This window comes from uncultured Phascolarctobacterium sp. (assembly GCF_958349595.1).
In the GTDB taxonomy this organism is placed as follows: Bacteria; Bacillota; Negativicutes; order Acidaminococcales; family Acidaminococcaceae; genus Phascolarctobacterium.
In genome coordinates this window covers 1-57,671 of the sequence record NZ_CATWDQ010000010.1, presented here as the reverse complement: position 1 = coordinate 57,671, position 57,671 = coordinate 1, and the positions used below count along the sequence as shown (strand labels likewise).

Annotated in this window: 49 protein-coding genes, 5 tRNA genes and 1 other annotated feature (1 of these 55 running past the window's edge); all 54 genes read left to right on the top strand. The window is 44.6% G+C overall.

The genetic code is table 11. The features are described from left to right. Positions 1-1,764, top strand: partial view of an efflux RND transporter permease subunit gene (locus Q4G98_RS08470; protein ID WP_298564732.1) — the 3' portion only. 1,347 nt of this gene lie to the left of the window's left edge; 1,764 of the gene's 3,111 nt are visible here — the last part of the coding sequence; its start codon lies off the left edge, out of view; the stop codon is at positions 1,762-1,764. Between the two features lie 134 nt (positions 1,765-1,898). Then, entirely contained in the window at positions 1,899-3,632 is a 1,734-nt protein-coding gene (locus Q4G98_RS08465; protein ID WP_298564734.1) for an ABC transporter ATP-binding protein/permease, read from the top strand. A gap of 122 nt (positions 3,633-3,754) precedes the next feature. Then, a complete protein-coding gene (locus Q4G98_RS08460; RefSeq protein WP_298564736.1) occupies positions 3,755-4,933 on the top strand; it encodes an FprA family A-type flavoprotein in 1,179 nt (392 codons plus the stop codon). 223 nt (positions 4,934-5,156) lie between these two features. Continuing rightward, complete coding sequence (locus tag Q4G98_RS08455) at positions 5,157-5,579, top strand: CtsR family transcriptional regulator (RefSeq protein WP_293720270.1); 423 nt, start codon at positions 5,157-5,159, stop codon at positions 5,577-5,579. 196 nt (positions 5,580-5,775) lie between these two features. Further along, positions 5,776-8,256 (top strand): ATP-dependent Clp protease ATP-binding subunit, encoded by a 2,481-nt coding sequence (locus Q4G98_RS08450; RefSeq protein WP_367949981.1) that lies wholly within the window; start codon positions 5,776-5,778, stop codon positions 8,254-8,256. After that, positions 8,256-9,614, top strand: a complete 1,359-nt coding sequence (gene radA, locus Q4G98_RS08445; RefSeq protein WP_293545061.1) for a DNA repair protein RadA — start codon at positions 8,256-8,258, stop codon at positions 9,612-9,614. The genes Q4G98_RS08450 and radA overlap by 1 nt, the downstream gene beginning before the upstream one ends. Positions 9,615-9,789: 175 nt before the next feature. Then, positions 9,790-10,269, top strand: a complete 480-nt coding sequence (locus Q4G98_RS08440; RefSeq protein ID WP_177561054.1) for a CarD family transcriptional regulator — start codon at positions 9,790-9,792, stop codon at positions 10,267-10,269. Between the two features lie 109 nt (positions 10,270-10,378). Next, positions 10,379-11,503 carry a PIN/TRAM domain-containing protein gene (locus tag Q4G98_RS08435; protein WP_298564741.1) on the top strand — a complete coding sequence of 375 codons (1,125 nt, stop codon included), beginning with the start codon at positions 10,379-10,381 and terminating at the stop codon, positions 11,501-11,503. 15 nt (positions 11,504-11,518) lie between these two features. Continuing rightward, entirely contained in the window at positions 11,519-12,229 is a 711-nt protein-coding gene (ispD, locus tag Q4G98_RS08430; RefSeq protein WP_293720276.1) for a 2-C-methyl-D-erythritol 4-phosphate cytidylyltransferase, read from the top strand. Next, positions 12,226-12,729: a 2-C-methyl-D-erythritol 2,4-cyclodiphosphate synthase gene (ispF, locus tag Q4G98_RS08425; protein WP_293720278.1), complete on the top strand. Its 504-nt coding sequence runs from the start codon at positions 12,226-12,228 to the stop codon at positions 12,727-12,729. The genes ispD and ispF overlap by 4 nt, the downstream gene beginning before the upstream one ends. 91 nt (positions 12,730-12,820) lie before the next feature. Beyond that, entirely contained in the window at positions 12,821-14,293 is a 1,473-nt protein-coding gene (gene gltX / locus Q4G98_RS08420; protein WP_301961922.1) for a glutamate--tRNA ligase, read from the top strand. Between the two features lie 13 nt (positions 14,294-14,306). Then, positions 14,307-15,749: a cysteine--tRNA ligase gene (gene cysS / locus Q4G98_RS08415; RefSeq protein ID WP_177561059.1), complete on the top strand. Its 1,443-nt coding sequence runs from the start codon at positions 14,307-14,309 to the stop codon at positions 15,747-15,749. Further along, positions 15,734-16,207 (top strand): Mini-ribonuclease 3, encoded by a 474-nt coding sequence (locus tag Q4G98_RS08410; RefSeq protein WP_298564745.1) that lies wholly within the window; start codon positions 15,734-15,736, stop codon positions 16,205-16,207. Before cysS ends, Q4G98_RS08410 begins: the two co-directional genes overlap by 16 nt. Positions 16,208-16,213: 6 nt before the next feature. After that, positions 16,214-16,909, top strand: coding sequence for an FAD-dependent thymidylate synthase (thyX, locus tag Q4G98_RS08405; protein WP_298564746.1), 696 nt, complete (start codon positions 16,214-16,216; stop codon positions 16,907-16,909). Positions 16,910-16,924: 15 nt separating this feature from the next. Then, positions 16,925-17,671: a 23S rRNA (guanosine(2251)-2'-O)-methyltransferase RlmB gene (gene rlmB, locus Q4G98_RS08400; RefSeq protein WP_177561061.1), complete on the top strand. Its 747-nt coding sequence runs from the start codon at positions 16,925-16,927 to the stop codon at positions 17,669-17,671. A gap of 3 nt (positions 17,672-17,674) precedes the next feature. Next, complete coding sequence (locus tag Q4G98_RS08395) at positions 17,675-18,190, top strand: NYN domain-containing protein (protein ID WP_177561062.1); 516 nt, start codon at positions 17,675-17,677, stop codon at positions 18,188-18,190. Positions 18,191-18,271: 81 nt separating this feature from the next. Then, positions 18,272-18,997 carry an RNA polymerase sporulation sigma factor SigH gene (sigH, locus tag Q4G98_RS08390; protein WP_293545041.1) on the top strand — a complete coding sequence of 242 codons (726 nt, stop codon included), beginning with the start codon at positions 18,272-18,274 and terminating at the stop codon, positions 18,995-18,997. Positions 18,998-19,152: 155 nt separating this feature from the next. After that, positions 19,153-19,614: a BREX-3 system P-loop-containing protein BrxF gene (gene brxF / locus Q4G98_RS08385; protein WP_021717371.1), complete on the top strand. Its 462-nt coding sequence runs from the start codon at positions 19,153-19,155 to the stop codon at positions 19,612-19,614. Positions 19,615-19,630: 16 nt separating this feature from the next. Further along, positions 19,631-20,725 (top strand): 6-phosphofructokinase, encoded by a 1,095-nt coding sequence (locus tag Q4G98_RS08380; RefSeq protein ID WP_177561064.1) that lies wholly within the window; start codon positions 19,631-19,633, stop codon positions 20,723-20,725. Positions 20,726-20,934: 209 nt separating this feature from the next. Continuing rightward, positions 20,935-21,738, top strand: a complete 804-nt coding sequence (locus tag Q4G98_RS08375) for an undecaprenyl-diphosphate phosphatase (RefSeq protein ID WP_298564747.1) — start codon at positions 20,935-20,937, stop codon at positions 21,736-21,738. A 91-nt stretch (positions 21,739-21,829) separates the two neighbouring features. Continuing rightward, positions 21,830-21,905, top strand: a tRNA-Thr gene (locus Q4G98_RS08370). Between the two features lie 4 nt (positions 21,906-21,909). Beyond that, positions 21,910-21,994, top strand: a tRNA-Tyr gene (locus Q4G98_RS08365). Between the two features lie 20 nt (positions 21,995-22,014). After that, a tRNA-Met gene (locus Q4G98_RS08360) sits at positions 22,015-22,090 on the top strand. A 19-nt stretch (positions 22,091-22,109) separates the two neighbouring features. After that, positions 22,110-22,185, top strand: a tRNA-Thr gene (locus Q4G98_RS08355). A 9-nt stretch (positions 22,186-22,194) separates the two neighbouring features. Continuing rightward, positions 22,195-22,271 (top strand) — tRNA-Met (locus Q4G98_RS08350). Positions 22,272-22,415: 144 nt separating this feature from the next. Further along, on the top strand, positions 22,416-23,603 hold the full coding sequence (tuf, locus tag Q4G98_RS08345) for an elongation factor Tu (RefSeq protein ID WP_293545032.1): 1,188 nt from the start codon (positions 22,416-22,418) through the stop codon (positions 23,601-23,603). A gap of 157 nt (positions 23,604-23,760) precedes the next feature. Further along, positions 23,761-23,910, top strand: a complete 150-nt coding sequence (rpmG, locus tag Q4G98_RS08340; protein ID WP_298563363.1) for a 50S ribosomal protein L33 — start codon at positions 23,761-23,763, stop codon at positions 23,908-23,910. 52 nt (positions 23,911-23,962) lie between these two features. Next, positions 23,963-24,178 (top strand): preprotein translocase subunit SecE, encoded by a 216-nt coding sequence (secE, locus tag Q4G98_RS08335; protein ID WP_177561027.1) that lies wholly within the window; start codon positions 23,963-23,965, stop codon positions 24,176-24,178. Positions 24,179-24,218: 40 nt separating this feature from the next. Beyond that, a complete protein-coding gene (gene nusG / locus Q4G98_RS08330; protein ID WP_177561026.1) occupies positions 24,219-24,752 on the top strand; it encodes a transcription termination/antitermination protein NusG in 534 nt (177 codons plus the stop codon). A 16-nt stretch (positions 24,753-24,768) separates the two neighbouring features. Further along, positions 24,769-25,194: a 50S ribosomal protein L11 gene (rplK, locus tag Q4G98_RS08325; protein WP_021717068.1), complete on the top strand. Its 426-nt coding sequence runs from the start codon at positions 24,769-24,771 to the stop codon at positions 25,192-25,194. A 61-nt stretch (positions 25,195-25,255) separates the two neighbouring features. Continuing rightward, on the top strand, positions 25,256-25,957 hold the full coding sequence (gene rplA / locus Q4G98_RS08320; protein ID WP_021717067.1) for a 50S ribosomal protein L1: 702 nt from the start codon (positions 25,256-25,258) through the stop codon (positions 25,955-25,957). 27 nt (positions 25,958-25,984) lie between these two features. Then, positions 25,985-26,117: a sequence feature (ribosomal protein L10 leader region), on the top strand. Positions 26,118-26,146: 29 nt separating this feature from the next. Then, the gene (gene rplJ / locus Q4G98_RS08315; RefSeq protein ID WP_298563370.1) at positions 26,147-26,674 is read left to right on the top strand and encodes a 50S ribosomal protein L10; all 528 of its coding nucleotides are present in this window, start codon (positions 26,147-26,149) and stop codon (positions 26,672-26,674) included. 66 nt (positions 26,675-26,740) lie between these two features. Beyond that, positions 26,741-27,112, top strand: coding sequence for a 50S ribosomal protein L7/L12 (gene rplL, locus Q4G98_RS08310; protein ID WP_293545025.1), 372 nt, complete (start codon positions 26,741-26,743; stop codon positions 27,110-27,112). A 316-nt stretch (positions 27,113-27,428) separates the two neighbouring features. Then, complete coding sequence (gene rpoB / locus Q4G98_RS08305; RefSeq protein WP_177561023.1) at positions 27,429-31,151, top strand: DNA-directed RNA polymerase subunit beta; 3,723 nt, start codon at positions 27,429-27,431, stop codon at positions 31,149-31,151. Between the two features lie 17 nt (positions 31,152-31,168). Next, the gene (gene rpoC / locus Q4G98_RS08300; RefSeq protein WP_298563373.1) at positions 31,169-35,170 is read left to right on the top strand and encodes a DNA-directed RNA polymerase subunit beta'; all 4,002 of its coding nucleotides are present in this window, start codon (positions 31,169-31,171) and stop codon (positions 35,168-35,170) included. Positions 35,171-35,457: 287 nt separating this feature from the next. After that, a complete protein-coding gene (gene purE, locus Q4G98_RS08295) occupies positions 35,458-35,955 on the top strand; it encodes a 5-(carboxyamino)imidazole ribonucleotide mutase (protein WP_177561021.1) in 498 nt (165 codons plus the stop codon). 3 nt (positions 35,956-35,958) lie between these two features. Beyond that, positions 35,959-37,422, top strand: a complete 1,464-nt coding sequence (gene purF, locus Q4G98_RS08290) for an amidophosphoribosyltransferase (protein ID WP_177561020.1) — start codon at positions 35,959-35,961, stop codon at positions 37,420-37,422. A gap of 13 nt (positions 37,423-37,435) precedes the next feature. Beyond that, complete coding sequence (gene purM / locus Q4G98_RS08285; RefSeq protein ID WP_293662183.1) at positions 37,436-38,500, top strand: phosphoribosylformylglycinamidine cyclo-ligase; 1,065 nt, start codon at positions 37,436-37,438, stop codon at positions 38,498-38,500. Further along, positions 38,493-39,104, top strand: coding sequence for a phosphoribosylglycinamide formyltransferase (gene purN / locus Q4G98_RS08280; protein ID WP_177561018.1), 612 nt, complete (start codon positions 38,493-38,495; stop codon positions 39,102-39,104). The genes purM and purN overlap by 8 nt, the downstream gene beginning before the upstream one ends. Before the next feature lie 16 nt (positions 39,105-39,120). Beyond that, the gene (locus Q4G98_RS08275) at positions 39,121-39,720 is read left to right on the top strand and encodes an mGS-like domain protein (RefSeq protein WP_021717058.1); all 600 of its coding nucleotides are present in this window, start codon (positions 39,121-39,123) and stop codon (positions 39,718-39,720) included. A gap of 21 nt (positions 39,721-39,741) precedes the next feature. Beyond that, positions 39,742-41,019, top strand: coding sequence for a phosphoribosylamine--glycine ligase (purD, locus tag Q4G98_RS08270; protein ID WP_298563375.1), 1,278 nt, complete (start codon positions 39,742-39,744; stop codon positions 41,017-41,019). A 106-nt stretch (positions 41,020-41,125) separates the two neighbouring features. After that, positions 41,126-42,637, top strand: coding sequence for an IMP dehydrogenase (locus tag Q4G98_RS08265; RefSeq protein WP_293545005.1), 1,512 nt, complete (start codon positions 41,126-41,128; stop codon positions 42,635-42,637). A gap of 120 nt (positions 42,638-42,757) precedes the next feature. Continuing rightward, the gene (locus Q4G98_RS08260) at positions 42,758-43,597 is read left to right on the top strand and encodes a transporter substrate-binding domain-containing protein (protein WP_177561015.1); all 840 of its coding nucleotides are present in this window, start codon (positions 42,758-42,760) and stop codon (positions 43,595-43,597) included. Between the two features lie 156 nt (positions 43,598-43,753). Beyond that, positions 43,754-44,557 (top strand): ABC transporter permease subunit, encoded by an 804-nt coding sequence (locus tag Q4G98_RS08255; RefSeq protein ID WP_177561030.1) that lies wholly within the window; start codon positions 43,754-43,756, stop codon positions 44,555-44,557. After that, positions 44,557-45,318 (top strand): amino acid ABC transporter ATP-binding protein, encoded by a 762-nt coding sequence (locus Q4G98_RS08250; protein ID WP_298563376.1) that lies wholly within the window; start codon positions 44,557-44,559, stop codon positions 45,316-45,318. Before Q4G98_RS08255 ends, Q4G98_RS08250 begins: the two co-directional genes overlap by 1 nt. A 75-nt stretch (positions 45,319-45,393) precedes the next feature. Next, positions 45,394-46,959, top strand: a complete 1,566-nt coding sequence (locus Q4G98_RS08245) for a DUF4127 family protein (protein ID WP_298563377.1) — start codon at positions 45,394-45,396, stop codon at positions 46,957-46,959. Positions 46,960-47,167: 208 nt separating this feature from the next. Next, the gene (locus tag Q4G98_RS08240) at positions 47,168-48,304 is read left to right on the top strand and encodes a hypothetical protein (RefSeq protein ID WP_298563378.1); all 1,137 of its coding nucleotides are present in this window, start codon (positions 47,168-47,170) and stop codon (positions 48,302-48,304) included. Then, a complete protein-coding gene (locus Q4G98_RS08235) occupies positions 48,297-49,151 on the top strand; it encodes a diguanylate cyclase (RefSeq protein ID WP_298563380.1) in 855 nt (284 codons plus the stop codon). Before Q4G98_RS08240 ends, Q4G98_RS08235 begins: the two co-directional genes overlap by 8 nt. 26 nt (positions 49,152-49,177) lie before the next feature. Continuing rightward, complete coding sequence (locus Q4G98_RS08230; RefSeq protein WP_298563382.1) at positions 49,178-50,428, top strand: glycosyltransferase family 2 protein; 1,251 nt, start codon at positions 49,178-49,180, stop codon at positions 50,426-50,428. Between the two features lie 68 nt (positions 50,429-50,496). After that, positions 50,497-51,318 carry a diguanylate cyclase gene (locus Q4G98_RS08225; protein ID WP_298563385.1) on the top strand — a complete coding sequence of 274 codons (822 nt, stop codon included), beginning with the start codon at positions 50,497-50,499 and terminating at the stop codon, positions 51,316-51,318. 145 nt (positions 51,319-51,463) lie between these two features. Beyond that, positions 51,464-52,921 (top strand): DUF2334 domain-containing protein, encoded by a 1,458-nt coding sequence (locus Q4G98_RS08220; RefSeq protein WP_298563387.1) that lies wholly within the window; start codon positions 51,464-51,466, stop codon positions 52,919-52,921. A 25-nt stretch (positions 52,922-52,946) separates the two neighbouring features. Then, positions 52,947-54,992, top strand: coding sequence for a cellulose biosynthesis cyclic di-GMP-binding regulatory protein BcsB (locus tag Q4G98_RS08215; protein ID WP_298563389.1), 2,046 nt, complete (start codon positions 52,947-52,949; stop codon positions 54,990-54,992). 25 nt (positions 54,993-55,017) lie between these two features. Continuing rightward, positions 55,018-56,763: a hypothetical protein gene (locus Q4G98_RS08210; protein ID WP_293662204.1), complete on the top strand. Its 1,746-nt coding sequence runs from the start codon at positions 55,018-55,020 to the stop codon at positions 56,761-56,763. A gap of 132 nt (positions 56,764-56,895) precedes the next feature. After that, a complete protein-coding gene (locus tag Q4G98_RS08205; protein WP_298563391.1) occupies positions 56,896-57,309 on the top strand; it encodes a hypothetical protein in 414 nt (137 codons plus the stop codon). Positions 57,310-57,671: the final 362 nt, after the last annotated feature.

The following is a 57,671-nucleotide window of genomic DNA, read 5'->3' as shown; positions in this document are numbered from 1 at the left end:
GCAGTATTTATCCCGGTTGCTTTCACCGGCGGTACTGTCGGGCAGCTGTATAAACAGTTTGCTTTGACGATCTCTGTTTCCATGGGTTTATCGGCTGTCGTGGCTTTGTCGCTGACTCCGGCCTTGTGCGCGCTGCTGCTGAAACCGCATGATCAGGACGAGGTCAAAGGCCCGATCGGCAAATTTATCCATAAATTCAATGTCTGGTTTAGTAATACTTTGAGCAAATATGTTAAAAACGTTGAGAAATGTATCCGTCATGCGAAAATCTCGATGGCAGTTTTGCTGATCATGGTCATTATGCTGGGCTGGATTGCAAAAATAACGCCAACAGGTTTTGTTCCTAGTGAAGACCAGGGTTATGCTATCACAGCTTTCAATTTGCCGGAAGGCGCGTCCAGTAACCGTGGCATTCAGGCAATGATGGAACTTGGTAACAAGTTAAAAGCACTTCCTGGTGTAAAATATGTCATGGAGGTTTCCGGCTTCGATATTCTGACTGGAGCTCCGAAATCAAGTGCGGGTCTGATCGTTGCCGCAATGGAAGACTATGATAAACGTACTAACACTGCACAGGAACTGGTACCAAGCATTTATGGCATTGGCGCGCAGATGCCGCAGATCAGCGTTATGGCGTTTGATCCGCCGGCTTTGCCGGGTGCTTCCAGTACCGGCAGCCTAAGCTTGTATCTGATGAATCTGGGCGGCGACGATATGGAACGGATGCAGGAAGTGGCTAACGAATTTCTTGCCAAAGCCAATTCCCGTCCGGAAATCGGTATGGCTTATACTACTTTTAATACCAATACCCCGGTTTATCAGTTCAATGTCGACCGTGCTAAAGCGGAGTCCTTGAATGTACCGGTAGCCAGTGTTTATACTGCGTTGCAGACTTTCCTCGGCGGCAGCGAGATCAATGACTTCAATGCTTTCGGCCGTACCTGGAAGGTAGTTATGCAGGCAGATTCGCAATACCGTACTAATGTCAATGATATGCGTTACTTTTTTGTACGCAGTAATGCCGGCGATATGGTGCCGCTGAATACTCTGGTTACCGACGAGAGTCAGACCAGCTCTGCTACGGTGACCCGTTTCAACGGTGTACGCGCTATTAAGATCGCAGGCAGCCCGGCTGCCGGTTACAGTACCGGTCAGGCTATGACGGCACTGGAGGAAACAGCAGCAGAAATTTTACCGACGACCTATACCTATGAATGGGTCGACCAGAGCCGCGACGAACTTGAAGCAGGCAACAGATCGACGCAGATCTTCATTATCTCGCTGATTTTCGTTTTCCTGTGTCTGGCAGCTTTGTATGAAAGCTGGACTATTCCTCTGGCAGTTATGCTGTCAGTGCCTGTGGCAGCGCTTGGCTGCTTCGGCGCTCAGTATCTGCGTGGTTTGCAGAATGACGTTTATATGCAGATCGGTCTGATCATGCTGATTGGCCTGAATGCTAAAAATGCGATCCTGATCGTAGAATATGCGAAGATGAACATGGAAAATGGCGAGCCGGTAGTTAAAGCTGCTCTTGATGCGGCCAGACTACGTCTGCGTCCAATCCTGATGACATCCTTTGCATTCATTCTTGGCTGCGTGCCTTTGGCTATTGCTACAGGCCCAGGTGCCGGTGCCCGTGTTTCCATGGGTAATGCCGTTGTTGGCGGTATGACTTTTGCCACGATGATCGGTATCTTTATGATTCCGGTACTGTTCGTTGTTGTTGAACGCATTTTCAACAGAAAAAAACACAGTGAAGAATAAAATAAGTATTTTGTAAATAGATAATGTCCCGTCATTTTGATGGGGCATTATTTTTTTGCAGGATTTTTTTTATTTATGTGGTATTAGAAAAGGGTGGCTTAAGATTTTGATAAAATAATTTAGGGGTAAGAGATATGAATGGATTAAAAAATAAAGGTAAGTTTCTCAGAGATGTCTGGCTGCTTACTAAAAGCTATTGGCAGTCGGAGGAAAAGGGCAAGGCCTATTTGCTGCTGACGGCGATCGTGGCACTGACGCTGGGCGTAGTTTATATGCTGGTGCTGCTGAATAAATGGAACAATGCTTTTTATAACGCGCTGCAAAATTATCAGACGGAGCTTATTTTTGACGAATTGATACATTTTGGCTGGCTGGCCGTGATCTATATTATTCTGGCTGTCTATGCCTTTTATTTGCAGCAGGTGCTGGTACTGAACTGGCGCCGTTGGCTGACAAACCGTTATATTGACGAATGGCTGAAAAACAAGACCTATTACCGGATGCAGATGTTTGGCGCTGATACTGATAACCCTGACCAGCGTATCAGCGAGGATGTGCGCCTGTTTGTAGAAATGACGCTGAAATTCAGCATTGGGCTGTTAAAGGCTTTTTGTACTTTTGTTTCCTTTGTTTTTATTTTATACGAACTGTCAGGCGCACTGGATTTCACTTTTGCCGGCATAGCCTGGCATATCGACGGCTATCTGGTCTGGGTAGCATTGATCTATTCTATTGTCGGCACTTGGCTGACGCATCTGGTCGGCAAGAAGCTGGTAGGGCTGAACTTTATCCAGCAACGTTATGAAGCTGATTTTCGTTTCAGTATGATGCGGATGCGCGAAAATGCTGAAAGTGTGGCCTTTTACAGCGGCGAACAGCAGGAGGGCGGCGTCTTTAAAAAACGGTTTAAGCTGCTGCTGGATAATTTCTGGAAAATCGTCGATAAACAAAAACAGCTGGTCTGGCTCAATTCCGGCTATTCTCAGATCGCGATCATTTTTCCGTTCGTAGTGGCCATGCCCCGTTATCTGAGCCGTGAAATAACATTGGGCGGGCTGATGCAGATCGCCAGCGCTTTTGGCAGGGTGCAGGACTCGTTATCGTATTTTGTCGATATGTACGCTTCACTGGCAGAATGGCGGGCAGTCGTTGAACGTCTTACCGGTTTTGGCCTGCATATGCATGAGGTAAAACAGGAAAGTCCGCAGCTTGAGCTGGAACGAATAGAAAGCAGCAACGATACGATCGTTGCTGCAGCTTTACAGGTGGCATTGCCGAATGACAGGATCCTGCTGCAAAATGTCAATTTTACCTTGGAGCCTGGCAGGAATAAAAATATCCTGATCAAAGGCGCCAGCGGCAGTGGTAAAAGTACGCTGCTGCGGTCGATAGCAGGGATCTGGCCCTATGTGCATGGTAAGCTGGAACTGCCGCCTGCCGGACAGCTGATGTTTATTCCGCAAAAACCTTACCTGCCTCTGGGTACTTTAAAAGAGGCGCTGCTTTATCCTGGCAGCCGTCAGAAAACAGATGAAGAGCTGGTAATGCTGCTGGAGCAGTGCAGAATAGGCTATCTGGCCAGAGATCTGTATGTTGAGGCGGACTGGTCCCACGTGCTGAGCGGTGGTGAGCAGCAGCGGCTGGCTTTTGTACGGGCACTGATCTATCAGCCTGCGTGGCTGTTTTTAGATGAAGCTACGTCTGCTTTGGACGAGGAGACGGAAGCAGTGATGTATAAGCTGGTGGAAACTTTGCTGCCGGATACCACCGTGGTCAGCATCGGCCACCGCAGCAGTTTAAGCAGCTTCCATCAAATCGGGCTGTTTATTGATAAGGCGCGGCATAGTGTCAGCGAACAGGAATTGTAAGTGGAAGCCTGGAATTTTGTAAGTAGAGTTTAGTATTTTTTGCTAAAAGAAATTTTTACTTTGCTATGATTTCCTTATATAATAAGCATAGAAGCAGTTTTTCCAGAAAGGAAGTGTAAAAAATGATGCCATTGGAAATAGCCCCCAAGATTTATGATGTAGGTGTTGTGGACTGGGCTGTGCGCGATTTTCACGGTTATAAGACAGAACGCGGTGCTTCATATAATTCATATTTGATCATGGATGAAAAAATCTGCTTGATCGACACGGTCAAAGCCATGTATGCTGATGAGCTGCTGGATAAAATCAGCCGTGTGGTCGATCCTGCCAAGATCGATTACGTAATAGTGAATCATGTAGAGCCCGATCATGCCGGAGCCTTACCGGCGCTGGTCAAAGCGGCTCCGAATGCTAAATTTTTTATCACTGCACAGGGTAAGCCTGAAGCGATCCGTCATTATGGCGATTTATATGATTTTCAGGTCGTCAAGGACGGAGATAAATTATCTCTGGGCAAGCGCGAGCTGACTTTTGTGGCTTTGCCGATGCTGCACTGGCCTGACAGCATGGCGACCTATTGCGCTGAGGACGGGATTTTGTTTTCCAACGATGCTTTTGGTCAGCATTATGCAGCTGCCAAACGCTTTGATGATGAAGTTGATCAGGGCATACTTTTCTATGAAGCCAAGAAATATTTTGCCAATATCCTCTGGCCTTATGCCAGATTGATAGATAAAGCGCTGACGAAAGTGGCGGCTTTAGATCTGAAAATGATCGCTACGGCTCATGGTATCATCTGGCGCAGTCATATCCAGGAGATCATTGCCCGATATGCCGCCTGGGGCAAAGGCGTGAGCGACAGCAGTGTCGTAGTAGCTTATGATACGATGTGGGGCGCAACAGAGCAGATGGCGCGCGCGGTCCTGGAAGGTGTTATCAGTGCCGGCAGTGATGCCGTGCTGCTGCGGATGAACGAAACGCCCAACAGTACAGCTGTTGCCGATCTGTTTGAAGCAGGCGGGCTGATCGTTGGTTCTTCGACTCTGAATAACGGTATGCTGCCGACGCTGGGCAGTTTGCTGGTTTATCTGAAAGGGTTGAAGCCGACAGGTAAAAAAGCGGCGGTCTTTGGTACTTACGGCTGGGCTGGAGGTGCGCAGAAGGATATGGAGGCTTTGCTGACTGAGGCTGGTTTTGAACTGGAACCTGGCTTTACCTGTAAATGGAAAGCGCAGCCTGAAGATTTGGCGGCAGCAAGGCAGCTTGGTTATGAATTTGCTAAAAAGCTGCAAAATAAATAAATTCGTTATTGTAAAGGGTCTGACAGTGAAAGCTGTTGGACCCTTTTATTTTAACAGACCGCAGCGACGACGGCGGTTATACAGCTAGCAGGTAAGTTTAATTTATCTGTTCACTGATAATTCACTTGTCAAAAGTCGAAAAGTCAAATATAATAATAATAAATCGATTACAGGTACAGGCGGATTTTTTCTGCTATACTAAAATACAAGGAAGGTAATTACGATGAGAAATCTTGCGGATGCAATAGAAAATTTCATCATCAGACAGTTGTTAGATGACAGGGAAGACGCTGTTTTAGTGCAGCGTAATGAACTGGCTGATAAACTGTCCTGCGCGCCGTCGCAGATCAGCTATGTGCTGAGTACGCGTTTTACCCCGGAACGGGGATTTATGGTAGAATCAAGACGCGGCAGCGGCGGGTTTGTGCGCATTGTGCGGGTAATGCCTCAGGAACTGCAGGAAGATGATTACGAGCCGACTGTGCAGGATTTGATCGAGCACTGGGCCGCCAATCGTCTGATCAGCAGGCGGGAAAAAACATTGCTGCAGTATATGATGGAAATTTTAGATGCAGATGAACTGAAAAAACGGGCTGTTTTGGAAACGGCCATTACTAAAATGACAGAACAAGAGCGAGGTGAATGAGATGTTATGTCAGAAATGCGGATTAAAAGAAGCTGTGGTCCACGTTGTTTGCGTGGTCAATGATAAACAGATCGATAAATGGTTGTGTTCGGACTGTGTTGAGGAATTGGCGCCGTCCAACTTTTTGTCGGGTACTGTTTTTAACGCCAAAGAATTTTTAGACGGATTGTTGAAACCAAAGTCCAGAGAGGAACAGATCATGAACCGTTTTACAGAACGTGCTAAAGGGATATTAGAAGACGCGATGCGTTTCGCCCTGGATAAAGGGCATGATCATGTAGGAACGGAGCATATCCTGCTGGCGCTGCTGAATGTCGAGAATTGTTTTGCCAAAAAGATTCTGGAAAAACTGGGTGTCGACAACCAGGCTGTGATCAAAGAGCTGGAAAGCTGGATGGAGCCTGCCGGAAGTACGGAGCTGATGATCAATTATACTCCGCGTGCCAAAAGGGCTTTGGAACTGGCTGGCGAAGCTGCTGCGGCGTTTAAGCTGCACTATGTCGGGTCCGAGCATTTACTGCTGGGACTGTTACGTGAAGGTGAAGGCGTAGTCGCGCAGGTTCTGCGCCGGTTTAACGTCACAGCAGAGCAGGTAATGAAGGTCGTGAAGGCTGTTTATGACAATCAGCCTCTGACAGACGGTAATTACAATGCCGGCGACAGCGGTGTTGAGACCAAATGCAATGTTTTGGAAATGCTGTCGGAATTTGGGCGCAATCTCAATCAGCTGGCGGCGGACGGGAAAATAGATCCTGTAGTCGGACGTGAAAAAGAGGTCGAACGCATCATCCAGATTCTGTGCCGCCGTACAAAAAATAATCCGGTGCTGATCGGCGAGTCCGGCGTAGGTAAAACTGCCATTGCCGAAGGTTTGGCGCAGCGGATCGTCGATGGTAATGTTCCGGAACTCCTGCGGGAAAAAATCGTCTTTTCACTGGAGATCGGTTATCTGGTCGCAGGAACCAAGTATCGGGGCGAATTTGAAGAACGCCTGAAAGAGCTGCTGGAAGCAGTAAAGGAAAATAAAAATATCATTCTCTTTATCGATGAATTGCATACTATCATCGGCGCTGGTGCAGCCGAGGGTGCTATCGACGCGGCCAATATCATTAAACCGGCTTTAGCCAGAGGCGAAATGCAGGCTGTTGGTGCTACTACCTTAAACGAGTACCGTAAAAACATTGAAAAAGATGCGGCGCTGGAACGACGCTTCCAACCTATTGTCGTAGGCGCGCCTGACGTTAATGATTCGATTGAGATATTAAAGGGGCTGCGTGATAAATACGAAGCTTTCCACCGCATCCAGATCACGGATGATGCGATTCTGGCGTCGGTACGCTTATCCGACCGTTATATCACTGACCGTAATCTGCCGGACAAAGCTATTGATCTGATGGATGAAGCCTGCTCAAGAGTACGTCTGCAAAGCTACAAGATTTCTGTGCCGCAGCGTGAGCTGGAACAGAAACTGGAAAAGGTGCGCATTGAAAAAGAATCGGCGATCACTCAGCAAATGTATGAACGCGCTGCCGAGCTGCGCGATGCGGAACGTAAGCTGCAGGAACAGCTTGATGACGAACGTCAGGCGCAGCGCGGCGGTTCCAGCAGCAAACTGACTGTAACTGAAGAAGATGTTGCCGAAGTAGTTGCTTCCTGGACCAATATTCCTCTGCGAAAGCTGACCGAAGGGGAGTCGCAAAGGCTGATCCATTTGGAAGAGGCGCTGCATGAACGGGTAGTTGGGCAGAATGCGGCTGTTGACGCCGTAGCGAAAGCTATTCGCAGGGCCAGAGCCGGCTTTAAGGATAAAAATCGCCCTGTGGGGTCGTTTTTGTTCCTGGGGCCGACCGGCGTAGGTAAAACAGAGCTGGCGAAAGCACTGGCTGAGAACCTTTTTGGTGACGAACGAGCTTTGATCAGATTCGATATGTCTGAATATATGGAGAAACATACTACTTCACGTCTGGTAGGCGCGCCTCCGGGCTATGTAGGCTATGAAGAAGGCGGGCAGCTGACGGATGTTGTGCGTCGGCGTCCGTATTCGGTAATTTTGCTGGACGAAATCGAAAAAGCGCATCCCGATGTTTTCAATCTGCTGCTGCAGATCATGGAAGACGGACGACTGACGGACGGACAGGGACGCACCGTCGATTTTAAAAATGCTGTGATTATTATGACCAGCAACGCCGGTGCCAGGGCTTTACTGGACAGTAAACCGCTGGGGTTTGCGGCTGGTGAGCAGCAGGTCAGTGACGGCCGTAAAAATGCGGTGCTGGAAGAAGTAAAAAGGATCTTCCGGCCTGAATTTTTAAACCGTATTGATGAGATTTTGGTCTTTGACCCGCTTGGTGAAGCAGAGCTGCAGCAGATCGTTGAGCAGATGCTCAAAGAGCTTTCCGGCCGTCTGCAGGAAAACGGCCTTGGGATCAAGGTTAGTGACGAAGCAAAAGCTGAGCTTTTAAAAGCAGGGAAAGATACACGCTATGGCGCCCGTCCTTTGCGCCGGGCTTTAAGAAAGCTGGTGGAGGACCCTGTTTCCGATTTGTATCTGGCGGCAGAATTAAAGCGCGGCGATACGATTTTGACGCGTACGGATGCTGCGGGCAAGATTTATTTTGATAAAGAAGAAGCGCACAAGGAAGAAGTTCTGGTTGCAGCTGGAGAGGAACGTCCATAATGGCCAAACCGAAAATACGTTTCGTTTGTCAAGCCTGTGGCTATGCGACTGCTAAATGGCTGGGTAAATGCCCGGAATGTGGGCAGTGGGACAGTTTTGTCGAAGAGCTGGAGACGCCTGAGCGCCCCGGGCAGAGTTATCTGCCTGTGGGAGAAACGGCGAAGCCCAAACCTCTGCAGCAGGTAGCAGAACAGTCTGTCAGCCGTTTGCAGACGGGGATCCGCGAATTTGATCGTGTGCTTGGCGGCGGTATCGTTCCCGGCAGTCTTGTTTTGTTGGGCGGCGATCCTGGTATCGGCAAATCGACGATGCTTTTGGATGCCGGTATGAAGTTCAGCCGGAACAATATCAAGGTATTGTATGTTTCGGGTGAAGAATCAGAGGCGCAGACCGCGATGCGGGCAAGGCGCCTGGGCAGCAGCGGTGATAACCTGCTGGTGATGACTGCCACTGATTTGAATACGATTTTACTGCAGGCGCAGGAAGTGCAGCCGGCATTATTGGTGATCGATTCGATCCAGACCATGTACAACAGCGAGCTGCCAACTGCTGCCGGCAGTGTTGGTCAGGTACGTGAATGTACGGCCAAGTTACTGCGCTTTGCTAAAACCAGCGGCATTGCGGTGTTGATTATCGGCCATGTGACTAAAGACGGCAATATTGCCGGGCCGCGGCTGCTGGAACATATGGTTGATGTGGTGCTGCAGTTTGAGGGCGACCGCTCTTATTCCTTCAGGGTGCTGCGCGCTTTGAAAAACCGCTTTGGCTCAACTAACGAGAGTGGCATTTTCTCCATGGAAGCCAGCGGCTTACAGGAAATCAGTAACCCGGCAGGCCTGTTTCTGGAAGAGCGCAGCAGCGATGCTTCCGGTTCGGTCGTCTGTGCCTGTCTGGAAGGCAACAGGCCCATTTTGGTAGAAATGCAGGCACTGGTTGCCAAAACGCCTTATGGCATGCCAAGACGTACAGCAGTTGGTTTTGATTATAACAGGGTCACGATGCTGCTGGCGATTCTGGAACGCCGCTTAGGCATGGATTTTGGCGCTTATGACGCCTATGTTAATGTAGTCGGCGGGATGAAGGTCACGGAACCTGCTGCGGATCTGGCCGTGGCGTCTGCGTTGGTATCAAGTTATAGGAACCGGCCAATTCCGCATGGCGTACTTGTCATGGGTGAAGTCGGCCTTACAGGAGAAGTGCGCCGGATCGGTTCGCCGGAAAGACGTATTAAGGATGCGATGAATCTTGGCTTTAAAAAATTTATCGTACCGGCAGGGAAACTGTCTTTAGAAGAACCCTGTCGTGGTATTGTGCAGGTTAAAACTTTAGAAGAAGCACTGGATGCTGTTTTTGCTTAAAGGAGCGGAGATTTCTCCGCTCCTTTATTTATTTTTAAATAAAAGTAGAATTTTTAGATAAAAATGATTGACACAAATATGGAGCTATGATAAAATTATAAAATTTGACAAAAATAATAAGAGGTGTTAAAATTAATATACGTAAAAAATAGTGTGTTCCTTAGGAGGGCAGAAGATGTTTGCAGCAGGAGATAAAGTCGTATATCCGATGCACGGCGCCGGAGTAGTAAAAACAATAGAAAAGCGTGAACGTGACGGTCAAAGCGTCGATTATCTGATTCTGGCAATGCTTCTGGGCGAGATGAAGGTCATGGTGCCGGTTGACAGCGTAGAGCGTGTTGGGCTGCGTCATGTTATTGAAACTGAGGACATCGATGCCGTTGAAAAGGTTTTGGAAGAACGGCCTGATGATTATAACAAAAGTATTACCTGGAACAGACGCTTTAATATGTATCTGGAAAAAATGAAGAGCGGTAATGTTTTTGAAGTTGCCGATGTGATAAGGACATTGCAGGTACAGGAAAATGAAAAAAAATTATCTACCGGTGAGCGTAGATTATTAGGTACGGCCAGACAGATATTGATCAGCGAAGTGATGCTTGTCAAAAATGCTGAGCAGCAGGATATTGAAAACTGGCTGAATAAGTTTTTTTAGTGAAATACGTCGGAAAATCCGACGTATTTTATTTTTTTGCTGTTTTTAATACGGAAATTGTAGTAAAATATTATATTATCCACATTATTTCAGGAAAGGAGGTGCGAAGATGTTAAACAGAATTTTAAAGCTGACCATTGTCGTTGTATTTGCGCTTACCGGACTCATACTTACTGAATATTTACTGCCTTATATTTCGGATTTTTTTGGTTACGATCTTTATGACAATGGCTTTTTTGGAATAGCTTTGGCTACTATTGTTTCAGGTGCCGTAGGCATTTTTGTTTTTGGTGGACTTGGTGTGGCGGTAGCGCCGGTGCTTATTTATCATATTATGGGCTATACGGAGCGGATGGCAATCGTTTTGTCCAAGGTGCCGACCAGTGATATTTTTGTTATGACTCTTGGCATAGGCATTGGTTTGATTTTGGCTAATCTTTTAGGGGGGCCTTTTTCGCATTTGCCGATCATCGGCCCTTATATACCTTTGATTTTCAGTCTGGTACTTTCTATTATCGGTGCGAAAGTGGCACTGAGGAAGCATAAGGATATCGTGGGCTTTTTTAACCGCAGTATACCCAGTCTGAAAGGGGCTGTAAAACCGGCCGCTGTTAAATCGCTGGCTATGAGCGACAGACTGTACAGCAAAAATAAATTGCTGGACACCAGCGTCATTATTGACGGACGTATTATTGACATTCTCAAAACAGGCTTTCTGGAAGGGCGTTTGATCGTTCCTAATTTCGTTTTGGAAGAATTGCAGAAGCTGGCTGACTCATCTGATAATCTGAAACGGGCTAAAGGGCGTCGTGGTTTGGATCTGATTCAGGAGATCCAGCAGGGCAATAAGGAGCAGTTACTGGTAGAAGATACTGATTTCGAAGATTTGAACGAAGTCGATGCCAAACTGGTCAAGCTGGCCAAACAGACGGATGCCGTGATTATCACTAATGATTTTAATCTGAATAAAGTTGCTGAGATACAGGGCGTAAACGTACTCAATATCAATGATCTGGCTAACGCTATCAAGCCGGTGGTGCTGCCGGGCGAAGAAATGAATGTTTTTATCGTAAAAGACGGCAAGGAAAATAACCAGGGTGTAGCTTATCTTGAAGACGGTACGATGATCGTTATTGAAGGCGGCAAAAAGCTGGTTGGTGAAAATACGTCGGTAGTAGTAACTTCTGTACTGCAGACTTCGGCAGGCAGAATGATTTTTGCAAAACTGAAATAACTCACGGGGGCGTTTATGGAGAAAATCGTGACGATAGTTCCGGCTGCCGGGTTGGGAAGTCGTTTAGGATTAGGGAAGAATAAGGCTTTTGCCAGGGTAGGTGGTTTGCCGCTTTTGGTGCAGTGTCTGAGGATGCTGGCAGACACAGACTGCGTGAGCAGGGTTATCGCGGTGGTTCGGCCGCAGGAAGTAGAGGAAGCAGAGCTGCTGCTGAGGGAATACCATGAGAAGTATTATCCGCAGCTACCTTTTTGCGTCGTTGCAGGGGGGAAGGAGCGACAGGATTCTGTTGCCAATGCTCTGGCGACCGTTACGGAAACGGAGGGCTATATAGCTGTGCATGACGGCGCCCGTCCGTTTGCAGGTCGGGAGGTCTTTGCAAGGGTGTTAAAAGCGGCTGCCTGTAGCGGGGCGGCTATTGCTGCAGTACCTGTAAAGGACACGATCAAGGTTGTTGATGCAGATGGTATCGTACAGGCGACGCCTGTACGTGATGCGCTGCGTGCGGTACAGACACCGCAGATCTTTAAAATCAGCGTTTTAAAGCAGGCGTACGAGCTTTTGCGAAAACAGCCTGGGAATGTAACTGATGATGCTTCCCTGGTGGAGCGTTTAGGGATAGCTGTTGCGGTTGCTGAAGGCAGCTATGAGAATATTAAGATCACAACGCCGGAAGATTTGCTTCTGGCAGAAAATTTATGTAAAAGCAGAGGGCTTGTGGGATGACAGAAAGAAGTAATAACTGGCCGCAGTTTCGAGTAGGTTGTGGTTATGATGTACATAAACTGGCTGCCGGCCGTAAATTGATTTTATGCGGAGTCGAGCTCCCTTATGAATTGGGTCTGTTAGGCCATTCTGATGCCGATGTGGCTCTGCACGCGCTGATGGATGCTTTGCTTGGCGCGGCTGGGCTGGGTGATATTGGCAGGCATTTTCCAGATACGGATATGCAGTTTAAAGATGCTGACAGTATGCTGCTGTTGAGGCGGGTGGTCAAGCTGCTGCATGAGCAGGGCTGGCTGGTAAATAATGCCGATGTGACGATTATGGCGCAGCAGCCAAAGCTTGCACCCTACATTGAACAGATGGCGGTGAATATTGCCCGGGAAATGCGTATCGAGCGGTCTGCTGTCAATGTGAAAGCGACAACGACAGAAAAGCTGGGCTTTGTTGGACGTGGGGAAGGCATGGCTTCTGAAGCTGTGGTAAGTATCATCAGAGGTTGATGTACGTAGCATGCCGTTATGGCGCTGAGTACTCATATTGCTTTTATGGTGTATAATATACAAGATAAGTATTTTTGGAGGGATCATTCTAATGTCTAATGAAATCAGAGTAAGATTTGCACCGAGTCCGACCGGACCGTTCCATATCGGCGGCGCTCGCAGCGCTTTGTTCAACTGGCTGTTTGCCAGGAAAATGGGCGGCAAGCTTGTTTTACGTATCGAGGATACTGACCTTGAGCGTTCCAGCCGCGAATCTGAAGAGAATATCAAGGCTGCGTTAAAATGGCTGGGGCTAAACTGGGATGAAGGTATCGACGTAGGCGGTGAATATGGCCCGTATCGTCAAACAGAGCGCCTGGAGCTTTATAAAAAGTATACTGATCAGCTGTTGGCTGAAGGTAAGGCCTACTATTGTTATTGCACCGACGAAGAACTGGAGGCCGAACGACAGGCTTTGTCGGCGAAAGGGCAAATGCCTCGTTATATGGGCAAATGCCGCAATCTTACTTCTGAACAAAAAGCACAGTATGAAGCTGAAGGACGCAAACCTACCGTACGTTTCAGAGTGCCTGCCGATCAGCAGATACTTGTTCGCGACATGGTGCGCGGTGATGTTGTTTTTGATTCCAATGGGATCGGTGATTTTGTCATCGTCAAATCCGATGGTATTCCTACTTATAATTATGCCGTTGTTATTGACGATGCTTTGATGAAAATTTCGCACGTTATACGTGCTGAAGAGCATTTATCCAATACTCCGCGTCAATGTCTTATTTATGATGCGCTGGGCTTTGAAAAGCCTACTTTTGGCCATATTTCCCTGATCCTGGGTAAGGATCGTACCAAGATGTCCAAGCGCCATGGCGCTACCTCTGTCGATCAGTATCGTCAATTGGGTTATCTGCCGGAAGGCATTGATAATTTTCTGGCTTTGCTGGGCTGGGCGCCGAACAGCGAACAGGAGATTTTCAGTATGGAAGAATTGATTCAGGCTTTCTCGATGGATCATGTTGCTAAAAATCCTGCTGTTTTTGAAATCGACAAGCTGAACTGGATCAACCAGCATTATATGCGCCAGCTGGATGCTGAGGCTTTCTTTGAGGCTGCTAAACCGCACATGCTCGCTGCAGGTTATATGACTGGCGACGAGAGCGGTGCCAAGCTGGAATGGCTCAAACGTGTCGTTGCTACTGCCAAAGAGCATGTTGCTTTTGCTGCGCAGATCCCTGAATGCGTCGCGATGTATTTCAGCGATGAATTTGAATTTGAAAATGCAGAGGCTGCTGCCGTATTGCAGGAAGAGTCTGTACCGACAGTGATGAAAATGCTGTTTGAAGAATTGCCTAAACTGGAAGTTTTAGATGGTCCTGCCGTAAAAGCGACCTTCAAAGCTATCCAAAAAGCTACTAAACTGGGCGGCAAAGCTGTATTTATGCCGATCCGCGTCGCTTTGACAGGAAATCAGCATGGACCGGAGCTGGCAGAAATGGTGCCGCTGCTGGGGTTGGAACGTACAGAAGCCAGAATTAGAGCAAGCCTTGCCAAGGCAGGCATCACTCTGTAAAGGAGAGCTTAGAATGACGATTAAAGTTTATAATACTCTGACCAAACAAAAAGAAGAGTTCGTGCCGGTACATCCTGGTAAAGCCAATATTTATGTCTGCGGCGTCACTCCCTATAATCATCCGCATATCGGCAACGCCCGTCCGTTTGTGACCTGGGACGTTATCCGCCGTTTTCTGGAGCATGAAGGCTACGACGTACTGCATGTGCAGAACTTTACAGATGTCGATGATAAAATAATCAATACCGCCAATAAAGAGGGCGTTTTGTGGAGTGACATCTGCGGACGTTATATCGACGCTTATTTTGAAGTAATGGATAAGCTTAATGTACGCCGTGCGCATGTTTATCCGCGTGTTTCCGAGCATATGGAAGAAATCATTGCAACGGTACAAACGCTGATCGACCGCGGTTATGCGTACGAAATGGATGGCGATGTTTATTACAGCGTTGAAAAATTTGAGCATTATGGCGAGCTTTCCGGTCGTAATCTGGAAGATATGATGGCCGGTGCCCGCGTTGATGTCAACGATAAAAAGCATAATCCCATGGACTTTGCCTTGTGGAAGGCTGCCAAACCCGGGGAACCTTCCTGGAGCAGTCCCTGGGGTGAAGGACGTCCTGGCTGGCATATCGAATGTTCGACTATGAGCATGAAATATTTAGGGGAGACCTTTGATTTTCATGGCGGCGGCAGTGATCTGATCTTCCCGCATCATGAGAACGAGATCGCGCAGTCTGAAGGCTGCACTGGCTGTCATCCCTTTGTTAAATACTGGCTGCATAACGGTTTTATTACTGTTAATGAAGAAAAAATGTCGAAATCACTGGGCAATTTCTTTATGGTTATTGATATTCTCGAACATTACGAGCCGGAAACACTGCGCTTTTTTATCCTTTCCACACATTACCGCAGTCCGCTGGATTTCAGTGATGAACGTCTGGCTGAAGCGCAGCGCAGTTTGTCAAGGCTGAAAACGGCCCGGGAAAACCTGCAGGCCCTTACTGCTTTAATGAATGCCGGACCTACGGAAGAAAGTCTGGCGCTGCGGAAGAAGGCTTTGGAGCTGCGCGGCGAGTTTATGGAAGCTATGCGTGATGATTTTAATACAGCTCTCGCCATCAGCCATATGTTTGCGTTGGCTAAGGAGATCAATATTTATCAGCAGAGCATCATCAGCAGCGGTAGTAAGCCAGATGGAAAGCTGGTAGCCATTCTGCAGAACGTATTTGCGGAAATGTGCTCGATCATCGGTGTGCTGGAAACAGTTTCCTGTGCTGCTGAAGCTGAGGGTAACGGTTTGGAAGAACAGCTGATGGAGATGCTTATTGCCATGCGCCAGGAAGCAAGAAGCAATAAGGACTATGCTCAGGCCGATGCTTTACGCAATAAGCTGAGTGAACTGGGCATTGTTCTGGAAGATACGCCTCAGGGCGTACGTTGGAAAAAACAGTGAAGTTTGAACAATATCAGCAAATAAAAGCTCATGCTCTGGCAGCCTGTACGGCTGCCGGGCTGACTTATGGAGAACCGAAACAACTGAATCCGATACTGTTGGCGTATATCGGGGACGTTGTTTTTTCTCTTTATGTACGCCTGCGGCTGTTGCCGACGTCAGGGCAAGTACGCGTCATACACGATCTGGGTTCCAAAATGGTGTCGGCGGTAATGCAGGCAAAGGCTATGGAGGATTTGCTGCCGGATTTGACGGAAGAAGAGGCTTATATCGCCAAACGTGGCCGCAATACTAAATCAATGGTGCCTAAAAGTGCTTCCGTGCATGAATACCGCATGGGAACAGCATTTGAAGCATTGCTGGGCTGGTTGTTTTTGAGCAATAAGGAAGAACGGCTGGAGGAAATACTGGAACGTTCTTTTATGATTATTTCAGAGACCATGCAGAAGAAAGGGTGAATCAACATGGAAGTAAAATTACTCAGACATACACCGGAACCTGAAAAGACAGTTGCCATGAGCGCGCGTCTATGCTATTCGCCCATTGGGGCCGCGCAGCTTGAAGAAAAAATGTCTGATGAACAGGCGGCAAAATTGGTACGCAAACTGGTGGAAATGGGACATTTTTCAACCTTGGAACATGTTACGTTCACCTTTGCTATAGAAGGAGTTTCCAGAGTACTGACACATCAGCTGGTACGTCACCGTATCGCTTCTTATTCGCAGCAATCGCAGCGCTATGTTAAAGAGCATGATTTTGAAACGATTATGCCTCCTACCATCGCCGCCAGATCTGAGGCTAAGGCCAGGTTTGAACAGCTGATGACGGATATTCAGACTATGTATAACGAATTTACCGAAGAGTTTGGTATCCCGGCAGAAGATGCCCGTTATGTGCTTCCCAATGCGGCGGAAACTAAAATCGTTGCAACGTTTAACGTCAGATCTTTGATGAATTTCTTCAGCCTGCGCTGCTGTAATCGTGCGCAGTGGGAGATCAGGCTGCTTGCGGAAAGAATGCTGGCTGAATGTAAAAAAGTCGCACCGGTATTATTTGAAAATGCAGGGCCGACCTGTGTCAGCGAAGGTATCTGCCGTGAAGGAGCAATGAGCTGCGGCCGGTTGGAAGCTATTCTGGCGGCCAAACAAAAACAGCAGTGATAATTAGGAGGAACTATGTCTGAAGAAATTCTTGCCGGACGCAATTCTGTAACAGAGGCCTTGCGCAGCGGCAGATCTATCAATAAACTGTTTGTGCAGGATGGCATCAAAGGCGGCAGTGTCAGCGAGATTCTTGGTCTGGCAAAAACTGCGGGCGTAGTTCTGGAGTTTTGCAAAGCTGAAAGACTGGACAAACTGGCTGGCGGACTGCGCCATCAGGGGTTTGTCGCTTTAGCTGCCCCTATTCGTTTTCACAGTCTGGAAGAGGTTTTGGCGTTGGCAGAGGAAAAGGGTGAAGCTCCTTTTTTACTGCTATTGGATGAGCTGCAGGACCCTCAGAATGTAGGAGCTTTGATCAGAACGGCTGACGCTGCCGGCGTACATGGAGTGTTGCTTCCCAAGCGGCGCAGCTGTCCGCTGAATGCTGTGGTGGCAAAAATTTCTGCCGGCGCGGTAGAATATGTGCCTGTAGTCCAGATCGGCAATATTCCGCAGACGATTGAAGAGCTGAAGAAACTTGGTTTTTGGATCGCCGGAGCGGATATGCAGGGTGAAGATTATTATAAAAGTAATCTGACCGGCCCGATGGTCATTGTAGTGGGCGCTGAGGGTAAAGGTTTGGGACGGCTTGTGAAAGAAAAATGTGATATTATTGTCAGTCTGCCGATGCAGGGCGGCGTTTCTTCGCTGAATGCTTCGGCGGCAGGAGCTGTTTTGTTGTATGAGGTCGTGCGTCAGCGTCGGGTGCAGGCGGGCGTTTAAGTTATGAAAGAATGGCTTGTGGTAGACGGTTATAATGTTATTAATAACTGGCAGGATTTTCGCAAATTGCGGGAGGAGAATCTTGAACATGCCCGCGAGATTTTAAAAGAAAAATTAGCCGAATATATAGCTTTTAAGGGGTATGCGGGAATCGTTGTTTTTGATGCTCAGGAAGTACAGGGAGTTGCTTCGTTTGAAAAGAAAGGAGCCTTGGAGGTTGTCTTTACAAATGAAGGGGAAACTGCTGATTCATGGATCGAGCGACGCGTGTATGAGCTTGTAAAAGGCGGCAACAATGTTTTTGTTGTGACCAGCGATTACGCAGAGCAGCTGAATGTCTTGGGAAGCGGTGCCTACAGGGTCTCGGCCCGTGAATTCCGTGAAGAGTATCTGCTTACAAAAAAACAGATCGCACAGCGCAGCGAACAGCTTACAGGCGGTTTGAGCCGTAATGAGCTGGGAGGCAGGCTGCAGGAGCATATTCTGGATCATTTTGAAAAACTGCGTCGGGATACCTAAAAATTGACGCTGACATAAGTATGGAGTATAATGAAAAAGCTGACAGATGCAGGAAATTCCTAGGAAACGGAGGTTGTGCCAATGAGTACGGAAACGCCATATAATCCTTATGCTGCTTTTGAAAACATGGCGGATGAAGATGTCGTCTTAAAGGCTAAACAAGAAGATAACGCGCTTGCTCAGGAATATCTTTTGCATAAATACCGTAATTTTGTGCGGGCTAAAGCCAGAAGCTATTTTTTAATAGGTGCCGAACGTGAGGATATCATCCAGGAAGGGATGATCGGGCTTTATAAAGCTATCCGTGATTTTCGCGGCGATAAGCTGTCGTCGTTCAGAGCTTTTGCTGAACTGTGTGTGACACGTCAGATTATTACGGCCATCAAAACAGCAACCAGACAGAAGCATATACCGCTTAATTCGTATGTTTCTTTGAATAAGCCTATTTATGAAGAAGATTCTGACAGAACCTTGCTGGATATCATTTCCGGTGTCAAAGTTGCTAATCCTGAAGATATGATCATCAGCAGAGAAGAGTTTGCTGATATCGAAAATAAAATGAATAATATCCTCAGTGATCTTGAATGGAAAGTCCTGATGAGCTATCTGGATGGTAAATCCTATCAGGAGATTGCCGTTGAACTGGACAGGCATATCAAATCGATCGATAATGCCCTGCAGAGGGTAAAACGTAAATTGGAAAAATATATTACCAACCGTAATGATAATACCGATCTGAGCGAAGTCTACAGCGGGCTTTTAGCCATTGATCCCAGCGAACGGTTCACTCACCGCAAACGTGATTGATAAATTGATAAATGTGAAACAAAATAGTAACATCATTTAGATTTTTCTGAATGATGTTATTTTTTTAAAGGATTTCGTAAACAAACAGCGAATATAGCAGTAACTGGAAAGTGAAGGGCAAATTTTACGCTGAGCGTAATTGGGAGGTAATGGACATGAGCCAAGTAGAAGAATTTGTAAAAATTGTAGAAGGTGTCAAAGACCATGATGTAAAAGTAGTTATCGTAACTGGTAAACCGGGCAGCGGTAAAAGCAAGGTGCTGCGCGAAGCTGCTGAAGAGAAGAAATGGGATTACATCGATTGCCGTCTTTTGATTACTGAAAAATTTTTGGAGGTTCCTCCTGGAGAGCGTCAGGCAAAAGCACCTGAGATGATGGCGGATATATTGGAAGGCTATGACAGCGAGGTTATTTTGCTTGATCGTCTGCAAACCCTGTTTGTACCGGTATTTCATATTGATGTTGATGCTTTGCTGCATAAGCTCAGCGAAAAGTTTGTTATTGTAACAGCTTGGCCGGGTTACCTTGAAGAAGGAAAACTCTGTTATGATAAATTTGATGGAACGGAGTCCATCCGTATCAGTTCGGAAGGGTTTACGGTTTGGAACGTTGATTAAAAAAGCGAGGTAAGTAATGAGCCAAGCAAAGAAAAGGCTGGCAGTTTTGACCGGCGGCGGTGATTGCCCCGGGTTAAACGCAGTTATCAGGGCAGTAGTAAAAACGGCCCTTAATAATGGATATGAGATATTTGGCATAGAAAACGGTTTCAACGGACTGGTGACAGGCCGGATGGGGCTGATGGACTATAAAGATGTTTCGGGAATCCTGCCTCGGGGCGGAACGATTCTTGGAACGACTAACCGCGACAATCCCTTCAAGTTTGCTGTGGAAGAAAACGGGGAATTGGTTTATTTCGATAAACGCGCGGAAGTAATGGCTAATCTTGAAAAAAATGGTATCGAAGCTTTAGTGGTTATCGGCGGAGACGGCAGCTTGAATATAGCTGCAAGACTGGCTAAAGAATGCGGAGTAAAGGTCGTGGGGGTACCCAAAACGATCGATAACGACCTTCCGTGTACAGAACGTACTTTTGGTTTTGACACAGCAATGGCGATGGCTACGGAAGCTTTGGATAGGATCCATACAACGGCAGAATCTCATCACCGCGTTATGGCGCTGGAGGTTATGGGGCGTTATGCTGGTTGGATCGCATTGCATTCCGGCATAGCCGGTGGAGCAGATGTTATTTTGATACCGGAGATACCCTACAGTATTGATTCGGTTATTGGAAAAATCAGGGCCCGCCAGGCAGCCGGGAAACAATTCAGTATTATTGTTGTAGCTGAAGGAGCAAGACCTGTGGGCGGTGAGATGTCTGTCGCACGCATGGTCAAGGGAAGCTTCGAGCCCATCCGTCTCGGCGGAGCAGGAGAAAAACTGGTTCGTGAGATCGAGGAGAAAACGGGTATCGAATCGCGGTGTACTGTATTAGGTTATCTACAAAGAGGCGGCACGCCTACACCTTTCGACAGAGTTCTTTCTACGCGTTATGGTGTAGCAGCGGTCGAGGCTTGTATACGCAAGGAATATAACGTTATGGTATCACTGCAAAACGATAAGATCGTTACGGAGCCTATTGAGAAAGTTGCCTCCAAGCCACGGTTAGTACCAGTAGACAGCGATATAATTCGCACAGGACGTCAAATGGGCTTATGTTTTGGTGACTGACTTGATAAGTCAAATCAAAGAACTTTAGTTTACAGCAACATTCAGAGGACAGCGGAAATGGACGCCGCTGTCCTTTTCTTTGTCATTATTCAGGTAAATTTCAGGTAAATTTATATAATTAAACTTGGCGGTAGAGATAATAACCTGTATAATGTAGAAGTTAGTAAAAATTATGCGATAAGGTAATTGTGGAAGGATCGATAACGATAATGGATCAGAATTTGATAGCGGTAATAGTAGGCTTTGTAGAAGGTGTAACTGAGTTTTTGCCAGTATCATCAACAGGGCATATGATCATAGTAGGGCATATGCTGGGGTTTGATGGTCCGGCGGCAGATATTTTTGACGTTTTCGTACAGCTGGGAGCAATCCTGTCAGTTATTTTTATTTATAAAGAGCGGTTTGCCAGATTTTTTACCAAGGAAGGCTGGCAGGTTGATAAGGGCCTGAGCGTTTGGCATGTAGCTGTTGGTATTGTCCCTGTAATGGGCGTGGCATTTTTTGCGTATAAATATATCAAAGAATATCTTTTTTCACCTTTCACGGTCGCAATAGGTTTGGTATTAGGCGCGTTATTAATGATGTATGCTGAATATAAGACAAAAGATAAACAATCGGAATTGCTGGATGATGTGGATAAAATTTCTTTGAAACAGGCTGCTCTTGTCGGGGCATTTCAGCTGCTTTCGTTGTGGCCAGGATTTTCCAGGTCGGGAAGCACTTTGGCAGGAGGTCTTTTGGTAGGACTGAAACGCGAGACCGCGGCAAATTATACTTTTTTGATTGCAGTACCATTGATGTTTGTAGCGTGTTTGTACGATCTTTTAAAAAATATCAGTATATTGACAGTTGATGATCTGCAGATGTTGGCGATAGGTTTTGTGGTTGCATTCGTGGTTGCTTACTGGTCTGTATTGTGGTTTTTAAAATTTCTTCATAAATATAGCTTGACATCTTTTGCATATTATCGTATCATACTTGCTGTAGCTGCTTTAACATACTTTTACTTTTAAAGAGTTTTGTAAAAAAAGTTACTGAATTAATTGAAAAGTAGTTGACAAAATGATTATGTTAATATATAATCTTCCTTGTCACTAATTAAGTGCTGGCATAGCTCAACTGGTAGAGCAGCTGACTTGTAATCAGCAGGTTGTGGGTTCAAGTCCTATTGCCAGCTCCAAAATGGAGAGGTTCCCGAGTGGCTAAAGGGAGCAGACTGTAAATCTGCCGCGTTTCGCTTCGTTGGTTCGAATCCAACCCTCTCCACCACTTTTTTAATTAGTTTTCATCGCGGGGTGGAGCAGTTGGTAGCTCGTCGGGCTCATAACCCGAAGGTCGTTGGTTCAAGTCCAGCCCCCGCAACCATTTGTTATTTGGTTGCGATGCTGATGTAGCTCAGTCGGCAGAGCGTATCCTTGGTAAGGATAAGGTCACCAGTTCAATCCTGGTCATCAGCTCCAAATAAATATGGCGGCGTAGCTCAGTTGGCTAGAGCATTCGGTTCATACCCGGAGTGTCCGCGGTTCAAATCCGTGCGCCGCCACCAATAAAAAATAAAACCTCAGTGATGGGGTTTTTTTTATTATAATCATAAAACTGCAAGCAGGAGTTTACAGGCTGGCGGCGAATATGGTAAAATGGCTTCAAAGCCTATTTTATAAATAACAAAAGAGATTCGGAGGAAAAATGAATGGCAAAGCAAAAATATGAAAGAACAAAACCGCATGCTAATATCGGTACCATCGGTCACGTTGACCATGGTAAAACAACCCTGACCGCAGCAATCACTAAAGTATTGGCTTCTAAAGGCGGCGCAGAATTCATGGATTACTCCATGATCGATAAAGCCCCTGAAGAAAGAGAACGCGGTATCACCATCAACACTTCCCACGTAGAATATGAAACTGCAACCCGTCACTACGCACACGTAGACTGCCCAGGCCATGCTGACTATGTTAAAAACATGATCACCGGCGCCGCTCAAATGGACGGAGCTATCCTGGTAGTATCCGCAGCAGACGGCCCGATGCCGCAAACTCGTGAGCACATCCTGCTTGCCCGCCAGGTAGGCGTACCTGCAATGGTAGTGTTCCTGAACAAAGCAGACATGGTAGACGATCCGGAACTGATCGAATTAGTAGAAATGGAAGTACGTGAACTGCTCTCCAGCTACGACTTCCCCGGCGACGACATTCCTGTAATAGTAGGTTCCGCACTGAAAGCACTGGAAGGCGACGCAGCATACGAAGCAAAAATCATGGAACTGATGGACGCAGTAGACGCATACATTCCTATCCCGGAACGCGCAACTGACAAACCGTTCCTGATGCCTGTAGAAGACGTGTTCACGATCACCGGCCGTGGTACAGTAGCAACTGGCCGTGTAGAACGTGGCGTAATCAAAGTAGGCGACAACATTGAGATTGTCGGCATGACAGAAGAGAAAAAAGCAACAGTAGTAACCGGCGTAGAAATGTTCCGCAAATTGCTGGACGAAGCAGTAGCAGGTGACAACATCGGCTGCCTGCTGCGTGGTGTAGACCGTAAAGACATCGAGCGCGGTCAGGTACTTGCAAAACCGGGCAGCATTCATCCGCACACAAAATTCAAAGCAGAAGTATATGTACTGACGAAAGAAGAAGGCGGCCGTCATACACCGTTCTTCAACGGCTATCGTCCGCAGTTCTACTTCAGAACAACAGACGTAACAGGCGTAACTGAATTACCGGAAGGTATCGAAATGGTAATGCCTGGCGATAACGTAACGATGGACGTAGAGCTGATCACTCCGATCGCAATCGAGCCTGGTCTGCGTTTTGCGATCCGCGAAGGCGGCCGTACTGTTGGCGCTGGCGTTGTTGCTGCTATCAACGAATAATTAAGAGTGCGATAACCTTATTTTCTGCTAAGGCCGGTCCTGCATAGACCGGTCTTAGTATATTTTTGAAAGTTTGTTGACATAGAGTGTTAACTGTGGTACTCTATATTAGTGAAATTTTGTGATTGGTAATCTATGAGTAAGAGAGGTGTTAAATATGCGCAGTTTAGTTACCATGGTTTGCACTGAGTGCAAACAACGCAACTATCAAACCAACAAAAACAAAAAGAACGATCCTGATCGTATCGAACTGAATAAATATTGCAAGTTCTGCAAAAAACACACTTTACATAAAGAAACTAAATAATTTTAGTTAACGTGTGATTTAGTATCAGGTATTCAAGCAAGGATGTGAAAAAATGGCCGTTCCGGAAACTACGGGTGTGAAGAACGCAGGCGGTATTACACGCTTTATGCGTGAAACTAAAGTAGAACTGAAAAAAGTAACCTGGCCTACCAAACAAGAGCTTATTGCTAATACCGCAGTGGTTTTGATCGCGGTTATTATTTGTGCGGCATTGATTTGGGTCATTGATGCCTTCTTCAATGTTGTTTTTCGCTTGATTTTGCAATAAGTTTGCGTAAGGAGGAAAGGGAAGCTTCCCTATCATTAATATGGAATCAGAAAAACGTTGGTATGTAATCCATACTTATTCCGGTTATGAGAATAAGGTAAGCGCAAATCTGGAACGTAAAGTTCATTCCTTGGGTATGGAAAATGAAATTTTTCGTATTGTAATACCTATGGAAAATGAGGTTGAAGTAAAAGACGGCAAAAAACGCAGTGTCCAGAGAAAAGTCTTTCCTGGTTACGTGCTTGTAGAGATGATTGTCAATGACCGCTCTTGGTATGCCGTGCGTAATACACCGGGTGTTACCGGCTTTGTCGGTTCCGGTACTAAACCGATTCCTTTGACTGATGAAGAGGTCAAACAGATCATGCGCTCCATGGGCGTGGAAGAAAGCCGCCCGAAAATTGATTTACAATTACAACAGCTGGTTCGCTTGAAAGCAGGTCCGTTTGCCGGCTGTGTCGGCAGCGTTTCTGAGATTAATGAAGAACGTGGTAAACTGAAAGTTCTGGTTAGCATGTTCGGACGCGAAACACCTGTTGAGATTGATTTTACTCAGGTTGAAGAAACTGAATAACAAGGAGGTGTAATAAATGCCGAAAAAAGTCGTAAAAATGGTAAAATTACAGGTACCGGCTGGTAAAGCTACTCCGGCTCCTCCTGTAGGCCCTGCACTCGGCCAAGCTGGTGTAAACATCATGGCTTTTGTTAAGGAGTTCAATGAACGTACTGCTCAACAAGCAGGTTTGATCATTCCGGTAGAAATTACCGTATTTGAAGATCGTTCCTTTACTTTCATTACCAAAACTCCTCCGGCTCCGGTATTGCTGAAAAAAGCTGCTGGTCTGGAAAAAGGTTCCGGCGAACCCAACAAAAAGAAGGTTGCTCAATTGAGCCGCGATAAAGTTCGCGAAATCGCTGAAGCTAAAATGGCTGACCTGAACGCTGCTGATATCGAAGCTGCTATGAGAATGGTAGAAGGTACTGCACGCAGCATGGGCATCACCATCGTTGACTGATCTATAGTCGACTATTTACGTGGGAGGAATTATCCGTTTGCACCACAAGGAGGAAAGTTTAATGGCAAAATTTGGTAAAAAATATCAAGACGCTTTGAAACTTATCGAAGCTGACAAATTCTATGCTCCGAAAGAAGCAGTGGAATTAGTTAAAAAAACTTCTGTTACTAAATTTGACAGCACTGTAGAAGTTGCTTTCAAATTGGGTGTAAATCCCAAATACGCTGACCAACAGGTTCGCGGCGCTCTCGTTCTTCCCCATGGCACTGGCAAATCTAAATCTGTTTTAGTATTTGCTAAAGGCGCTAAAGTTCAGGAAGCAGAAGCTGCTGGTGCTGATTATGTAGGCGGCGAAGAATTGGTTGCTAAAATCCAGGGCGGCTGGACTGATTTTGAAGTCTGCGTTGCAACTCCTGACATGATGGGTGTTGTTGGCCGTTTGGGTAAAATCCTCGGTCCTAAAGGCTTGATGCCTAACCCGAAGGTTGGCACCGTTACTATGGATGTAACTCGTGCTATCAATGAAATCAAAGCTGGTAAAATCGAATATCGTACTGATAAAGCCGGTAATGTCCAGGCTCCTATCGGTAAGGCTTCTTTTACCGAACAACAACTGTTGGAAAACTACATCACTTTGGTTGATACTCTGATCAAAGTAAAACCGTCCGGCGCAAAAGGTCAGTATATTAAATCCATTACTGTATCTACCACTATGGGCCCTGGCGTAAAAATCGACGTTTTGAAAGCTAACAGCGACAAATAAGATTTTTGATGTGGTAACAACTTTATAAATCAGAAGATAATCGGGCCATAGACAGCAGGTGCGGTAACGCATAAGTATAAAACGCCTGCCGAGGCTGGAGACGATGAAGATAGACCTTCGCGACCTCCGGCTTAGGCCGAGAGGTCTTTTTGATTTTATAAAATCATTTTAAAGAAGGAGGTGTGATGCATGGCAGTTATTAGAGCAGAGAAAGCAGCTAAGGTTGCTGAACTTAAAGAAATCCTTACCGCTGCAAAATGCACTATTCTGGTTGACTTCTGCGGTCTGACCGTAGCTCAGGATACAGCATTTCGCCGCAAAATGCGCGAAGCTGGTGTCAAATATGGCGTTGTAAAAAATACAATGCTGCGTATTGCTGCAAATGAAGCTGGTATCGAAGGTTTAGAACCTGTATTGGAGAAAAACACTGCAATTGCTGTTGCTCCTGAAGATCCCGTTGCTGTAGCAAAAATCATTTGCGATTTCGCAAAAGAAAACAAAGCATTAACTATCAAAGCTGGTGTGCTCGACGGTCAGGTTATCGACGAAGCTGCAATTAAAGCTTTGGCAGAGCTTCCGCCGAAAGAAGTTCTTATTGCAAAAATGCTGGGCAGCATGAATGCTCCTATCAGCGGTTTTGTCAATGTACTTCAAGGTACTATCCGCAATGTCGTTTATGCACTCGACGCTGTTCGTCAGCAAAAAGAATCTGCATAAGCACAGCGCTTAAAAGAGCAAGTTGAATAAAAAAATAAAACATTTGAATTTATGGAGGTATATATAATGAACAAAGAACAAATCATCGAAGCTATTGAATCTATGACCGTACTCGAACTTTCCGAATTGGTAAAAGCTCTGGAAGAAAAATTTGGCGTATCTGCTGCTGCTCCTGTAGCTGTAGCTGCTGCTCCGGCTGCTGGTGGCGCTGCTGCTGCTGAAGAGAAAACTGAATTTGACGTAGTTTTGACTGCCGCTGGCGCTGGCAAAATCAACGTTATCAAAGTTGTTCGTGAAGCAACTGGTCTTGGCTTGAAAGAAGCAAAAGAAATCGTTGACGGCGCTCCTAAAGCTGTTAAAGAAAAAATCTCCAAAGCTGATGCTGAAGCTTTGAAAGCTAAACTTGAAGAAGCTGGCGCTTCCGTAGAATTGAAATAATTTTAGCCTAAAATTTTTAATAAGCTTCCTGTTTTACAGGAAGCTTATTTTATTTCTTCATTTACTGTTGACAAGAGAAAAGGTTTATGATATCATAATAAACCACAGTAAATAAATGAATTGCAGGTATTTTGATAACAGTTACGATGGCTCAGTGGTTGGGAATCGTATACTGCTCATACGGTAAAGATGAAGCCCATTCATCGAAGACAATACGCAAGGTCCTTGAGACAATCTGGAACCTTGCTTTTTTTGTCATTCGTGAAAAGGGCTGAGTTTGGCCTGCCTGGCAAAATATGAAGGGGTGAGGGATTACATGTTTAAACCGGTTCCCGTAGGCGATAGGACTCGGTACAGTTATGCCAGAATCAATGAAGTATTACCAATGCCTCATTTGATTGACATCCAAAGAACATCGTATGAGTGGTTCATGCGAGAAGGTCTTTGTGAAATTTTTCATGACATTTCTCCGATCAAGGATTTTACAGGTAATTTAGAACTTTCGTTTGAGGGCTTTACTTTAGGTGAGCCTAAGTACAGCGTTGAAGAATGCAAGGAGCGTGACGCTTCTTATTCGGCGCCGTTAAACGTAAATGTTCGCTTGCTTTACAAAGATACCGGCGAGATCAAAGAATCTAAAGTTTTCATGGGCGATTTCCCCTTGATGACTGAAACCGGTACTTTTATTATCAATGGTGCTGAACGTGTTATCGTCAGCCAGTTGGTTCGTTCTCCAGGTGTATATTACAATGTATCCATGGACCCCAGCGGTAAAAAAATGTATGGTACCACCGTTATTCCAAACCGCGGCGCCTGGATCGAATTTGAAACAGATGTTAATGATGTTATCTATGCCCGTGTGGACCGGACCAGGAAATTACCTGCTACGATTTTACTGCGCGCTTTAGGCCTGTCCAGCAATGCTGAGATTTTGGCACTGTTTGGTGAACATCCTTCTGTTTTGGCAACTTTGGAACGTGATGCAACGACTAACCGTGAAGAAGCTTTAATTGAAATTTATAAGAAACTGCGTCCTGGCGAACCGCCTACATTGGAAAATTCTACGCAGTTGATCGAAGCTACCTTTTTTGATAATAAACGATATGACCTTGCCAGTGTAGGCCGTTATAAGCTCAATAAAAAATTGGGCTGGCGCCGTCGTTTGCTGGATAAAGTCCTTGACGCACCGCTGGTTGATACTTCTACCGGTGAAATTATTCTGCCGGCAGGCACTAAAATCGACGATAAGGCAATTGATATCATCGAGCAAAGTGAGATTTTCAGCGGCGTAGGCTTGAAAGAAGCTTTTATCCGCGTTAAAGAACAGGTTCTGAAATTGATCTGTACTGCTGACATTCCTGAAAAGCACCGCACCGTAACCGTAGAAGACGTATTAGCATCTTTTGGTTATTTGCTTAACCTGATGGATGGTTTGGGTACGGGCGATGATATTGACCATTTAGGTAACCGTCGTGTACGCAGCGTTGGGGAATTGCTGCAAAATCAGTTCCGAATCGGCCTCGCCCGTATGGAACGCGTCGTCAAAGAGCGTATGACTATTCAAGACGTAGACGTGATCACGCCGCAGGCCTTGATCAATATCCGTCCTGTTGTTGCCGCAATCAAAGAATTCTTCGGCAGCAGTCAGTTGTCTCAGTTCATGGATCAGAATAATCCTCTGGCTGAGTTAACTCATAAACGTCGTTTGTCTGCACTTGGCCCTGGTGGTTTGAGTCGTGAACGCGCCGGTTATGAAGTCCGTGACGTCCATCATTCCCATTATGGACGTATGTGTCCTATTGAAACTCCTGAAGGTCCGAATATCGGTCTGATAGGTTCTTTGTCTACTTTTGCTATTATCAATAAATATGGTTTTATGGAAACTCCATACCGTAAGGTTGATAAAGAAGAAGGACGAGTTACTGACGAAATCGTTTATCTGACGGCCGATGAAGAGGACGAATATATTTGTGCTCAGGCCAACGAACCGCTTGATGAAAACGGTTATTTTCTGGGCGAACGTGTTACGGCACGTTATTTGAATGAAGTTTTGTCTCTGCCTCCTAATCAGGTCGATTATATGGACGTTTCTCCGAAACAGGTCGTATCCATTGCTACGGCGTTGATACCGTTCTTGGAAAATGACGATGCTAACCGTGCTTTGATGGGTGCGAACATGCAGCGTCAGGCTGTGCCGCTTTTGTGCACACAGTCTCCTGTTGTCGGTACCGGTATGGAATATAAGGTTGCCGTTGACTCTGGCGTTTGTGTTTTAGCTAAACGTGCCGGTGTCGTTGAACGTGTTGTCGGCAACGAAATCCGTGTCCGTGCGGAAGACGGCAGTGTTGATGTTTATGAACTTTTGAAATTCAAACGTTCTAATCAGGGGACCTGCGTCAACCAGCGTCCTATCGTCAATAAAGGCGATAAAGTAGTTGAAAAACAAGTGCTTGCAGATGGCCCTGCAACAGATCACGGCGAACTGGCACTTGGCCACAATGTAATTGTTGCCTATATGCCGTGGGAAGGCTACAACTACGAAGATGCTATTTTGCTGAGTGAAGATCTGGTTAAAGCCGATATCTTTACTTCTATCCATATTGAAGAATATGACTGCGATGCCCGTGATACTAAACTTGGTCAGGAAGAAATCACCCGTGATATTCCCAACGTTTCTGAAGAAGCGCTGAAGGATCTTGACGAACGCGGTATTATCCGCATCGGTGCTGAAGTGCGTCCCGGTGACATTCTTGTCGGTAAGGTTACTCCGAAAGGTGAAACTGAGCTGACTGCTGAAGAACGACTGCTGCGTGCTATTTTTGGTGAAAAAGCACGTGAAGTTCGTGACAGTTCGCTGCGTGTGCCGCATGGCGAGGCTGGTAAGATTGTCAGCGTAAAGGTATTTACCCGTGAAAACGGCGATGAGCTGCCGCCTGGCGTAAATGAACAGGTGCGTGTGCATATTGCTCAAAAACGTAAGATTTCCGAAGGCGATAAAATGGCAGGCCGCCATGGTAATAAGGGTGTAGTTTCCCGTATTATGCCGCGTGAAGATATGCCATTCCTGCCCAGCGGCGAGCCGGTGCAGATCGTGCTGAATCCTCTGGGTGTACCTTCCCGTATGAATATCGGCCAGATTTTGGAGACTCATTTAGGCTGGGCTGCCCGCGCTTTGGGTATGCAGATCGAGGCTGGTGCTGAAGGTTTAGCCGCCCGTTTCGAAAAAGCCGGTTATGATGTTGAAAAATATGGCATGCCTGAAACCGTTGAGATCGATAAATTCGGCGAAGAAAGCATTAAGGCAATGAAAATGTCCGTACCGGTTTTTGACGGTGCGCATGAAGAAGATATGAACGCTACCCTGGAATTGGCAGGCGTTGATCCAAGTGGCAAAACCAGGCTGTATGACGGCCGCACAGGCGAACCTTTTGATAATAAGGTTACCGTAGGCTGCGTATATATGCTGAAACTGCATCATCTGGTCGACGACAAGATCCATGCCCGTTCTACCGGTCCGTACTCTCTGGTTACGCAGCAGCCTCTTGGCGGTAAAGCACAGTTTGGCGGACAACGTTTTGGTGAGATGGAGGTTTGGGCTCTGGAAGCTTATGGTGCCGCTTACACTCTGCAGGAGATCCTCACCGTCAAATCTGACGATGTTGTTGGCCGTGTAAAAACCTACGAAGCTATCGTCAAAGGTGAAAACGTACCGGAGCCTGGCGTACCTGAATCCTTTAAAGTTCTTATCAAAGAGCTGCAAAGTATCGGTCTCGATATTAAAGTGCTCAATGAAGACGAAGAAGAGATTTCCATGCGCGACAGTGATGATGATATCACTGAGACTGCACGTGACCTCGATTTGAACATCGACGGCGAAATTCCGGCTGCTGCTGCTCCTGTTGAAACAGATGAATATACTGTTGACGAAAACAGCGCTGAAGATGCGGAATTTGATTTAGTTGCAGATATTGGCAACTTTAACATGGAAGCTAAAGATGAGTTGGACGGAGATTTAAATAACTCCGACGATATTGAATAGAAGGGAGCGATCGATTCTTGTTGGATGTAAATAATTTTGAGTCTATGCGTATCGGTCTGGCTTCACCGGAACAAATCAGAACTTGGTCCTATGGCGAAGTAAAGAAACCGGAAACTATCAACTACAGAACTTTGAAACCGGAACGCGACGGTTTGTTCTGCGAAAGAATATTTGGACCTACCAAAGACTGGGAATGTCATTGCGGTAAATACAAAAGAATTCGTTATAAAGGCATCGTCTGCGATAAATGCGGCGTTGAAGTTACCCGCTCCAAAGTTCGCCGTGACCGGATGGGTCACATTGAGCTGGCTGCGCCTGTTTCTCATATCTGGTATTTCAAAGGTATCCCCAGCCGGATGGGCCTGATTCTTGACATCTCACCCCGGTCGCTGGAAAAAGTACTGTATTTTGCCAATTACATCGTGCTTGATGCCGGCGATACTCCGTTGGTGAAAAAACAATTATTGAGTGAAGGCGAATATATCGAAGCCCGCGACAAATATGGCAGCGGTTTTAAAGTTGGTATGGGTGCTACTGCTATTAAGGCATTGCTGGAAGAGATCGACCTTCAGGCATTGACTGCAGAGCTGCGTGCTGAACTGAAAGAAGTGAGCGGCCAAAGAAAAATTCGTGCTGTACGCCGTTTGGAAGTCTGCGAAGCTTTCCTGAAATCCGGCAATCGCCCTGAATGGATGATTTTGGATGTCGTTCCGGTAATTCCTCCGGAGCTGCGCCCAATGGTACAATTAGACGGCGGACGTTTTGCAACTTCTGACCTCAATGATCTGTATCGTCGCGTGATCAACCGTAATAACCGTTTAAAACGCTTACTTGAGCTGAATGCTCCTGACATCATCGTACGTAATGAAAAACGGATGCTGCAGGAAGCTGTTGACGCTTTGATCGACAATGGCCGCCGCGGGCGCCCTGTAACCGGACCTGGCAATCGTCCTTTAAAATCTCTTTCGGATATGCTGAAAGGCAAGCAAGGACGTTTCCGTCAGAATTTGTTAGGTAAACGTGTCGACTATTCCGGCCGTTCCGTTATCGTTGTCGGACCGGAGCTGAAAATGCATCAATGCGGTCTGCCGAAAGAAATGGCACTGGAATTGTTCAAGCCTTTTGTTATGAAACGTTTGGTCAACAGTGGTCAGGCTACTAATATCAAAAGTGCGAAACGCATGGTAGAACGTGCGACTACTGCTGTCTGGGACGTCTTGGAAGACGTAATCAAAGAGCATCCTGTACTTTTGAACCGTGCACCGACCCTGCACAGACTGGGTATCCAGGCTTTTGAGCCGATCCTGTCTGAGGGCCGTGCCATCAAGCTGCATCCTCTGGTATGTACTGCGTACAACGCCGACTTTGACGGTGACCAAATGGCTGTCCATCTGCCGCTGTCCGCTGAAGCCCAGGCTGAAGCCAGAATGCTGATGCTTTCGGTCAATAACATTCTGGCACCGAAAGATGGTAAACCTGTTGCCGTACCTTCGCAGGATATGGTTTTGGGTTCTTACTACCTGACGATTATCAAAGAAGGCGCTAAAGGCGAAGGTATGCGTTTCAGCAGCTTTAACGAAGCATTGCTGGCTTATTTCCACGGTGAAGTTGAATTGCAGGCGCGCATCAAAATTTATATCCCGAATAAGGATATTTATGAAGAACCGGCCAGCGAAGGTGTCAGTCTCGTAACAACTACTGTTGGCAATGCTATTCTTAATGAAGAGCTGCCGATTGAAATGCGTTATTTCCATTTAGAAGAGGAAGAAAACGAAGCCGGCCAAAAAGTTAAAGTATGGCATTTGAATAAACTGCTTGATAAAAAAGAATTGGGACGCCTGGTTGCTAAAGCACATAAATTGTACGGTAATCTGCGTACGGCCGAGATTCTTGACGTTGTTAAGAAAATGGGTTACGACAATGCTTGTAAAGCAGGTATTTCCATTGCTGTTTCCGATATTAAAATCCCGCCCGAAAAAGCGGAGATTCTGGCTGCTACAGAAAAAGAAATAGATAAAACTGAGCGTATGTTCCGCCGCGGCCTGATGAGCGAGGATGAACGTTATCGTAAGGTTATCGAACTTTGGGGCAAAGCTACTGATGATGTAACCAATAAGCTGATGTCCTCAACAATGGATCCGTTTAACTCTGTTTATATGATGGCTAATTCCGGTGCCCGCGGTAATACGCAGCAGATTCGTCAGCTGGCCGGTATGCGTGGCTTGATGGCAGATCCTTCCGGCCGTATCATTGACCGTCCGATCAAAGCTAACTTCCGTGAAGGCCTGACTGTTTTGGAATACTTCATTTCCACACATGGCGCTCGTAAAGGTTTGGCTGATACCGCATTGCGTACTGCCGACTCGGGTTATCTGACACGCCGTTTGGTAGACGTTGCTCAGGACGTTATTGTACGTGAAGATGACTGTGATATCGTTGGCATCAATCTTGTCAAAGAACGCGGACGTCTTTGTAAAGCAACCCTGGGTTCCAGTCAGAACAAATTGCGTGAGATCGTTATCGGCCGCAATTTGGCAGCAGGCATTACTGATCCGGTTACTGGTGAATTGATTGTCGAAGCTGATACGATTGTTACAGAGGATCTGTACAACAAACTGGCTGCAGCAAAAGTCATGGAAGTAGTTTTGTATGCTACTGATGATATGAGTGGTGAAGAGACCGAGACCGTCCAGATCAACATCAGCGATGAACAATCTAATGCTGTGCTGAAAGAAGCGATGATGCATCATTTCGATGGCAAAGAAGTTGCTGAAGATGTTGTTGCCGCTGACGGTACTGTGCTGATCGAGGCAGGGTCAACTTACGACGAAGCTATTATTGACGCTATTTTGGCTAATGGCACTGTCCGTGACGTTAAAGTTCGCAATAATGCAATCGAAGGTATTGAAATCGAAGCTATCACCGAAGGTAAAAATAAACAGACTGTTATTGAATCTTTGCGTGACCGTATCGTAGGCCGCTATCTGGCTGAAGATATTTTGGATAAGGACGGCAATATCTGTTACCATATCAATGACTATGTTACTGAAGATATGGCAGATCAAATTGCTTCGCTGCGCGAAAAAGTTAAAATTCGTTCTGTACTCAACTGCAAAGCTAAAGTTGGTGTTTGCCGTAAATGCTACGGCCGTAATCTGGCTACAGGCAGAAAAGTTGAAGTCGGTGAAGCAGTTGGCACTATTGCTGCTCAGTCCATTGGTGAACCTGGTACTCAGCTTACCATGCGTACGTTCCATACAGGCGGCGTAGCCGGTGACGATATCACGCAGGGTTTACCGCGTGTTGAAGAATTATTTGAAGCCCGTAAACCGAAACATCCTGGTTTGCTTACTGAGAATGCCGGTACTGTACACATTGGTGAAGAAAACGGCATTCGTAAAGTAACTGTTACCAGTGAAGACGGTGAACAAATCTATACCATTCCTTACGGAGCAAAGCTTGCTGTTACAGAAGGTATGGAAATCGCTGTTGGCGACCGCTTAACAGAAGGCTCTCTCAATCCGCATGATATTTTACGTATCAGCGGTGTGCGTGCAACTCAGCGTTATCTGGTCCAACAGGTATTAGGCGTTTATAAATCTCAGGGCGTTGAGATCAACGATAAGCATATTGAAGTTATGGTGCGTCAGATGATGCGTAAAATCCGCATCGAAGAAGCGGGCGATACTTATATGCTGCCGGGTGAATATATCGATGTTGCTGAATTTGAAGCGCAGAATGCGGAAATGCTGGAAAAAGGCTTACAGCCTGCAGAAGGACGTCCGGTGCTGCTTGGTATTACCAAAGCATCTCTGGCTACCGATTCGTTCCTGTCAGCTGCATCCTTCCAGGAAACTACCCGTGTGCTTACAGACGCAGCGATCAAAGGCAAAGTTGATCCGCTTTTAGGTCTTAAAGAAAATGTTATCATTGGTAAGCTTATCCCTGCCGGTACAGGTATGAGTCGTTATCGTGATATCAAAATCAAATATAATACTACTAACAGCGAGCAACAGTAAAATTACAGTTTTTAAGCAAAACCTCTACTCCTTTTTAAAAGGAGTAGAGGTTTTTATCAAATCAAACAATAGAATTCATAACAGATTTGGAAAAAGCGAACGATAGAATGACTTTTTGTTAAAAAGTTCACATTATAATTGACACATAGGAAAGCTATTGGTAAAATTATAATAATAAATAAGATGGTAGAGATGGCCCGAGAAGGATTTTTAGTTGCGCATATAGCAGTTGAAAGATTTCGACTTGGGTTTTATTTTTTCTCACAGACACTTTAGGAGGCAGAAGCATGAAAGTAGCTATTATTATGGGAAGTAATTCTGACTGGCCGATCCTTGAGCCGGCGGAAAAAACTCTGAAAGAATTTGGCGTAGAGGTAGAGGTGATCGTTGCTTCGGCACATCGTACCCCCGATGTGGTGCATGAATTTGCAGCTGGTGCCCGTGATCGCGGTGTAGAGGCTATTATTGCCGCTGCCGGTGCTGCTGCTCATTTAGGCGGTGTTATTGCTGCTTATACTACAGTGCCTGTAATCGGTATTCCTATCAATGCTACACCTTTGAATGGTATGGATGCGCTTTTAAGCTTTGTGCAGATGCCTGCAGGTATTCCTGTAGCAACTATGGCCATTAACGGTGCTAAGAATGCTGCTTTATTCGCAGTGCAGATCCTGTCTGTCAAATATCCTGAACTGGTTACTAAATTAGCGGAAAACCGTCTGCAAATGCAGGAAGAAGTAAAAGCTAAAGGTGAGAAGCTCGCAAAATTGCGTGCTGAGGGTAAGTGAGAAATGGTTGAAAAAGGAGAATTAACTGTGCCGGGTATTGATTTTGAATTAGATAAATTACATGAGGAATGCGGTGTTTTTGGTATTTATTCGCACAAAGACGATGTGGCACTCAATACTTATTGGGGATTGTATGCGTTGCAGCACCGTGGTCAGGAAAGCACCGGTATAGTCACTACTGATGGCAGCAATATGCAGGTCAAAAAAGGTATGGGGCTGGTGGCTGACGTTTATAAAGATGGTGTAGGTGATCTTACCGGGCATATTGCTATCGGTCATGTACGCTATTCAACGACTGGTTCCAGTATGGCCTATAACACTCAGCCGCTGCGCGTTTATTTTGACGGCGGTAATCTGGCGTTGTCACATAACGGTAATTTGACTAATGCTGCTGAATTGCGTACCCGTTTGACCAGAGATGGAGTAGTCTTTCAGACTACTGTGGATACAGAAGTTGTTTTGAGTCTGATAGCACGTTCGCGCAAGGAAAAAATTGAAGACCGTGTTGCCGAGGCAGTTAATGAAATCAAAGGCGCTTTTGCTATTTTGATCATGACTGATGATAAACTGATCGCAGTGCGTGATCCCTATGGCTTCCGCCCTCTGTGTTTGGGCAAGCTGGACGGCGGCTGGGTCGTGGCTTCTGAATCATGTGCTTTTGATCTGGTGGGCGCAGAATTTATTCGCGATGTCAAACCGGGTGAAATGCTGGTTTTTGAAGATGATAATGCTGAACCTAAGAGCATGATGTGGGCCAGAGAAATGCCTTCTAAATGTGCTCACTGCATTTTTGAATATGTTTATTTTGCCCGTACTGACAGTGTTATCGATAAACAATGTGTTTATCAGGCACGCATCAATATGGGACGTGAACTGGCTAAAGAAACAAAAGATATTCATCCGGATATCGTTATTTCCGTTCCGGACTCCGGAACGGCTGCTGCTGTTGGTTACAGCCTGGAATCCGGTGTGCCTTTTATGGAAGGTCTGACTAAAAACCGTTATGTTGGACGTACTTTTATTCAGCCGACGCAAAAGCAGCGTTTAAATGCCGTGCGCTTGAAACTGAATCCGGTCAAGAGCGTTGTTGCCGGCAAGTCTGTTGTTATGGTCGATGATTCCATCGTTCGTGGTACTACCAGCGGCAAGATCGTTAAATTACTGAAAGATGCCGGAGCGAAAGAAGTTCATGTCTGCATCAGTTCTCCGCCGGTAACCGATCCCTGCTATTATGGGATCGATACTTCGGTGCGGAAGGAACTTATCGCTTCTACGCACACAGAGGATGAGATCTGCCAGTATATCGGTGCGGATTCTCTGCACTATATTTCGCTGGAAGGCTTGAAACGTTCTTTAAACAGTATGGATCCTGAAGGTATGTGTTATGCTTGCTTCAATGCAGGTTATCCCGATAATGCGGAAGAAACTATCCGTCAAGGTTCGAAATATATTTTTGAGAACAAATAATTAGGAGGTCCCTATGAGCGAGCAAAGCAAAAGACAAATGACTTATGCCGATGCAGGTGTGGATATTGACGCTGGTAATCGTGCTGTTGAGTTAATGAAAGAAAGCGTACGCGCAACTTATCGTCCGGAAGTTATTGGTGATTTAGGCGGTTTCGGCGGTTTATTTGCCTTAAACTCCGGGAAATACAGGGAACCGATCCTTGTTTCCGGTACTGATGGTGTTGGGACTAAATTAAAACTGGCTTTTATGGCTGATAAGCATGATACTATCGGGCAGGATGCCGTAGCTATGTGTGTGAACGATATTTTAGTACAGGGTGCAGAACCGCTGTTTTTCCTTGATTATATCGCTGTCGATAAAGTTGACGCAGAGAAGGTTGCTAACATCGTACAGGGCGTTGCCAGGGCTTGTAAAGAATCTGGCTGTGCGCTGATCGGCGGTGAAACTGCTGAAATGGCAGGCTTTTATTCCCAGGGTGAATATGATATTGCGGGTTTCTGTGTAGGCGTTGTTGAAAAAAGCAAAATGATCACCGGAGATAAGGTTGCTCCTGGTGACGTGTTGTTGGGTCTGCCTTCCAGCGGCGTCCATTCCAATGGTTTTTCTCTGGTTCGTAAAATTTGCTTTGAAGCAATGGGCTACGACATGAATACTGAGATCCCGGAATTTGGCTGCAGCTTAGGCGAAAAGCTGCTGACGCCTACGCGCCTTTATCCTAAAGCTTGTTTGCCGCTGATCGAAAAGTTTGATCTGCACGGTATGGTACATATTACCGGCGGCGGTTTCTATGATAATATTCCCCGTATTCTGCCGGATAGTTGTGATGCGGAAATCAATGCCGCAGCATGGGACGTTCCGGTAGTTTTCCAGAAATTGCAGGAATGGGGCAATGTGCCCTGGGCAGAAATGTACCGCACTTTTAATATGGGTGTGGGTATGGTTCTGGTAGTTGATCCCGCAGAAGCTGATGCCGTGCGCGAGCATCTTACTGCTTCAGGCGAAACTTTCTATGAATTGGGTAAAGTGGTTGCCGGTAATAAAAAAGCGGTTATGAAAGGCGGCGTTTTCAGTGAGTGACCGTAAAATTGGCGTCTTGGTCAGCGGTCGCGGCAGCAATCTGCAATCCGTCATGGACAGGATAGCCGACGGCTATTTGCCTTTGAAAATTGCTGTTGTCATCAGTGATAAAGCTGATGCCTATGCTTTGGAGCGTGCTGAAAAAGCTGGAATAGCAGCCGTAGCTGTTCCACGCAAAGAATGTGCGTCTAAGGAAGAGTTTGAAAATAAGATCGATGCGGCTTTGCGTGCTCATGGTGCCGAACTCGTGGTTTTAGCCGGGTTTATGCGTATTTTGAGCAGTAATTTTGTTAATAAATGGACCCAGAAAATCATCAATATCCATCCGGCGCTGTTACCAAGTTTTCCTGGCCTTGATGCTCAGGGGCAGGCGCTGGCATATGGCGTAAAGATTGCAGGCTGCACGGTGCATTTTGTTGACGAAGGTACAGACAGCGGTCCGATCATTCTGCAGAAGCCTGTGCCTGTTTTAAATGACGACACGGAAGAATCTTTGGCAGCCAGGATTTTAGTTGAGGAACATAAGGCAATGCCGGAAGCTTTACGGTTGTGGGCTTTAGGCAAGCTGGAAATACAGGGACGGCGCGTTATTGTGCATCCTTGAGATGAGGTGATAAATAATGAGAATCAAAAGAGCATTATTAAGTGTATCGGACAAAACAGGTATTGTGAAGCTGGCTCAGTTCCTGCATGACATTGGCGTAGAGATTATTTCTACCGGCGGCACGATGACAGCTATCAGAGAGGCAGGTATTCCTGTAACCTATGTCAGCGATGTAACCGGTTTTCCGGAAATTATGGATGGCCGCGTTAAAACCCTGAATCCTAAGATCCATGGCGGGATTTTGGCTGTACGCAGCAACCCCGAACATATGGCAGCTTTGGAAAAACATGATATCAAACCAATCGATCTGGTCGTTGTCAATCTGTATCCTTTTAAAGAAACGATTGCCAAACCAAACGTTACAGAAGCCGAAGCGATAGAAAATATTGATATTGGCGGCCCGGCAATGGTGCGTGCGTCCGCTAAAAATTTCCGTGACGTGATTATTGTTACCAATCCTGCCCGCTATACCAGCCTGATTGCCATGCTGCAGCAGTATGGGGACGCAGATATTAAAACACGCAAAACATTGGCCAAAGAAGCCTTTAACCATACTTCCGAATATGATGCTATGATCTGCGAATACCTGACCAAGCAGTTGGTCGAAGGTAAATAAGATGAAAAGGTTGATGAAACAATGCGTTTATTATTAATCGGCGGCGGCGGACGCGAACATGCTCTGGCCTGGAAATTGGCGCAAAGCCCGCAGGTAGAAACGATTTATGCGGCACCGGGAAATCCTGGTATCGCTTTGCTTGATAAATGTGAATGTATTGATTTACCTTTGCAGGAATTGGAAAAAGTTGCTGATTACGCTGAAGTAAATGGTATCGATTTAACTGTTGTCGGCCCGGAAGCAAGTCTTGTTGAAGGGATCGCCGACGTCTTTAAAGCCAGAGGTCTGGCACTGTTTGGACCCAGTAAGGCTGCTGCCGAACTGGAAGGTTCTAAGGCTTTTTCCAAGCAGCTGATGGAGAAATACAATATTCCTACAGCGTTTTTTAAAGTATGTGAGGATATAGAAACGGCCAAAGCCTATATTAGGGAAAAAGGCGCACCTATCGTTGTTAAGGCCGACGGCTTAGCAGCTGGTAAGGGTGTGGTCGTTGCGATGACCGAAGCAGAAGCACTTGCCGCTGTTGACGATATGATGGGCGACCTTAAATTTGGCGGTGCCGGTGCCCGTGTGGTTTTAGAAGAGTTTATGGAAGGCGAAGAAGCCTCTTTGCTGGCTTTTACGGACGGAGAGACTATTGTTTCCATGATTGCCGCACAGGATCACAAACGCGTCAACGATAATGATGAAGGTCCTAATACCGGTGGTATGGGAACTTATGCTCCTGCTCCGATCATGACGGATATTCTGCGTTTGAAGGCTGTGGAAAAGGTTCTAAAACCGACTATTGCTGCGATGAAGTCAGAAGGAAGACCGTATCAGGGCTGCTTATATGCCGGCTTGATGATCAACGGTGATGATATTAAAGTGGTTGAATTCAACTGCCGTTTTGGTGATCCGGAAACACAGGTCATCATGCCGCTGCTTGACGGTGATCTGGCAGAAATAATGCTGGCTTGTGCTACAGGTACTTTGGCGCAGGCTGATATTGGCTGGTACGAGAAAGCAGCTGTATGCGTAGTTATGGCTTCCGGCGGTTATCCAGGCAGCTATCAACAGGGACTGCCTATCAGTGGTCTGGAAGCTGCCGATGCCATGGACGGAGTAGTTGTTTTCCATGCCGGTACTAAAAATATCGATGGAAAAATAGTCACTGCCGGCGGCCGTGTGCTTGGCGTTACGGCTATTGGCAAAAATATCCGTGAAGCAAAAGATAAGGCTTATGAAGCTGTGGCAAAAATCAACTTTGAAGGAGCTCATTACCGTCAGGATATTGCCTGGCGTGCGTTAAAAAAATAATAACGACGTCCCAATGCTTTGGCACTGGGACGTTTTGTATAACCTAAATCAGTTTTAAAAGCCGGTAAGGCATAGTTTAAATTTAGAGCAAAGGAAGATGAAGAAAATGGCATTTTATTATGATGAACCCGCGCATACTTTTAGTGAATATCTGCTTGTTCCCGGTTATTCCTCTAAAGAATGTGTACCGACAAATGTTGATTTACGTACTCCGCTAGTAAAATTTAAAAAAGGTGAGGAAGCAGCGATTACTTTGAATATCCCGCTGGTTTCTGCGATCATGCAGTCTGTTTCCGATGATAAAATGGCGATCGCGCTGTCTAAAGAAGGCGGCATCTCTTTCATTTATGGTTCCCAGACGGTTGAAAGCGAGGCCGCAATGGTAGCTCGCGTAAAAACGCATCGCGCCGGTTTTGTCAGCAGTGATTCCAATATTCGCCCAGACAGCACCCTGGCAGACATCGTTGCCCTGAAAGAAAAAACAGGCCATTCTACGGTAGCAGTTACTTCTGACGGTACTGTGAACGGCAAACTGGAGGGTATCGTTACCAGCCGTGATTATCGTGTCAGCCGCATGGATCTGAATACCAAGGTCAGCACTTTTATGACGCCGATCGATGAAATGATCGTTGGCGGCAAAGAAACTACTTTGCAGGAAGCCAATGACATCATTTGGGATAATAAACTGAACACATTGCCGATCATTGATGATGAAGGCCGCTTATTATATATGGTTTTCCGCAAAGATTATGCAACGCATAAAGAATATCCCCTAGAGCTTTTAGACAGCAAAAAGCGTCACGTAGTTGGCGCTGGTATCAATACCCGTGATTACGCTGAACGTGTCCCGGCGTTAGTTAATGCCGGGGCCGATGTGCTGTGCATCGACTCTTCCGAGGGTTATTCGGAATGGCAGAAATTGACGCTGGACTGGGTGCGCGAACATTATGGAGATACTGTCAAGGTAGGCGCTGGTAATGTTGTCGATGCGGAAGGCTTCCGTTATCTGGCTGAGGCTGGCGCTGACTTTGTCAAAGTTGGTATCGGCGGCGGTTCTATCTGTATCACTCGTGAGCAAAAAGGTATCGGCCGTGGCCAGGCTACTGCGTTGATAGAAGTTGCTAAAGCACGTGATGAATATTATAAGGAAACAGGCATTTATGTTCCTATCTGTTCTGACGGCGGCATTGTTTATGATTACCATATGACTTTGGCCCTGGCAATGGGAGCGGACTTTTTGATGCTGGGCCGTTATTTTGCCCGTTTTGATGAAAGCCCGACGAATAAAGTCAATATCAACGGCAACTATATGAAGGAGTACTGGGGTGAAGGCTCGAACCGTGCCCGCAACTGGCAGCGCTATGATATGGGCGGCGCTTCCAAACTCTCATTTGAAGAAGGCGTTGATTCCTATGTGCCTTATGCAGGAACCTTGAAAGACAACGTAACGCTGACCCTGAGCAAAGTGCGTTCTACCATGTGCAACTGCGGCGCGCTTAATCTGGCTGAACTTAAGAAGAACGCTAAAATGACTCTGGTTTCTGCTACTTCGCTGGTAGAGGGCGGTGCCCATGACGTTATTTTGAAAGACAATAACATGAATAACTATGTAAAATAAGATTCACAAAGTTGGAAAAAGATTATGTGCATTGTATACATGCTGATTTATATTGACTTCTGAAGCTTGGAACTGTAAAATTAACACATAATTTATTTGATGGAAAGGCGTGTTGGAAGAATGAATTTGAAAAAATTAGTTACAGCTGCTGTATGCACTATGCTGATGGCTACAGTTGCTTTTACTGCCGGCTGCGGCGGCGAGAAAAAATCGGACAAGAAAGTATTGAAAGTTGGTATGGAATGTGCTTATGCTCCGTACAACTGGTCTCAGACCAAGGCTGACGGCGGCGCTGTAAAAATTGCAGGCAGCAATGAGTATGCTTATGGTTACGATGTAATGATGGCTAAAAAGCTGGCCGATTCTATGGGTGCTGATCTGGAAATCCAGAAAATCGAATGGGACGGTTTGGCTCCGGCTGTTGTCAGCGGCAAGATTGACGCTGCTATCGCAGGTATGTCTATTACCTCTAAACGTAAAGAAACTGTTGATTTTACCAAACCTTATTACTATGCGACGGTAGTGGCTCTGGTAAAAAAAGATTCTGAACAGGCTAAAGCTCAAAGCGTTGCTGACCTGAAAGGTTCGGTAGCTACTTCTCAGCTCAATACTATCTGGTATGATCAGATCGACCAGGTGCCTGATGTAAAAAAATTACCGGCTATTGATACTGTACCGGGTATGATCGTTGCCCTGACTTCCGGCAAATGTAATCTGATCGTTACCGATATCCCGACTGCCAAAGCTGCTGCTTTTGCTAATCCGGAATTGACTGTTTTGAATTTTGAAGAAGGTAAGGGGTTCAAAACTTCTCAAGAAGATGTTGAAATCGGTATCGCTGTAAAAAAAGGTAATGCAGAACTTGTTAAAGGGATGAATGCTGTTTTAGAAAAAATGACTGCTGCTGATTTTGATAAAATGATGGATGAAGCTATTAAAAAACAGCCTTTAGCTCAATAATAGTTACCGGTTATGTCTAAAGGGACGGCAATACTGCCGTCCCTTTATTTTCCTTTTCGACGCATTATTCTTTTGCGGATTAAGGGCTATCTGTGCTATAATGAATAACAGTGTTTTATCAATCAATTACGTTAGGTGGAGGAACTTATGACAACAATGCCCGAGTCATTTTTTGGATGGGTGGCTTTTTTACTGCATCAATATGGTGATGTTCTGTTAAAAGGCGCTTGTGTGACCTTACTTTTGGCTATTGTCGGCACTCTGATCGGTTGCGTTATCGGTCTTGTTGTAGGTATTATCCAGACTATTCCCGAGGATCCGAAGGCAAGCGCTTTTAAGAAAGCGCTTGTAAAAGTGACTCAATTGGTCTTGAATGCTTATGTAGAACTTTTTCGCGGTACGCCAATGATCGTACAGGCCATGGTAGTATATTATGGCGCAATGAGTATGTTTGATATTGATATGTCACCGATGTTTGCAGGCTTTTTAGTTGTGTCCATCAATACAGGTGCCTATATGGCAGAAACTGTACGCGGCGGTATTGAATCTATTGATCCGGGGCAGCGTGAAGCCGCTGTTGCTATCGGTATGGACCATTTTCAGACCATGCGCTGTGTAATTCTGCCGCAGGCTTTGCGTAATATCATGCCGCAGATCGGCAACAACCTGATCATTAATATAAAGGATACTTCGGTTTTGAATGTTATTTCTGTCACCGAGCTGTATTTTGCTTCAAAATCGGCAGCAGGCGTATATTACAGATATTTTGAAGTTTTCTTTATTACCTGTGTGATTTACTTTATTATGACTTTTACCGCTTCAAGATTGCTGCGCTGGTGGGAAGGGAAGATGGACGGACCCAAAGATTACCAATTGGTATCTTTTGATCCTATGCAGGACCCCTGCGGCCATTTTCCGGTCAACGTCGCCGGTAAAAAAAGAAAGGACGGTAATTATTAATGACTGCTGAACAAGGTAAAGAATTATTGTTATCCGTCCAGGGTTTAAAAAAGAATTTTGGGGAACGTGAAATTTTAAAAGGGATTGATTTTGACGTACATAAGGGCGACGTAGTTTGCGTTATCGGGCCTTCCGGCAGCGGCAAATCTACTTTGATCCGCTGCGTCAATTATTTGGAACAGCCTACTGACGGAGTTATTAGCTACCGTGGTGAGAATGTTCTGGAATGTTTCAAAAATCTGCCTTTATATCGTACTAAAGTAGGCATGGTTTTTCAGCAGTTCAATTTGTTTAATAATATGACGGTTTTGGAGAACTGCGTTGTAGGCCAGGTCAAAGTACTGGGCAAAAAGACGGAAGAAGCAAAAGCGATTGCAATGAAGTATTTGGAGCATGTCGGTATGGCAAGCTATATCAATGCCAAGCCACATCAGCTATCCGGCGGCCAAAAGCAGCGCGTGGCTATCGCCAGAGCTTTGGCTTTAGAGCCGGAAGTATTGCTGATGGATGAACCTACCTCTGCGCTTGACCCTGAGATGGTAGGCGAAGTTTTGGCGGTTATGCGCGAACTGGCAGAAGAAGGACTGACAATGGTTATCGTTACACACGAAATGGCATTTGCCCGCGATGTCTCAAGCCGTGTTATTTTTATTGACCAGGGTGTGATCGCTGAAGATGGCAGTCCGGAGGTTATTTTTACAGCACCGCAGAATCAGCGGACTAAGGATTTCCTGAGCCGATTCAGTTTAACTCGTTGTTAGCAGGAAAAAGCCCTTCTATGTAGAAATTACATGGGAGGGATTTTTTATTGAAAAAGCTGGGGAAGGATTAGCGTTATGAAAAAAATTTGTTTTGTTTGGACTTTGTTAGTGATCTGTTTTTTACCATTTGCAGTTAGTGAAGCGAGTATGGGGAGAAATACGATCTTGTTCGTACCCTTAGATAATAGACCTGTTTGTTTGGATTATGCGGTTGAAACGATGAAAGCTGCCGGCTGGAATGTGGAGACTCCTCCTTTAGAGTATATTGCCGGTAATGATCATAGCGGTGACCCTGATAAATTATATGAATGGCTGGCAGAACGTTCGGCGGCAGCAAATGCTATCATTGTTTCCTCAGATGCGCTGATTTATGGGGGGCTGGTCGATTCACGTACGCATCATCTGCCGCAGGAGGTTTTGGCAGAGCGAGCGGAACGTTTATTAAATTTGAAGACACTAGGCGGCGATCCGTTGATTTATGTATTTACAACGATCATGCGCTCACCGAAAGCGAGCAGTGCTCCTGTGGAGCCTGCCTATTATGCCGAATGGGGGCAAAAACTGTTTAGGCTGGGAGCGTTGGAAGATAAACTTGATTTAAAAGAAATCAGCAGAAAAGAACGCAGAGAACTGGCCGGCTTGCAGACTGAAATACCCCAGGCTGTGCAAGAGGACAGAGCACAGCGGCGCAGTTTGAACATCGCAACTACGGAACTTTTACTGCATGGCGTCGAAAGTGGCAATTTTGATTATCTGCTGATTGGACGGGATGATACGGCCCCATATTCACAGGCCCATAAAGAAGCGCGGAAGATGGATATCCTGGTGCGAGAACTGCCAAAAGAAAAAATTCGTTTTTTCTCGGGGGCGGATCAGCTGGGGTTACTTTTATTGAGCCGGGCTGCCAGCAGGGTAAGTTATGAAATTCCCATGATTTATGTTGATTTTGCCGACGGTAAAGGCGGAGCAACGATCCCAACTTATGAAGATGATCCAATAGCATTCAGTGCATCTGAGCATATCCATGCTGCCGGCGGCTGGCCTACTGCTAAATTGGCGCGTGCAGATCTGGTCTTAGCAGTCAATACTCCGTTTGACGGTGTGACATTAGAGGCCTCAAGCCCGACAAATGATGGCGTGCTGACCAAACATACAGAAAAATTTGCTGCTGATATAAAAAGTTATCTAAAACAGGGTAAACCAGTAGCAGTTGCCGACGTCGCTTATGGTAATGGTGCGGACAACGCTTTGGTCAAAGAACTGTTTCAGGAACAACTGGCAGAAAAACTTGCAGCTTATGGCGGCTGGAATACTGCCGGTAACACTTTGGGTTTTGCCTTAGCGCAAGGATTGCTGGCTAAGAAGATGGATACGGCAGAGCGTCTATATCTGCTTGATGTAAGATATTTAGACGATTGGGCCTATCAGGCTAATGTGCGTAATAAAACTTATGTAGAATTGATTTGGCCCAATTACTGGCCTAACAGTGGGCTGAACACACAGCAGGTACAGGAAGCCGAAGCTGTTATTACTAAAGATATTTTAGAGATAGCGAAGCCGGTTTTAGGTGAACGCGCTAAAGATTATAATTTTATTTTACCGTGGCAGCGTATGTTTGAAGTAGAAGTAAGCAAAAAATAAATATTGTTATAGTACGACCCGACAGGCTTAAATGCCTGTCGGGTCGTACTATTTTTTGAAGACTTTTATGCTTATAAATCAAAAACATGTTTATATAAAATAAACATTTTAAATAAATGATAATTAGTGTATAATAAAATAAAAATATTAGCTAAAACAAATGAATGTATAATAATAAATCAGGGAATTTTTAGAATATGGGTGGATCATGAATATAAAGATTCGAAAGTATCAATTACTTATGGTTTTACTGGTGATAGTAATTTCTTGTGTTTTTGTGAATACTGTTAATTGCAATCCTCAGGGAGATAATACAAGAAAACAGCAAGAACAGGCAATCCTGGTCAACTCTGTAGACGATAAACGAGGTTTTGCTTTTTTACAGAAAAAACTTCAGGATCAGAATGATGTAATCATTTATTCTGTAAATCAACATGGGCTGGCTGATTATGGTGTCAGTGAATCCATGGGACAGGCTATGGAATATGCCGCTTTGATAAAAGATAAAAAATACTTTGATTTGATGGCGGACCAGACTGATAAACATTACTTGAATCAGGTCGGGTATTATTATTGGAAAATTAATGCTAAAGATTATAGTGGCGAGAGAATTTCGGCTTTGATAGATGATTTGAGAATATTTAAAGCATATTATCTGGCCGCCCGAAATAATATGGGAGATTACAGTAAACAGTTAGCTTCTGTTTCTGAGTCTATCTATAAATTTGATAGTGATGGTAAATATTTATATGACTTTTATGATGACAGAAGTCAGAAAAAAGCCGATTATGTTTCACTTTTTTATTTGGATATGAATGCTATAGATATGCTGAAAGCGTATGATGAAGAAAAATGGCAGGAGGTGTGGCAAACTTCACTGTCTCTGCTGCAGAAGATGGAAAAGAGGGACCATGGTTTTTATCCTGTTGCTTTTGATTATAGTAGTAAAAAATATGTATGGAATAAAACTGGCATAAATATGGTAGAAAATCTGTATACTGCTTTAAATTTATATAATGCAGATGGTGATGTAGACAGTTTACTGAAATTTATGCGCGGTGAGATCAAAGTAAAGAAAAAAATAGCCAATTGGTATCATTTTGACGGTTCCGTAAAAGACGAAAACGAGTCGGCGGCAGTGTATGCTTTGGCAGCTCGTTTATTTGCGTTGAACAATGATAAAAAACATGCCCTATGGTGTTATAACAAAGTCCTGGCATTTCAAATTGAAGATGTTTGTGCTTTTGGCGGTGGCTTTGGCGATCAGGATTCTGGTATGGTCTATGCGTTTGACCAGCTGGAAGCATTGCTTATGTTAAGGATGGTGCAGGGAATTGGTGAATAAAGGGATTAGACCTGATATTATCTGGTTCAATAGTTTTATCATTACTGTTTTATGTGTATTTGCAGTTATTCTTTTACGGTTTGAAGTATTGGATATATTTTTTGCTTTTGGAATTTTCGGTATTTTTCTTCTGACAGCAGTTTTTTCATATATGCTTGGTTTACAGCGAGGCTTGCTTGTTTCTGTTGCTGTTACATTTTGTTATGGCAGTTATCTTATTTATGCAGTAATAATCAGCAAGGAAATGACGACGGTTGAGCCGTTATATGTGGCCTGGCTTTTTTTGATACCGACGATAAGCATTTTGGCGGCGAAGTTAGGAGAAAGTATTGCCAGTAATAGTGCTGTGGCTAAGGATATTGAAGCTATAGAAGAGCTTGTTACTTTGGATGGAGCCACAGGATTTTACAATAACCAGGGCTTTTTTAAGAAGCTGGATGAAGAATTTTGGCGTGCGAAAAGATATAATGAAGTCTTTACGCTGCTGTTACTGCAGATAGCCAATTTTGATGAAATTCAGATAGCATATGGTAATGTCGGTGCAAGTAGGATCTTGATAGCGGTTGCCCAGAATATTGATCAGCAGATGCGTGGGACCGATATTAAAGGGATTTTAGTTAATAATACTTTGGGGATTTTGATGCCAGGTACTGATGCTGCCGGTGCGGATATCGTGGTAGAAAAACTGCATTTGTTTTTGACAGTTGTTGCGGTGGATTTTGAAAATGGCAAAAAGAATATAAAAGTTAAGCCAAGTATTGGTGCCGCCGCTTTTAAAGAAAGTGACATTGATGTTATTGAGGTATACGAACGGGCTAAAACCGAACTTACTTATGACCGTGGGTAGAAACTAACAGTTGTTTTGGGGGATACATGAGCGCAGAAAAATTATTTTTTATTTCAATGAGTGCTACCTGGCTGATATTGTTTTACCATGTGTTTTTAACTGTCGGTGGCTACAAGCATTTTTTGAAAACGATGCATGACGATGATCAGGATATGCGAATGGAGTACTATCCATTTGTCAGTGTGCTGGTACCGGCACATAATGAAGAGGCCGTTATTGGCAGAACTGTAGAAGCCCTGGGAAGATTTGCCTATCCGAAAGACCGTTATGAAATAATTGTAATCAACGATTGCTCCAGCGATAAAACAGGTTTGATTTTAGAAGAGAAGCAAAAGAAGCTTCCGCAGCTGAAAGTGGTGACTTTGCAGCCGCCTGTTGGAGCTAAAGGAAAATCAAATGCTCTGAATCACGGTTTAAAAGCCAGCTGTGGTGAATATGTTGCCGTTTATGATGCTGATAATACACCTGAACGTGGTGCTTTACTGCAGTTAGTCAATAAATTATATAACAATGACAAATTGGGAGCAGTTGTAGGTAAGTTTAGAACACGCAACCGCAATGTAAATTATCTTACACGCTTTATAAATATTGAGACCTTGAGTTTTCAATGGTTATTACAGGCCAGCCGATGTTATTGGTTCGGCCTTACTACTATACCTGGGACTAACTTTGTTGTGCGGAGAAGTATTCTTGAAAGTATCAATGGCTGGAATGATCAGGCGCTGACGGAGGATACAGAGTTAACGATCCGGATTTATGATTTTGGTTATACCATTTTCTGGTATCCGCACGCTGTGACTTGGGAACAGGAACCGGAATCGCTGCGGGTCTGGATGAAACAGAGAACGCGCTGGGCACGTGGAAATTTATGGATCATCAGCCAGTATTTACTGCGGATATTTCAGCTTAAGGACAGAAAGATCGGTACAGATATAGTTTATTTTGCATTTACGTATTTTGTATTTTTTGCTGCAGTAATCATATCAGACGTATTATTTGTTTTAGGAGCGTTTGGAATAGTTCGTCTTAGTATAGATGCGCCGTTATCGTTGATCTGGTTGTTAGCCTATGCGCTTTTTGTAACAGAAACCTTTATCTCGCTTTCCCTGGAACGTGGTGAAGGAAGTTTAAGCAATCTGTTTTTGATTTGCCTGATGTATTTTACTTATTGCCAGCTGTGGATCATTTTAGTATTTAAAGCACTGTACGAGAGCCTGAAAGATAAGATTCAGGGAAAAGGAGTCCATTGGTATAAAACAGAGCGAAGTTCTAATTAAGAAAGAGATTGTCAGGAAAGGTTCTGTAAAATATGGAAAAAGAAGCTCTTATGAGACGAGATGCGATAATGTTTGATGGGATTGTCCTGCTGCTTTTTACTGCAGCGTTAACGATCATATTATGTTTTTTAAATAATGACAGAGAATTTGCTTTTCTTGTTTTTGCATGTTTAAGTTTTAATATTATAGTTTCCTATTCGTTAGGGATAACTAAAGGGTTATATTTATCAGTTGCTTTTGTAGCAATCTTCAGCGGGTATACTTTGTATGATCTTGTTGCACAGGAAAAAATTGCTGCTGATGCTTATATTAGTTTTTTTTCACTGCTGTGTTTTCCCGTCGGCAGTTTTTTAGGTGGTAAATTGGCGGAAGTGGTAGAAAAGAATCTGCAGAAAATAGAAGATGTATCTGAATTGGAAAAACTGGTCACTCTTGATGGGAGTACAGGTTTTTATAATCAGCAGGGATTTTTTATACAGCTGGAGGAGGAAGTTGGCCGCGCTAAACGTTATGGTACTGGCTTTTCTTTGATTTTATTTCAGATCAGTAATTTACAGCAGCTTGAAGCTATTTATAAAAAACAGGACGTTATATTTATCAAAAAAACTGTGGCGGAAATTGTTGCCAGTAAATTGCGGTTTACTGACTATAAAGGGATTTTAGATGATGGCAGCATCAGCGTTATTCTGCCTCAGACAGAAAGCGAGGGGCTGGATATCGTTGTAAGTAAAATAGATACAGCTATTGGCTTGATACCGGTGAAGTTAAGCAACGCTAAGCGTATGGTACGCGTAAAGACTTCACTTGGATATGCTACGTTTGATAATACTGATACAGATTACATGAAATTATATTTGCGGGCGAAAGAAGATTTGGAGAATGTCAAATAGCATGCGGTTAATCCAAAAAATAATATTTGTATTCTTGCTGCTGTTTTTGGGCGCCTGTAACTGTTTTGCTCAGTCTTCAGGAAGGAATTTTTTGGTCTATGATCTGCAGATGCGGTATGGTGGGACTTTCCCGCTGGTTCTTTCATTGGCAGAACATTTAGGACATTTTGAAGATAATTATGTGCTTATCTCTGCAGATGAATGGAAACCTGGTATGTTACAGGATGCAGATAACATAGTTTATGCTGGATTGCAGCAAAGAAAATTGCCGCAGGCATTGTTGGAGGAAATAGCGGCTGCCAATCAGGTCCTGTGGTTTGAAGATAATATAGAACAACTGGCAGAAGTTAAGGCATGGCGTAATTTCAGGTTGTTAGGTAAGGTAAGTGACTGGACTTATATAAATTTTAAAGAGAGAAGCTTTTATGATTGGATGAGTGTGGAATATACTGATCCTGGAAAAGATGTAAATGTTATAGCAACAGCAAAAAAGTTTATTGATGAGGTGCCTGTTATATGGCAACGCGAAAATGTATATTACTCAGGCATGCTGGAGTTTAATGAACAATTCGATGATTATATGGGATATTTACTGCATCAGGTGTTTAAACAGCACACTGATGCTCCGCGGCCAAGGGCTTTTTTGCGGGTCGAAGATGTAAGCCCTATTGTTGATCCTAAAGCTGTAAAAGCCGTTATCGAAAGAATAGAAAAATATAATATTCCCTTTTCTATAGGTGTGGTTCCAGTTGGCATTATGGACGGCAAGAAACATTATTTACACGAGCAGGAAGAACTGGTTGCGGTTCTGCAGGAAGCGCAGAAACATGGAGCCAGCATTATTATGCATGGTTATACCCATCAAAATGAATTTTCGCCGACAACAGGCGAGGGGTATGAATTTTGGAATGCTAAAGATGATAAACCAATGGATGATGAAGAAAGTTTTACTGTTCCGCGTATTGAAGCGGGTATTTCCGAATTGCTGCGTTGCGGCTTGATTCCACTTGCTTTTGAGGCACCGCATTATGCCGCAAGCCGAAAAACTTATGAGATATTAAGCAGGTATTTTAATATTTATTCCGGACAGCTGCAGATTTCTGATGACACAGACAGCATTACTATGACGCTTCCGTATATGATAAAGTCGAGATATCTGTACGGAATGCTGGTTATTCCGGAAAACATGGGTTTTTATGATGGCGGCGAGTTTGTGATAGAAGAAATGCTGAATAAAAGTGCTTCCCTTAAAACCATACCGGGCGCTGTAGCCTGTTTTTTCTATCATGGATATCTGAAGCCTGATAAAGTAGGCCCGATTATTGAAGGACTGCAAAAGCAGGAGTACGAATTTTTGGATTTAAAATATCTGCCGGTGAAAGTGCAGGCGCCGGGAATCTTAATTACAGCAGCAGATGGTGTTGTAAATGCTGTTGTTGCTGAAAAGGTAAAGCAGTCATGGCAGACTGCACCAGGAGAACAATATTTAAAAATTAACAAGATCGTCAGTCTTCAGGCGGCAGTTTTAGTAGTGATTTTAACTGCATTTATATATATAATCTTCAAATTAAAACGCAATACAAAAAAACATTATGAAAAATGATTAATATTAAGGATGTGTTGGGAGTATGCTCAAGAGAGTATGTTTGTTGATAGTGATGGTATGGTCGCTGGCGATTCTGTTCACGGCAGAAGCGGCGCCGCTGGAGCTTGGTCCTAAGCCTGTGATACAGGGAAATGAATATAGTATAAGTTTATTTATGGATGACAAGGTTTTGCGTAATCCGAATGCAGCATTGACGGGATTTTTGGAAATTAAGCCGGGGATGAAGCTTTCAGTATCACCTGTCTTGGATTTATGGTATTCATATTCACCGACGATTCTGCCTGATATTTCTACAATGACTGTTTCTGTAAATGGTATTCCGGCAGAAAGCCGCCGTCTTGTACCAGATGGCGCGTTTAAAAGCAACTGGCAGGTAGCCCTGCCACTGACAAGTTTACGAGAAGGTATTAATGAAATTACGATCAGTGTTCTACACAGGTCTATTGAAGGGCTGTGCAAAGATATTGATAATGATGCTAATTGGTTCATTATTCGTCCGGAAACAACGATAAAATTTAAAGTTGACGCAATGGATTACAGTTTGGCTAATTTTCCGAATCCTTTTATAGATGAATACTTTGGGGCACGCAATAATGTTGTATTCTCTCTTGTCGATCTTAGTGAAAACAATATTGTGTCTATGCTGCAGCTGTCGTCATTTATGGGACGTATGGCCGGTTATGGCGCACCAGTGTTTTGGGAAGCAAGACAGGAAAAGCCTGATGAGCATATTGACGCGAATGTTATAACGGTGGGCAGTCAGGTGGATGCTGGGACAAGTTTCAGCGGCGATACTGCATTTTTGAAGCTGCTTCCTTCGTTAAATGGGCATTATAATCTGATAGCAGGCGGTAATGATGCCAGGGGTGTAAAACTGGCTGTTAATGCTTTGTGCAATAATAAATTCGTCAGAACACTGAGTGGGAATGAAACACAGTTTTCTCTGCCGGTGCAGGCTGAAAAACTTTCTGCTAAAAAGGCGCTGGAGAGCAAAGGAGTTTACACGCTTCGGGATATTGGTTATGATGATGATATTTTAGCAGCCGGTGCATTTCATCAGGAAGCAGAAATATTTATTCCTAAACCATCTAATTATGACGTTGAAGAAGGATCTTATATTGAGCTGCATTTCAGGCATGCTAAAATTCTTGACCGCAAGAAATCGGCTGTGACTATTTATGTTAATGAGGTGCCGATCAGATCAGAAGTGCTGACGGCTGAAAATGCCGATGGCGGGATTTTAAAGGCAGAGCTGCCGGTTTTGCCGGCTAATCAGCAAGGATGGCGTGTGCGCTTTGCTTTTTATCACGACCTTGGCATAATCGACTGTTCTAAAAGATATGACGATGTAGCATGGTCTGTGATAGAAAAAGAGACCAGTATTTATTTGGCAGTGGGTAACCGTTCAAGACAGGAAAGTCTGGCAGATTTCCCCGGATATTTTAAAGCTGACAGTAATGGTGATATTGTACTGACAATGTGGCTCAGCCAGGCACCAGATGACGATGAGCTTACGGTCGCGGCTCAATTAGCATACTGGATTGGTCAGAACAATACAGGTAATATAATCTGGAAAGTTCAGAACGGCGCGAATGCCGATATAGATAATGAAAGTGGTACGGTTATTATTGTTGGACAGAACCGTGTTTTGATGGAAAGAAATGCTGTTAGAGGTATTTTGCCGATCAGTATTGATGCAGATGGCACAATGAAGACCAGCGAATGGTTGAATATTGCTGCAGATGCAATAAACCAAAAAAATATTTTTCAGGTTGGACATAAAAACGATAACATTATCTATGCATTTACCTATGCAGATAGCGAGAATATGAAAAGCTTTATGCGCTTGGCTTTCGTTAACGGAACTAATCTTAATGGACAGGTGGCATTAATAGATGCAAATGGGAAGACTCTGACTTTTGCAGAAGAGGTAAAATATCAGGAGACGGGCTTCACTAGAATTTTAAAAAGTTTTTCCGGTAATCGTTTGGGAAGTTATCTGGTAGTGATTGCTATAGTTGTTGGCGGTACGCTGGCACTGATGTGGTACTCTAAGCGCCGTAAGTAAAAATTGACGAAAGGAGAGCAGGCAGATGCAGAAAAAATTCCTAACTATGTGTTGCAGTCTTTGCATATTGATGCCTTCAACAGTTAGCGCAAGTGCCATCACAGTTCCTCCAGATGTCAAAGATGTTGCTGAAAGTACGGTTGAGTATTCTAAGAGTTTTGGGTACAGGGCAAGATTTGAGCAGGAGTTGAATGATGCCTCGTTAAATAAACAACAGATGGAAAAAGAAATGGCAGCTTCATGGTCGTCGGTAGTAAGATTGTTGGAACAGGCAGAAAAAAACAGGACCTTGCTGAATGCTAATCAGGAGCTGCTGCAGCATATGCTGCAGGATAACAGTGCGTATGCGCAGAGAGTTCAAGAGCTTGAAGAGAAAAGCAAAAACGCCTGGTCCGCAGCAGCTGATGCTGCAAATTATGCGGAAGGGCTTGATGATGCACAGATAGAAGGCAGTTTGGCCGAGGAACAGGTCAGTGCAGCATATGCATATGCCGGACGCTTGCAAGGTCAAGCTGAAAGTATTGACGCTGAACTGGAAAAAGTTTTACTTGAATATGAAGCGATGCAGAATAAAACTGATTTGCTGGTGGAAGTAAGAGATGAAACAGCAGCAGAACTTGTTGAACAGGAAAAAGAATTAGCAGAGTCAATGTATAATGCAGGACGCTATATGGATTATGCGTCCGAAGGCAGGTTTTATTATGAGCAGCTGCTAAAAGAAAAAAAGAATCCGTATCAGGATCTGTCTGGATTTGTGAGAAACAATTTTTTTAATTGGCATGGAAATGGTTGGAGTGGCAGCCAGTTCGTTCAACCATATTATTTTGGCTATGCGAATAAAAATAACTATTGGGGCCTTAACTTCAATTATGTGAGCTCAAAAAACACAACACCGGGACATGAAGGTAAAATAAACACTTTTACAGATACTTTACTGTATTTTTCGACGCGCAATAGTAAGGATAAATATATAGTTGATTATAATTTGGGAATCAACATTCCTACAGGGAAAACAAAGCTGTCAAGTTATGAGCGCAATGCCAGAATGGATGAAGATCTGGTGAGATTTGCCGAGTTTGGCGAAGGGTGGAACTTTACTCCAGGAATAGCTGTTACGCGTAGAATTGGGGGGGACAAAGATCTGCTGACAGTGGGAACAAGCTATTCTTTCAAAGGTGCTTATGATCCCACCAGTGATATAGACGATGACAAACTAAATCCTGGTAATGAATGGCAAAAATATTTGCGTTGGCAGCACGCTGAAGAAAAATGGCAGTTAGTAGGAGAAGTTCTGCATACCAGTTCTGCGGAAAGTAAAATTGCAGATGGCACTGCTTTTGATACAGGCGCAGTTTGGGAAACACGTCTGACATATAATCGGAATTTATCAAAGGATCAGGCGTTGATGCTATATTATTGGTACTATCATGAAAATAATGAAATTATTTTGAATAAAAGAGTTGAAGAATCTCCAGTACATTATTTTGGTACAGAATGGAAAAAACATTTGTCAAAAAAAACAGATCTGCGCCTAGCGGCAGATATCATGATAGCCAATGGCATCAGGTATAGTTCGCTTACAGATTCTTATGTAGATGACAGAAAGAAAGTCACTTTTGGAATAGGTTATGATCTGAAAATGGATGACAGAAATAAATTATCGTTGGACATTCAGCATTTTTCAATGCATGACGGTAAAAATTCTAATGGTGACGAGGCCAGAGAATATCGTGGTTTTAATTTTTTGACAAGCTTTTATCATACGTTTTAGAAAGGACTGTACTGTATGTTGAATAACAGGGGCGTATGTGTCTATGTGGCGATGTTGTTGTCAGCAGTATTTTTGATACTGCCTGTTTATACACAGGCTTCTGGCAGAGTTAGTGTATATGCGGACGATTATGTGCAGTTTTTGCTGCCTGCAGAATTAAAGGGGGAACCTGTTTCAGAAAATCCTTTTCAAATTTGTTTAACTGATATTGATGGTGACAGGATATATTTTGCAGTCAGTAAAAAAAGAAATGTGAATGCTGATAAGGATATAATTTCCGGCGAAGGAACTATGGCGGTTGCTGAAAATGTAATAACGGGTGACGATACTTTGCTTGTTTCTGATTATGGCAGCAAATTATTGGGACCGCATAGTAAGAAAATTAACTGGATACGTCTGCAGAGGCAACAAAGTTTAAATGATTATCTGATGATTTACTTTTGGAATAATATGGAAAAGCAGTATCTTTTTTTGTTGGAAGGGCCTCAGATAAAAATGGACGCGATGATAAAATTAGTAGAAGAAAATATAATTTTAGGAAAATAAAGAATAAAAATGAGTTGAATTGACCTCAAATTTAATAAAATTTGAGGTTTTTCTTTTAGATTTAAGAGTTGGTAACAAATCATAGAAAATTTTGTAAAAAATGATGAAATAATACATATTAAATATCCTCTGAAAATGGAAATACAAGTCTAAAAAGATTACAAAATCAAATAATTTTATGTAAAACATATTACAAAGTTACGCAAAAGAAACACTAGGAGCCGTGGAATACAAGAGCTACGGTTTAATGCGGGTTTATGCTCACAAAAAATCTGTAAAAAGTATTGACAGGGATAAGCCGCAGTGATACAATATGTAAGTATCTCGGGATAGCTATGCGCTTTTACAAGGAGGGTTTGTGA

Excerpts from the sequence above, each read along its gene's own strand:
- Q4G98_RS08465 (WP_298564734.1), top strand. The coding sequence starts at position 1,899 with ATGAATGGATTAAAAAATAAAGGTAAGTTTCTCAGAGATGTCTGGCTG.
- Q4G98_RS08460 (WP_298564736.1), top strand. The coding sequence starts at position 3,755 with ATGATGCCATTGGAAATAGCCCCCAAGATTTATGATGTAGGTGTTGTG.
- Q4G98_RS08455 (WP_293720270.1), top strand. The coding sequence starts at position 5,157 with ATGAGAAATCTTGCGGATGCAATAGAAAATTTCATCATCAGACAGTTG.
- radA (WP_293545061.1), top strand. The coding sequence starts at position 8,256 with ATGGCCAAACCGAAAATACGTTTCGTTTGTCAAGCCTGTGGCTATGCG.
- Q4G98_RS08440 (WP_177561054.1), top strand. The coding sequence starts at position 9,790 with ATGTTTGCAGCAGGAGATAAAGTCGTATATCCGATGCACGGCGCCGGA.
- Q4G98_RS08435 (WP_298564741.1), top strand. The coding sequence starts at position 10,379 with ATGTTAAACAGAATTTTAAAGCTGACCATTGTCGTTGTATTTGCGCTT.
- ispD (WP_293720276.1), top strand. The coding sequence starts at position 11,519 with ATGGAGAAAATCGTGACGATAGTTCCGGCTGCCGGGTTGGGAAGTCGT.
- ispF (WP_293720278.1), top strand. The coding sequence starts at position 12,226 with ATGACAGAAAGAAGTAATAACTGGCCGCAGTTTCGAGTAGGTTGTGGT.
- gltX (WP_301961922.1), top strand. The coding sequence starts at position 12,821 with ATGTCTAATGAAATCAGAGTAAGATTTGCACCGAGTCCGACCGGACCG.
- cysS (WP_177561059.1), top strand. The coding sequence starts at position 14,307 with ATGACGATTAAAGTTTATAATACTCTGACCAAACAAAAAGAAGAGTTC.
- thyX (WP_298564746.1), top strand. The coding sequence starts at position 16,214 with ATGGAAGTAAAATTACTCAGACATACACCGGAACCTGAAAAGACAGTT.
- rlmB (WP_177561061.1), top strand. The coding sequence starts at position 16,925 with ATGTCTGAAGAAATTCTTGCCGGACGCAATTCTGTAACAGAGGCCTTG.
- Q4G98_RS08395 (WP_177561062.1), top strand. The coding sequence starts at position 17,675 with ATGAAAGAATGGCTTGTGGTAGACGGTTATAATGTTATTAATAACTGG.
- sigH (WP_293545041.1), top strand. The coding sequence starts at position 18,272 with ATGAGTACGGAAACGCCATATAATCCTTATGCTGCTTTTGAAAACATG.
- brxF (WP_021717371.1), top strand. The coding sequence starts at position 19,153 with ATGAGCCAAGTAGAAGAATTTGTAAAAATTGTAGAAGGTGTCAAAGAC.
- Q4G98_RS08380 (WP_177561064.1), top strand. The coding sequence starts at position 19,631 with ATGAGCCAAGCAAAGAAAAGGCTGGCAGTTTTGACCGGCGGCGGTGAT.
- Q4G98_RS08375 (WP_298564747.1), top strand. The coding sequence starts at position 20,935 with ATGGATCAGAATTTGATAGCGGTAATAGTAGGCTTTGTAGAAGGTGTA.
- tuf (WP_293545032.1), top strand. The coding sequence starts at position 22,416 with ATGGCAAAGCAAAAATATGAAAGAACAAAACCGCATGCTAATATCGGT.
- rpmG (WP_298563363.1), top strand. The coding sequence starts at position 23,761 with ATGCGCAGTTTAGTTACCATGGTTTGCACTGAGTGCAAACAACGCAAC.
- secE (WP_177561027.1), top strand. The coding sequence starts at position 23,963 with ATGGCCGTTCCGGAAACTACGGGTGTGAAGAACGCAGGCGGTATTACA.
- nusG (WP_177561026.1), top strand. The coding sequence starts at position 24,219 with ATGGAATCAGAAAAACGTTGGTATGTAATCCATACTTATTCCGGTTAT.
- rplK (WP_021717068.1), top strand. The coding sequence starts at position 24,769 with ATGCCGAAAAAAGTCGTAAAAATGGTAAAATTACAGGTACCGGCTGGT.
- rplA (WP_021717067.1), top strand. The coding sequence starts at position 25,256 with ATGGCAAAATTTGGTAAAAAATATCAAGACGCTTTGAAACTTATCGAA.
- rplJ (WP_298563370.1), top strand. The coding sequence starts at position 26,147 with ATGGCAGTTATTAGAGCAGAGAAAGCAGCTAAGGTTGCTGAACTTAAA.
- rplL (WP_293545025.1), top strand. The coding sequence starts at position 26,741 with ATGAACAAAGAACAAATCATCGAAGCTATTGAATCTATGACCGTACTC.
- rpoB (WP_177561023.1), top strand. The coding sequence starts at position 27,429 with ATGTTTAAACCGGTTCCCGTAGGCGATAGGACTCGGTACAGTTATGCC.
- purE (WP_177561021.1), top strand. The coding sequence starts at position 35,458 with ATGAAAGTAGCTATTATTATGGGAAGTAATTCTGACTGGCCGATCCTT.
- purF (WP_177561020.1), top strand. The coding sequence starts at position 35,959 with ATGGTTGAAAAAGGAGAATTAACTGTGCCGGGTATTGATTTTGAATTA.
- purM (WP_293662183.1), top strand. The coding sequence starts at position 37,436 with ATGAGCGAGCAAAGCAAAAGACAAATGACTTATGCCGATGCAGGTGTG.
- Q4G98_RS08275 (WP_021717058.1), top strand. The coding sequence starts at position 39,121 with ATGAGAATCAAAAGAGCATTATTAAGTGTATCGGACAAAACAGGTATT.
- purD (WP_298563375.1), top strand. The coding sequence starts at position 39,742 with ATGCGTTTATTATTAATCGGCGGCGGCGGACGCGAACATGCTCTGGCC.
- Q4G98_RS08265 (WP_293545005.1), top strand. The coding sequence starts at position 41,126 with ATGGCATTTTATTATGATGAACCCGCGCATACTTTTAGTGAATATCTG.
- Q4G98_RS08260 (WP_177561015.1), top strand. The coding sequence starts at position 42,758 with ATGAATTTGAAAAAATTAGTTACAGCTGCTGTATGCACTATGCTGATG.
- Q4G98_RS08255 (WP_177561030.1), top strand. The coding sequence starts at position 43,754 with ATGCCCGAGTCATTTTTTGGATGGGTGGCTTTTTTACTGCATCAATAT.
- Q4G98_RS08250 (WP_298563376.1), top strand. The coding sequence starts at position 44,557 with ATGACTGCTGAACAAGGTAAAGAATTATTGTTATCCGTCCAGGGTTTA.
- Q4G98_RS08245 (WP_298563377.1), top strand. The coding sequence starts at position 45,394 with ATGAAAAAAATTTGTTTTGTTTGGACTTTGTTAGTGATCTGTTTTTTA.
- Q4G98_RS08240 (WP_298563378.1), top strand. The coding sequence starts at position 47,168 with ATGAATATAAAGATTCGAAAGTATCAATTACTTATGGTTTTACTGGTG.
- Q4G98_RS08230 (WP_298563382.1), top strand. The coding sequence starts at position 49,178 with ATGAGCGCAGAAAAATTATTTTTTATTTCAATGAGTGCTACCTGGCTG.
- Q4G98_RS08225 (WP_298563385.1), top strand. The coding sequence starts at position 50,497 with ATGTTTGATGGGATTGTCCTGCTGCTTTTTACTGCAGCGTTAACGATC.
- Q4G98_RS08215 (WP_298563389.1), top strand. The coding sequence starts at position 52,947 with ATGCTCAAGAGAGTATGTTTGTTGATAGTGATGGTATGGTCGCTGGCG.
- Q4G98_RS08210 (WP_293662204.1), top strand. The coding sequence starts at position 55,018 with ATGCAGAAAAAATTCCTAACTATGTGTTGCAGTCTTTGCATATTGATG.